Consider the following 57,671-nt stretch of genomic DNA (forward strand, 5'->3'; position numbering starts at 1 on the left):
AGCAAAAGTCACCCTAATTAGGCAGATTTTAAAATACTGACTGTTGGTGAAAGAGTGAACAAACGGGTGTTTTAATCTGCGTTAAATGACAAACTTAACCTCGAATATATCCTAGATTAAAGTATTATGCGTTATTGCTTGCTTACTTAGTGGTTAATTGTTAAAAAGTCAACGACGTTAAAGAAATATAGAATAAGCTGGTTGTACAATAAGGTTTACATGCAGGTTGCATACTCTTTTAGCGTTTAATTTTTTCCATTTTCTAGTTAAGAGAGCTTTCCATGATCAAGGACACTGTAAATAATGTTCATATAAGTGCCGAAGACGTACTTATCACCCCCGATGCCTTAAGCGCAGAACTTCCCGTTTCAGATAAAGCACTCGCTGCAATTTCTGATTCGCGCAAAATTATCTCAGATATCATTCACCGCCGCGATCACCGTATGTTGGTAGTCTGTGGTCCGTGCTCTATTCACGATGTTGAAGCAGCGAAGGAATATGCACTTAAGCTAAAAGAACTTCACGAGTCATGTAAAGATACGCTGTTTATTGTAATGCGCGTATATTTTGAAAAGCCACGTACCACAACAGGCTGGAAGGGACTCATTAACGACCCGCATATCGACGGTACATTTGATATTGAAACAGGCTTGCGAAAAGCCCGCGAGCTACTTATTTGGTTAGCCGAGTTAGAGTTACCTGTGGCGACAGAAGCTCTGGATCCAATCAGCCCACAGTATCTAGCTGAACTCTTTAGCTGGTCTGCAATTGGAGCGCGTACATCAGAGTCTCAAACTCACCGCGAAATGGCTAGCGGCCTTTCTATGCCGGTAGGTTTTAAAAACGGTACAGACGGTGGCTTAGGTATCGCCATTAATGCACTTAAATCAGCCGCTTCTGGTCATCGCTTTATGGGTATAAACAAGCAGGGGCAGGTGAGTATTATTGGTACCAGCGGTAATCCTGATGGACACATTATTCTTCGCGGTGGCAAACAGCCCAATTACGATTCTGTATGCGTATCTGAATGCGAATTAGAAATGCAGGAAGCCAACCTAACTGCTGGTTTAGTGGTTGATTGTAGTCACGCGAATTCGTCAAAAGACTACCGCCGTCAGCCGCTTGTAGCGCAAAACGTGGTAAATCAAATTCTCGAAGGCAATCAGTCTATTATTGGCATCATGCTCGAGAGCCACCTCAAGCCAGGTAATCAAAAAGCAGATGGTAAAAAGTACGAAGAATTGGAGTACGGCGTATCGATTACCGATGGTTGTATCGATTGGGAAAGTACTGAAAACCTTATTTCTCAAACCAGAGATAAATTGATAACTGTGCTACCCTTACGCCAAAATAAGCGTACCGTGGCATAGCTGATTGCATGTGCCATTTGATTCAAGGATAAACCACAATGGCCGATTTTTCACAGCAATTGGCGTCACTGCGTGAAGACATCGACGAGCTGGATACCCAGCTCGTCGAGCTGCTAGCGAAACGCAACAAAATAACAACGCGGGTAGGACAAATTAAGGCGCAAGCCGGTATGCCCGTTTATGTACCAAAGCGAGAGAAAGAATTAATCGCGTCTAGACGGCAGCAAGCCGAATCTCTCGGGGTATCAGCTGATCTTACTGAAGATCTTCTTCGCCGCGTTATGCGCGAGTCTTACCATACACAAAACAATGAGTACCGCTGCGTTAAGCCAGATATAGACAATGTTGTCGTTATTGGTGGTGAAGGGGCACTTGGACGAGTGTTCGTTAGTCTATTCCAACGTAGTAAATACACGGTAAACGTGGTTGAAAGAGACGATTGGGACAATGGAACAGCATCCACGCTCCTGTCTGCCGCCTCATTAGTGATTGTGGCCGTGCCTATTAACTTAACTGAATCTGTCATCAACCAACTTACTATGCTGCGCGATGATTGCGTACTGGCAGATATTACCAGTATTAAAGCAATGCCATTAAATGCAATGTTGGGCGTTCACAAAGGGCCAGTAGTGGGGCTGCATCCCATGTTTGGGCCAGATGCACCCGGTATGATTAAGCAAGTGGTAGTGGCATGTGAAGGCAGGTACAGCGAACAGTATCAATGGTTAATAGAGCAGATGCGTATTTGGGGCGCAACCATTCATAACTCCACCGCGAAAGAGCACGACGAAGCGATGGCTTACATTCAGGTAATGCGGCATTTCAATACCTTCGTCTATGGTGAGCATTTAAGAGGTGAAGATCCTGATTTAAACTCGCTGACTATGTTTAGCTCTCCTATTTACCGTTTAGAACTTGCCATGGTTGGACGATTATTTGCGCAGTCACCTCAGTTATATGCAGATATTATCTTCAACAACCCCGATAACTTTGCTCTACTAAGACGCTTTTATGAGCGCTTTGGACTTGCTTTATCGTTGCTTGAAAGTGGTGATAAAAAGGCCTTCGTTGAGCAGTTTATGAAGGTGGGGAGTTGGTTTGGCGACTACGCTAAAAAATGCTTAGTAGATAGTAAGCAGTTACTATTAAAAGCAGATGATGGACAGCTATTGAGAGACAAGTGAGGCTCGGTTAGTCAGGTACCAGAACTATCTGAGCAGTGACAAACATAAAAAGCGAGGACCTGAAGTGAACACTTCATTTGGTACCTCGCTTTTTTGATAGATGGTGTTTCTAAAGAATAGCTTAGGCTATATCTACTCGGATAATGCGCTTGCTGCAGCTACCTTGGTTGGGCTTATTTCCTCGCTCGGATAGCAACCTAGCACTTTAATATATCGAGTTATACTGCGAAGAGATTCGAAGGCGGTTTGAACAGGACCATCTTCTACGTTGCCTTCCACATCGATATAGAACATTTCTTCCCACGGGTTACCAGGTATTGGACGAGATTCCAGTTTTGTCATATTGATTTTATTTTCTCGAAGCACCAGAAGCGCTTCTACCAATGCACCTGGCTTTTGCACCGTGGACATAACAAGTGTAGTTTTAGCGGGAACTTGCAGAGGAACGGTAACGGCGTTTCTAGCGACAACAATAAATCTACTATGGTTTTCTTTTTGGTTTGCCAAGTTACTCTTTATTGCAGTAAGGCCATATAAGTTTCCGCCAGCTTCGCTGCCAATAGCTGCCACATCTTCACGAGCTAGTTCGCTAACTGTCAGCATAGCAGAAGAAGTGCTGTCCATGGTTTTAACTTCAACATTGCCTAATTCCGCTAAAAAGTGGCTACATTGTGTGAAGACCTGAGGGTGAGCGTAAAGTGTTTTTATTTTCTCAATAGAGGTGTCAGCGCCCACCAGTAGCGTATGACGAATAGGGTGAGTAAGCTCTCCAATAATACTTAGCTGCGTATGTTGAAGTTGGTCATAAACCTCGTTAATACTGCCTGATGTTGTATTTTCAATTGGTAGAACCGCGTAGTCGGCCTCGGTATTCTCTACTTTATTGATAATTTCAGCGAAGCTTTGGCAGCCAATTTCTAGCAACTCACCGGGACGGCGGGAGAAGTATTTTTGAGTTGCCAGATAAGAGTAAGACCCTTTATCACCTAGAAAAGCAACCCGGTTAAGCGGCAGCGAACTGCCTGGATTAGCACGTTCTGCCAACATAGCCTGCTGATTTAATACTGAATCCTCAATAATCACATGAAAAATTTGTGTTACGTAGTGAGGATCTAAATCTACTCGCTGCCCTTCTTTTATAAGTCTTACAAGTAGCTGCTCTTCTCGTTTCTGATCGCGCACGGGAATATGGTGCTTTATTTTTGTTTCAGCTACCTCGTTGGTAAGTTTTCTTCGCTCAGCCAGCAAGTTTAGTAACTCGCTGTCTAGCGCAGTAATACGCTTTCTGACAGTATCTAATGCAGTGTCTGACATAATATTCCCGTGTAAAAATTAATAAAAAGCTTTCTCAAAAGATAAAAAAAAACCTCCCCAGAGGGAGGTTTCTTTGCATGTAGCAGCGCCTCCCTCAGGTAAAGGGTATAAACGCAAAAAAGAAAGCTGCTACTTGCTGAATATCTGATTTCATGGTTCAGAATGTAAGTCTATTAGACTATTGTGTCAACCGATTTTTACACCGGCATTTATTTTTATTTTCTTATTTCTTGATATTTATTTATCTATGCTTTTTTACATTTGACTGAATAAGCATTCAGCTAGACTAGCCTGCACTAGCCCCTACCAGTATTTTTAGTTGATTAGTTGCCTACTCCCCTAGTTGCTTAGTTCCCTAGTTGCTTAGCAGCGCAGAAAGCATTTGTCTTACTTCGTTGGGTTCAAATGGTTTATCACAAAGAGCATTTACACCGGTTTGTTGAATGTTTGCCATGTGCATGCTGTCAGCAGACTCCGAGGTAACCATGATAATAGGAATATGCGTTGTTTCTGGGTTAAAACGAATGAACTCAGAAAGCTCTCGGCCATCCATTTCAGGCATGTTGTAGTCGGTAACTACTAAATCAAATGCTTCATCTTTTATCAGCGTTAGCGCCATCGCACCATTTTCAGCTTCTTTAATACGTTTTAGTCCCATGCCCTCAAGCACTCGACGAATGTGGTTGCGGGCTAATTTGCTGTCATCCACCAACAATACGCGAACATCATGAACATCGAAGAGTTCTAAATCCAGTTCGTCGTGATTAATGAGGTCTAAGCTAGCATTCAGCGCACGTGATAGATGAAGAGGCTCGAAAGGCTTTGGAAGTATTGCTGCTACACCTGCTTGCTTGAATTCCTCAAGTTTGCTCATGCGGTTTTCACTGGATACCAACATGAAGGGAATCGATGTAAACTCATCGCTTTCCTTAATAAACTTGAGAAGATCAAGTGCGGTTCCGTCTTCAAAATACATTGAGCTTACTACCAGATCTGCCCCGTGAGCACGGATAGCAGATTTCGCTTCGCCGAAGGTACTGACAGGGTCAATTTCCTTAACACTTTCTTTGAGCAACAGCGTTGTGATTATCTTCCTCTGCGTATCAGAGGGCTCGACTAAAATAATATGTAAATCAGAAATTGACAGCTTTTCCATTTCAGACTCTTTTTGTTATATGTTGATGAAAAAGAAGGGGGATACCTAACTTATCCGCCTGCAAGTTTTACCTTATGACCTTTCTCTTCTAGCAAGCTGCGAAGCTTCTCTCTGTCATCAGTTTGCACTTCGATAACACCTTCTTTAACCGAACCACCGCAACCGCATTTTTTCTTTAATTCTGACCCAAGCTTTTTTAGGTCAGCGGGAGGCATGTCTAGCCCTTTCACAAGTGACACACCTTTTCCCTTTCGCCCTTTGGTTTCGCGGTGAATGCGAACAATACCGTCATCTGACACCGATCTAGAAGGGGCTTTTTGCTCAGGTTTTACTTTACCACTCTCTGTACTATAGACCAAAAGAGCATCTTGCCAATCTTGCATATCTGCCTCTATTTTCTAATTTTGCCTTTATATTTTTCAAAAATCTGCCAAGCTGACATTTGCGTCTTATCAGTTAAGACGAGCCAACACTAATGATTTAATCAGGTTTCTAGCTACTATCATTAAACTATTATAGAAGAACGCTATCTCTTTCCAATGAGTTTAAGAATAGCAAACTTGACGGGAAATGATGAAGCATTTCCAACTGTATTTTAGGGAGACACAATGGCAATTACGACAGAATATCGTCAGCAAAATGAAGTCTTGGTCATAAAGACAGGGGAGAAATTCGATTTTAGCAAAGTCGAAGATTTTAGAAGTGCGTACGGTAGTGTAAACCCCGATACACGACATATTGCTGTCGACCTATCAAATACCGAGTACATGGATAGTTCTGCCCTAGGCATGCTTTTAAACATGCAGAAATCTCTCAAGCAGAATAATTATACTTATAGTATTGAGAACGCACGTCCACAGGTAGCGAAAATCTTGCAAATTTCCCGTTTCGATAAAAAGTTTGAGCTTCGTTAAAAGGGCTATGCAGCGCGCTATCACTAATAGTGCTGTGTAAGTGGGAGCAACTAAATAAGCGCGAGTAAACCCGTGTCCCTAAACAAAAGCAGTTAATAAAAAAGCTTTGTTGCTTTGGAATAGGTTATGAAAATACTCATTGTAGACGACGAGTCTATTAACCGAATTTTGCTCGTAAACTTGTTGGAAAACGCTGGGTACACTGATTGTATTGAGGCTGCAAATGGTGCCGAGGCAATCGATAAATACAAACGTGAGCAACCTGATCTCGTATTACTTGATGTGGTGATGCCTGATATGAGCGGATTTGATGTCGTAAAGCATCTTCGCTCTCATGCTACTGAACATTATTTGCCCATTTTGTTTATTACAGCGCTCGACGATAAAGAAAGCTTAGTAAAATGCTTAGACGTTGGTGGAAATGACTTTGCAACAAAGCCTTTCGATAAACACATTCTTATCGCCAAAATTCGCGCTCATCTTCAAATAAGAGCGCTGAGTTTGCGTATTGAGCAGCAAAACAAAGCCCTATTGTTATTCAATCAGCGCGTGGCAAGAGAGCATGCCATTGTTGAGCACATTTTTAGCAATGCGATTGTTAACGATCCTAAAGTACTATCGTATTTTGATTATTGCATAAAGCCGGCACAAAGCTTCAATGGCGATGTGTTTTTGTGTGAGGCCAGCCCGAGTGGCGGTATTTATTTTGTCGTTGGAGACTTCACGGGCCACGGCTTGGCTTCAGCTGTTGGTGCACTGCCTGTGACTAGAGCATTTCAAGAATTATCACAGCAGGGAGTATCGGTATCTGAGCTTGCCAAAGAGCTCAATCACATACTGTTAAAATTCCTTCCCCACGATATGTTTATGGCTGCTGTAGTGGGCGAAATAGATGCATCAGGCACGCGAGTCACTCTGTGGCAGGGAGGCATGCCCGCAGTAATATGCAACACATCGCAGGCGAATAAAGAATCAGCTTTCATAGGGGGGGCAAGATTCGAGGAAGTTGGTATGCCCGAAGGGTTAAGGCAGATACCCGCTCGGCATATGGCGCTAGGAATACTCGAGAATGAAGAGTTTGATACTCAATGCGATACGATAAGCCTGAGCCGAGGAACACAACTCATTGTTGTAAGCGATGGGCTTATCGAAGTTGCTAACGGGACTAACCACATGCTCATGGAAGAAGGTTTGGTAGATATTATTCATTCAATGAAGCGTGAGAATCAGACGGTTACGGCAGAGGGGCTGTATCAGAAAGTACTCAATTACAGTGTCAGCAAGACCTTTGACGACGATATATCAGCGGTTATCTTTGCATCACAGCCCATCGAATTAGTGCCCAAGGATAATTCAGGTATTGCTTTGCCGTCTTTACATGAGATTGCCCTTTCTGCTGAACATTTAAAACAACCAGACGTGCTGCAGCGCGTGCTTCAAATAGCAGGCCAGTGTGAGGGTATCCAAAATGTTCGCTCTATACTCTACACGGTGATATCTGAGTTATTTAATAACGCGTTAGAGCACGGTGTTTTGCTATTAGACTCTAAGCTTAAAAGCACTAGCGAAGGCTTTCATACCTATTATCAACTGCGAGAAAAGTTGCTGAATCAACTCAGTGACGCCAGCATCACTATCACAATTGAAGCATTGCCCAATCAGCATAAAATTCGTATTACGGTTAAAGACAGTGGGCGTGGATTTAGCTGGGATAACCTCAAAAGTGTAAACGATGACGAATCTTACGGAAGAGGACTGGCCCTTGTTCAAGCCATGTGCGATCAGATGTGGTTTGAAGACAAAGGCAGTAAAGTCATCTGTACTATAGATACTAAGGGCACACCCTAGCTCTTGTTAGCGTCAAAATAGCGCAATTAAACGATTTCCGCTGTTTTTGAGTAACAGATACTATTAAATGGAGATAACCAACACACGGAAAATATTATGCTGAAACGATTTCTTACTCTTTTTGAAGACGCTAAAAAAGAAGAGCAGCCCAAGTATTCACTCGAACTTGCCACTGCCGCATTGCTGAGCGAAATAGTTAACGCCGACAATGAGGTAACCGATGAGGAGCGCAAGGCCTATCATCAGCAGCTCAAAAAGCACGTTAACCTTGATGAAGAGGCGCTTTCATTACTACTTGAAGAGGGAGAGGAAACCTCTGAGAACGCTATCGATGTTGTGCAGTTTACCAAGGTCGTCAACGCTCACTGTAGTGCCGATGAAAAAGCCAACATTATTCGTAGTCTTTGGGCTATTGCCTATGCAGACAGCACATTAGCACCTCTTGAAGAAAGTACCATTCGGCAAATTGCTGACTTACTGTACGTTCCCCACAGCCAATTTATTAAAACAAAACTCGATGTGAAGCAGCAAAACAGCAGCGACTAATTGCAAAGGCTAATACGCAAAGGCCAATACGCAAAGATTGACGCGCAAAGCTAGGCGAGTCACGGCTTTTAAGGCGGGGTGAAAAAGAGTTGTTATTTAACCTCGTCCTCACATATTATTCTCCACCTTAAGCGGGTAACATAAGCCGCTGTTTTTTATAATCGATAATCGAATTAAGGTGTGGTTTTGTTTAAGTCAGTTAAGGTAACCATCGGAGCGGTAATAGCAGTATCAATGTTAGTGCTCGCTCTTGCCGTATTTGTGGTTAACAAACTTGAACAGGATGCACTTTTAAAAGAAGTTGTTGAGAGTAACACCAGTGCTTTGGGCACGAGCCTTGCGTCGCAGCTGAGCGTTTTTGCGGATACAGGCTCAAAAAACGTCGATAAATACGAATTGCTTTTTAAAGCCGTGAGAGACTACGACTATCTTATCTCCGTTACACTTTACGATACTAACTTCGAAGAGATTACATCAGTTTCGCTAAAACCGGCGTCTGAATATGTCAGCACCCTAGCGGTTATACCACAAGATGTTCCTTTCGGTATTACCTCTTCAAATGACGGCATAATTACCTCGCATAATCTTGTTGGCACAAGCACATATCCGCTTGGTCATATAATCATTCACGCCGACGCACAGGCTGCTGTTCCCGTTCACAGTGCGAGAAAGTTAGTTCGTCAAGCGTCCTTGATTTTGGCTATAGGTTTGCTTTGTGTTGGCGCATGCTTGCTAGTTATTCGCCACCTTATAAAGCCTTTGTCTGAACTGCGACTATTTACTCAAAATTTGTTTGAGACAAAAGATTATGCATTGCGCACGTCTATTGCCACACAAAATGAGTTTGGAAAGTTAGGCGACAACATTAACAGCCTGCTCGATACAATTGAGGTAGAGTTATTAATAAACTTTGAGCAAAAACAAACGCTGTTCGATCAGCAAGAAACTATGGCTAGATTAGCCAATTACGACAGTTTGACTGGTCTGCCAAACAGGCAATACGTACTTGATAACCTAAGACTAGAGCTAGCGCGGGCAAAGCGAAACGACGAAGACATGATGCTCTTGTTTTTCGACTTAGACGGTTTTAAAGGTATAAACGACTCTCTTGGTCATGAGACTGGCGATTTAATTTTGATAGAAGTGGCGGACAGAGTTCAGCGTTTGCTTCGCAATGATGATTTATTCGCCCGTTTAGGGGGAGATGAGTTTATTGTTTTCCCCGACAGAGAAGTGACTGACCACGCAGCACAGCAATTAGCAGTGAGGCTACTATCTGCTTTCGATGAACCTTTCGAGATGCGCGGACTTTCTCTTACCGTTGGCCTAAGTGTTGGTGTTGCAAAGGCGAGTGATGCTAATTACGAGCTGAGTGATTTAATGAGTAATGCCGACTTGGCCATGTATCGTTCGAAGGCAAAAGGGCGAGGAAGTTACACGCTTTTCACTCCCAATATGGTGGAGTCGCACAAACGCAAACTGCAAATTGCAAACGGTATCGAGCAAGGTTTACGTGAAGACGAGTTTATTGTTTACTACCAGGTTAAAGTAGACAACCAGGGCCATGTTATTGGTGCAGAGGCGCTTATTCGTTGGCAGCACCCTGAGTTCGGCATGGTTATGCCAAATGAATTCATTCCAATTGCCGAACAAGGCGGAAAAATAACAGCGATAACCCAATGGATTATTAAGCATGTATGCATGGATTTCCCTGACATAAAGCAGTGGGCACCCAAAAATTTCAAAGTATCGGTTAATTTATCTGGGCACGATTTAAGAAACGCGCAGCTTTTTGATTACATATACAACACGCTCAATCTATACGACGTAAACCCCGAAAATATGGAATTTGAAGTAACAGAAAGTGCTTACCTTGAAAACTTCGAGCTTTCTAATAAGTTCTTCAGAAGAATGAGTAACATGGGGTTTTCTATTGCACTTGATGACTTTGGCACTGGGTATTCTTCACTGAGTTACCTTACCCAGATCACTATTGATACGCTCAAAGTCGACAGACAATTTGTCATGGAACTTCAAACCTCTGAACGCAGCAGGCTTGTAACAGGAGCTATTATCGATTTGGCGAAACGTCTCTCACTGACGGTATGTGCCGAGGGTATTGAAAATTTTGAACAGTGGGACTATCTGCGACAGCATGGCTGTGACAATGTTCAGGGTTATATGTTTAGTAAACCAGTGCCTTTAAAGACTCTGCTTAGCTCTGCGCCCTTCTATGAAGAAAGTCAATTTAGGTCCTAATTCAGACACCAAAAAATACCGACACCCATGAAGTGTTTCCTTTCTGCGACACCTTAATTATCCTTGTACACCCTGTTTTTTATTAAAGTATTGATAAATAGAGTTATTCCCATCTTTTAAGTAGGTTGGCGCGAATTTAGCATTGTCCTTTGTTGTGAACTCGACCAAAACTTTTTAGTCGTTGATGTTGTTGCAATTTCTTTTTAGCAGACAAGACTGAGCTAAGTGAATTGTGAAAAGTTGGGTCAAACGGATGTAATTTTAGTCAATTACGAGGGATTTATGATGAAGAATTCAAAGAAGTTAGTTACCGGTCTTTTTACGTGTATATTGATTCAAGTACTGTCGATAGGTTCAGCTACGGCGTCGCCTGCCAATATGTTAATGCAAGAACTCGATAAAGATGAGGACGGCTTTATCTCGCTAAAAGAAGCGGTTCAACACATAGAACTATTGCGTAATTTCGGGCTTATCGATGATGACGAGGACGGAAAGTTAACGGCACAAGAACTTGCTATGAGCTCACTTACTCCTCGAGTTACCAGCGGTGCTAGCAAAGTCGCGGTAGCGCAAGAAAATTAGCTCAGCGTGTACTAGCGTTAAGCAAAACTGAAAATATTGATGACATGTAGAGAGGATAAAGTTCTGGTTAAAAAATTTTCCTTAAGCGAACGTATAGTTCAGCTAGGCTCTCTACGGCAGTTAACGCTGGGAAGTTTCGTACTCGCCCTAATCCCGCTTATTGCGTTACTTTGGCAAAGTCAGAGCGATCTGGCTAAAGTGGGTCAGATGACGACACTTGAAACTCGATTTGTTGTTGAAATTGTGGGCGATGTACAGCGTCTCGATAATGCAGTTGTCGATGTTGAACGCAGCATAAGACAATACTCTGTGCTAAAGAGTGAGCGAGTGGCGACGCTATCAGACAATGCGTTAGAGCAATTTGCAGTGGCTGCCGACAATTTGTGCCAGGGATTGGGTGATGGTGAAATATGTAGCTTCTTAACTACTCAGATTGATCAGTTAGCGGGTTATCGCGACATTGAAGATCAGCTTCTTTTAAATGCCTATTTAGCCACTATCAAAGACAGTGTTACTCAACTTCGTCGGGAAGTAGAAACTGTGATCTCCGAGCGAGTTCAGCTCCAGCAAAACGACCTAAACGCGATGCAAGCAAAGCAGGCGTGGTCTACCGCAATGCTGGTCAGTGTCTCACTACTGTTAATACTTTTGGGCAGTCAACTCATTGTTAATCCGGTAAACAATCTTAAAAAAATCATTCGTATTTTGGCTCATAGTAAGGGGCAGTTACCGCCATTAACTCGACATGCGCCAAGAGAATTACTGGATGTTGAAAAAGATCTTCATTGGCTGTACGACCGTCTCCAACAGCTTGAGCATATTCGCACTGCGCTGTTGCGACATGCCGCACACGAATTGAAAACTCCATTAGCGAGTATTAAGGAAGGGTGTAGTCTACTATCTGAAAATGTTGTGGGGGATTTAAATGATAATCAGCGAGAAGTGCTGTCGTTATTAAGCAGCAGCACGCAAAGGCTCAATACGCTGGTTGAAAAATTACTAGACTACAATTTGTTGCTCCAGCAAGCCCAGCCAAAATTAATTCAATACAAACCAAAGCTGCTTATCGATGCATGTATAGAAGACTACGCGTTAGCCATTCAAAATCGGGATGTTATTGTAGATGTTCAGGTAGAAGAAGTTATTTTAGACGAAGAGTTGTTTCGTCGAATTCTCGATAACCTTGTATCTAATGCAGTGGCTCACGGCGCCGTGGGCAAGCCGATATATGTCAGTGTGTATATACGAAACGAGATACTTTTCCTTGATGTAGCAAATCACGGTAATCCAATTAAACCAGAGTCAATAGACACTATGTTTGAACCTTTTATTCGAGGCACCGAGCCACGTAACGACAATGTCATTGGTACTGGCTTAGGATTGTCCATTGTTGCCGATTGCGCGCGACTTATGCATGGCGATGTGCAAGTAGTAGAGGTAGACTATGCGGATGTTTGCTTTCGGGTAGCCATTGCCCAGAATGAAGCTCGCCCAGCTTGACAACGTGACAGTGTCGCAGTGCAATAACTGCGCAACAGGAAAAATAAAAATGAGATTAAGTTGTTTCTTTATCGCCGTGTTCTTTCTAGTCGGTTGTGAGAGTTTATCCAGCTCGAAAAAGCAGTTGCCTGACGCTTCCGGAGAAGGGCATTCACAGACGTTAAGTAAAAGGTTTTGCTTGTATGAGACTGCGCCAAAAGGATTTAAACACAACTGTAATGCGAGGTATTGGGTAAATCTTTGGATAAGGGCATCAGATCAATCATGGCCTCAGAGAAAAGAGATCTTAACAGCGTTAACGGATAGCGAGTTTGATAAGTTGCACGCCTACATTCTAACGCTTCCAAACGATACTCCTTACCAGGACAAGCTAAGAGCACAGCTTGCAGTTAACGATGTTTTAGAGGGTTTTAAGCCGGTTAGCAGAAAGGCCATCGACGTTATTGCGTCAGAGCAAAACAATTTACTAATGCAGTTTGAGTCAGCGCTAGTGGTTTTGGAAAAAGAAAACACCTCTCGCGGTGAAAAGTTAATTGAGCTACAAAATGAGCTCGATGGATTGCGTAAGAAATTAGAAGAACTATTACAGATAGAAGCGACATTAATGGATAAAAATAGGAGTACGCAGCAATGAGTGACAAGGCGAACAACCACCCTGACTTATTGTTGGTCGATGATGATAAAAGCCTACTTAGGTTGTTAACTATTCGTTTAGAAGGCGAGGGCTATAATGTTACAGCCGTTGAAGACGGACAGTCTGCATTAAAAAAACTACAAAATAGCAGTTTTGATGTGGTTCTCAGCGATTTGCGTATGCCAGGGCTCGATGGGTTAAGTTTGTTCGAAGAAATAATGGCCATACGACAAGATATTCCCGTTATTTTGATGACTGCACACGGCACTATTGCAGATGCCATAGAGGCCACTCAGCGTGGCGTATTCGGATTTTTGCCAAAGCCAGTGGAACATGAAGAACTGCGTGCACTTTTGCAAAAAGCGCTCAATCAGTCACAGGCGGTTAAACCGGGAGACTGGGCGAAAGAAATTATTACTCGCTCTCCAGAGATGCTCAATGTGCTAGACCAAGCTTTTCGAATAGCGAAGCGCGAAGTGTCTGTGCTTATCAGTGGCGCAAGTGGAACGGGAAAAGAGCTTCTTGCAAACGCTATTCACAAGGCAAGCGATCGCAGTGAAAAGCCTTTTGTTGCTATTAACTGTGGGGCATTACCAGAGAATCTTTTGGAATCCGAGCTATTTGGGCATGCAAAAGGGGCGTTCACCGGTGCGGTAACTGCACATCCTGGCCTGTTTAAGGAAGCTGATGGCGGTACCTTGTTTTTAGATGAGATTGGCGATATGCCAATGACACTGCAAGTTAAGCTACTGCGTGCGCTTCAAGAACGGCAAATTCGCCCTGTTGGCAGTAGTAAACAAGTCGATATTGATGTGCGAATCATCTCAGCAACGCATAAAGATTTGCACAAAGAAATGGAAGCGGGAACATTTAGAGAAGATCTTTACTATCGCTTAAACGTGGTGAACTTAAAACTTCCTTCACTAAAAGCGAGAAGTGAAGATATACCTCTTCTTGCGCGCACGCTGTTGCAAAAGAGTGCTCAGCGACACGGTGTGGAAGTCAGTCAGTTTTCAGATGATGCCATGCAGCAGTTAGCTACATCGTCTTGGCCGGGTAATGTACGTCAATTAGTTAACGTGGTTGAGCAATGTGTTGCCCTAACCCAAACCCCAGTAATACCGCTACACCTCGTTGAGCAAGCATTATCTGCAACAAGGCAAAGTTGGCCAACACTGACCGAAGCTAGAGATGCTTTTGAACAGCAGTATCTTTTCAAACTGTTAAAGATGACTGATGGTAACGTGACACGTGCGGCTGACCTTGCGGGGAGAAATCGCACTGATATGCATAAATTAATGAAAAAGCATGAATTGGATGCTGCTGATTTTCGCTAACGTATCCAGCTCACCAATTAAAATAAGCTGTCTTGCTGAGGGATCTTCGCAAGTGAAAGTGCCCGGATAGGCGTACCAGGAAATGCGTCGTTATACATGCTGATAAATAAAGATGCTAACCAAGGCGCATCTTTATTGTCTGGGCGGTGACAGAAGAAATATGGCGTTTTCCCTTCAACGCGCCACTGGTGCACTTTTTTTACCCACGGACGAAGGCAGGCGGTATTGTCGTCGTCACTATCGTTGCCAACAAAGCGCACTATTGGCTTTTCGCCAGTGGCAATAACGTTCACAGGCACTTTGGGTTTTTTAATTCTTACTTCTCTTACTATTTCGCTAGTTTCTGGGCCAGTAAAAAGCGCTCTTGTATCCATAATAATACGATTAGCATTGTGAGCAATCAGCAGTTGATTTAACGCTTTCTCTTCATCTTTTTTAGCAAAAAACTGCAGATGTCTTACTTCAACGGCTACATGCAGATCGTTGGGAAGCAGGCTCAGAAAATTATCGAGCACAGCAAGTTTTGCGGGGCTAAAACTCGCGGGAAGTTGAACCATCATTACGCCAAGTTTTTGCTTTAGTGGCGCCAATAATGAAAGCTGCTGCTTTACCTCGTCCTCACAGTGTTGCAGTTGATTAACATGAGTAATTTGCTGATTAAATTTAAACGTAAACGAAAAGTCTTCGCCAACCGAGTCTGCCCACCGTTCTACAGCGTTAATATCAGGTAGAGAGTAAAAAGTGGTGTTACCTTCAACGGTGTTACATTCTTTTGCATAATGAATAAGCTGACTTTGTGCCTTGGGAAAAGATGCAAACCATGAGCTTGGCCAGTGACTGTGTTGCCACATGGGTAAGCCAATAAAAACGGGCGGCAGGCTTTTTGAATTTCCGCCCGTATTCAATACGGGATTGTTCATATTTGTCATTGGGCTTTACGGCGCATTTGTTTATACTATGCGACCTTATTCTAATACATCAGTGTAATGATTACGCTGGGCTTTATTGCCTATTTGATTGCCTGTTTATAGCAGTGCTGAAGTAGAGCAAACAAAAAGTGCCACAAAGTGCGTAAATCGTCACGTTAAGCAAGAAAAATATCAGGGGTCAACGACCATGCGCACAGATTACTGTGGGAACATCGATTCAACTTACATTGGGCAAGAAGTCACACTATGTGGCTGGGTTAACAAACGTCGCGATTTAGGTGGCGTAATTTTTATTGACCTTCGTGATAGAGAAGGGATTGTACAGGTTGTTTTCGACCCGGACCTACCAGAAGTCCTCTCTGTTGCCAACACGCTACGCGGCGAATTTTGTGTGAAGCTTATCGGTAAAGTTCGCGCTCGGCCAGAAGGTCAAATAAATAAAGAAATGCGCACTGGCGAGATAGAAATATTAGGTACTGGCTTAGAAGTGATCAATAAGTCAGACGTGCTCCCCCTAGATTGGAACCAAGAAAACTCGGAAGAGCAGCGCCTGCGCTACCGTTACCTTGATTTGCGTCGCCCAGTTATGAGCCAGCGCCTACAATTTAGAGCAAAAGTGACAGGTGCCGTTAGACGCTTTTTAGAAGACGAAGGCTTTTTAGATATTGAAACGCCAATTTTGACCAAAGCGACGCCAGAAGGCGCAAGAGATTATCTAGTTCCTAGCCGTACCCACAAAGGCGAGTTTTTTGCACTTCCTCAGTCGCCCCAGTTATTTAAACAGTTGCTGATGATGTCGGGAATGGATCGTTACTATCAAATCGTTAAGTGTTTCAGAGATGAAGATTTGCGTGCTGATCGTCAGCCAGAGTTCACTCAAATCGATATCGAAACCACCTTTTTAGATGCATCCGGTGTTATGGACATTACCGAGCGTATGATCCGCAGCTTATTTAATAAAATGTTGGGTGTAGATTTAGGTGAATTTCCTAAAATGACCTACGCAGAAGCAATGAAACGTTTTGGCAGCGACAAACCCGATTTGCGTAATCCGCTAGAGTTAACCGACGTGGCTGATTTACTGCAACACGTAGAGTTTAAAGTGTTTAGCGGTCCAGCAACGGATCCAAAAGGCCGTGTTAGTGCTATTCGTGTTCCAGGTGGGGCTAAACTTTCGCGTAAACAAATAGATGAATACACCAAGTTCGTGGGCATTTACGGTGCTAAAGGGTTGGCGTGGATTAAAGTGAATGAACTTTCACCGGGTCAAGAAGGGTTGCAGTCACCGGTTCTTAAATTTTTAAGTGAAGATATTACCGACGCCATTATTGAGCGCACTGGCGCACAGGCAGGGGATATTCTTCTATTTGGTGCCGACACCTACAATGTAGTCACTGAGGCAATGGGCGCACTTCGTTTGAAATTAGGCGAAGATTTTGAATTATTAGAAGGCGATTGGAAACCGCTTTGGGTAGTCGACTTCCCTATGTTCGAAGAGTTCGATGGACAGCTTCACGCAATTCATCATCCGTTTACGGCACCAAGAGGTCTTACGCCGGAAGAATTAAAGGCCAACCCAGTAGACGCATTATCAGATGCATACGACATGGTGCTGAACGGTGTAGAGTTAGGCGGTGGTTCAGTTCGTATCCATAACGAAGATATGCAATCTACGGTATTTAATATTTTGGGTATTGATGACGAAGAAGCTAAAAACAAGTTTGGCTTTTTGCTTGATGCCCTTCGCTTTGGTGCGCCTCCTCACGCTGGTTTAGCGTTTGGCTTAGATCGTCTTGTTATGTTAATGACGGGCGCTACGTCAATTCGTGACGTAATGGCGTTTCCGAAGACAACGACTGCTGCGTGCCCACTTACTTCGGCACCAAGCCCGGCTAATCCTCAGCAGCTTGAAGATTTAGCCATTGCAACGGTGAAGAAGCAATCATAAATCATGGCATATAAAAAGCCTGAATCAGCGCTGGTGGTGTTATACGACGAACACCACCGAGTGCTGTTGTTGCAACGCATGGACGACGCTTCGTTTTGGCAGTCTGTCACGGGTGCGTTGGAAGAGGGTGAATTACCTATCGAAACCGCCTATAGAGAGGTGTTCGAGGAGACAGGTATTGATGCAAAATCGCTAGGTTTACGCATTAATAACCACCACAAACAAAATAAATACATTATCCGCAAACGATGGCAACGTCGTTATCCCCCTGGTACCGAGCATAATATCGAGCACGTCTTTTCTTTGAAAGTCAGTAGTGATACGCCAATTAGTTTAACCGAACACCTTCAGTATGAATGGGTGTCAAAGGAAGAGGCTCTTCAACGGCTTTGGTCGCCGTCAAACAGAGAGGCGGTATCATTGTTTGTACCGAATGCTTCTTAATGGTTATACTGGGTATAGATCCAGGTTCTAGGATCACAGGCTACGGTTTAATTGCGCGAAAGCAGGGTAAATTGGTCTATGTAGCAAGTGGATGTATTCGAGTTGGCACAACAGATTTACCTTCTCGACTTGCCAATATTTTTACCGGCGTGGGCGATATTATTCGCCAGTATGGTCCTTCGCAGTTTGCCATAGAGCAGGTTTTTATGGCCAAAAATCCAGACTCTGCGTTAAAGCTTGGGCAAGCGCGGGGTGCTGCTATTGTTGCTGCAACACAGTCTCAACTGCCTGTCGCTGAATATAGCGCAAGGCAGATAAAGCAGGCCGTGGTGGGGAAGGGCAACGCAGATAAAACGCAGGTTCAGCACATGGTAAAACATTTGCTGAACTTAAGCGGTACTCCCCAGGCTGACGCAGCAGACGCCCTTGCCGTGGCGTTGTGCCATGCCAATACTGAGCAAAGTCTTATTAATATGGCAGGGCAAGCGCGCAAAACAGTGCGCGGCCGATTGCGATAACCTTCTAGAACCGATCTATTTTTCATACGTGCAGGGCATAAAAAGAGAATATAAATGATTGGACGAATTCGCGGTACGTTGGTTGAAAAACAGCCTCCAGAAATTCTTGTTGATGTTGCTGGCGTAGGGTATGAAATACATATGCCCATGACCAGCTTTTACCAATTGCCCGCTGTGGGCGAAGAAGTTGTTGTTTACACCCACTTTGTTGTGCGAGAAGACGCGCAGTTACTTTTTGGCTTTGCTGATAAACTTGAGCGAGGATTGTTTCGTGAGCTGATAAAGGCGAACGGTGTAGGTCCGAAACTCGGCCTTGCTATTTTATCTGGCATGTCGGCGTCGCAGTTTTTAGCTAGTGTGCAAAACGAGGACGTTTCTGCTCTTGTTAGTCTGCCCGGCATTGGGCGCAAAACCGCCGAGCGACTCGTTGTTGAGTTAAAAGATAGATTAGCCAAATTTGGTAAGATGCAAAGCATCGCTGTTCCGCCACCGAGCAGTGACTTACTCTCTGGTGGGAATACTATCGTTAACGTTAATAGCGCCCGCGAAGAAGCCCAAAGTGCACTTATTGCACTTGGATACAAGCCTGCGCAAGCGAGTAAGTTAGTCGACAGTGTTTACACTGATGGCATGGAAAGCGAGTCGCTCATACGCGAAGCATTAAAAGCAGCCCTATAATTACGCAATTAATAAGTAGATAAATAATGATAGAAGCCGACAGACTCATTACGCCGGATGCTAATACAGAAGATGAAGTTATCGATCGCGCTATTCGGCCGAAGATGCTGGCAGACTATACAGGCCAGCCTCATGTGTGTGAGCAAATGGAAATTTTTATTCAGGCTGCGCGCAACAGAGAAGACGCACTAGATCATCTCCTTATTTTTGGGCCTCCTGGGTTAGGTAAAACAACCTTGGCCAATATTGTTGCCAATGAAATGGGCGTGAACATTAAAACGACCTCGGGGCCTGTGCTAGAAAAAGCTGGTGATTTAGCCGCATTGCTTACAAACCTTGAGAAAAACGATGTTCTTTTTATCGATGAAATTCATCGTCTGAGTCCGGTAGTTGAAGAAATTCTTTATCCTGCCATGGAAGACTACCAGCTAGATATCATGATAGGAGAGGGGCCTGCGGCACGCTCGATAAAGCTCGACCTCCCGCCCTTTACATTAGTGGGCGCAACAACCCGCGCAGGCTCATTGACGTCGCCACTTAGAGATCGCTTTGGCATTGTACAGCGTCTTGAATTCTACTCTGTTAAAGACCTCACCACGATAGTCTCAAGAAGTGCAAGCTACCTAAACCTAGAAATGACAGAAGAAGGCGCAACAGAGGTTGCCTGTCGCGCTAGAGGTACACCGCGTATTGCGAATCGCCTGTTAAGACGAGTACGTGATTACGCCGAAATTAAGTCTGATGGCACGGTAGGACCTGATATCGCAGCAAAAGCCCTTGATATGCTAGATGTAGATAAAGAAGGTTTCGATTATATGGATCGTAAATTGCTAACAGCTATTATAGAAAAATTTGATGGCGGCCCCGTGGGTTTAGACAATTTAGCCGCAGCGATTGGAGAGGAAAAGGAGACCATCGAAGATGTTATCGAACCTTTCCTTATACAGCAGGGCTTTTTACAACGTACTCCCAGGGGACGCATAGCTTCGCAACGTGCCTATCTTCACTTTGGTTTCACGCCAACGACCTAACATTCGGCTACGGGTGGCCACTTCAGGGCTGTGGTGGTCGGTTCGCTTCAAATATTTCTATCTTTATAAATTGATCTAAAGAGTTACAGGCAAAAAAAAGCCCGCTCATAGAGCGGGCTAAAACAACAAGTGTTGAAGGAAATAAATCCAGGGAACTCATGTCTACAGGAGAAAAACTCTTGCATGACCGTGCTTAGCACCATCACGCTCTGTGCGACTGATGCGATGCATTATAGACATCTATTGGAATTGCTCAATTGAGTAAAATTATTTTTTAGACTTAGAAAAACTAATGTGTAAATGATGTGTTATTTTGTGGTTGTAAAAAGTTTAAAGCTCAAGTTTGATAGTGGTTTGGCACTTGTTTTAATATGTTATTTGTCGCAATTCATGGCCTGTTTATCTGGCATATGGATTAATTAAATTATTGTTAGAGGAATAGTTATGCACTTACATCAAATAAGAGTGTATTACGAAGACACGGATGCCGGTGGAATTGTGTATTACGCAAATTATCTCAAATTCATGGAAAGGGCACGAACCGAGTGGCTCCGCGGTTTGGGGTATGAACAAGATATACTTATGGAACAATCTATCGCTTTTGTCGTCAAACGCGTTGAGATGCATAACTATGCGCCGGCGCGTTTCAATGAACTGTTGAGTATTGAAACTCGCGTTGTAGAATTAAAAGGCGCTAGTATGACGTTTCAACAAACGATAAAAAATAATAATGGCTTAAAATTGGTATCTGCGGATATTCAGGTTGCCTGTGTCGATATAACGGCTATGAAGCCAAAACGACTACCACGTACTTTGTTAGGGGAAATTTCGCGTGTCATCTGATCTCACTTTTATTGGCTTGTTTCTACAAGCAAGTTTTATTGTGCAACTGGTAATGCTGCTATTACTCAGCGTTTCTGTCGCATCCTGGACATTCATATTTCAGCGCAGTAAAGCGCTAAATGCTGCACGTACTGAAATGCGTCAGTTTGAGGATAAGTTTTGGTCTGGTGCCGATTTGAACAAACTGTATCAAGAGTTATCTTCGAGAGCTCAGCTAACCGGCATGGGCAGCATCTTTTGTGCAGGTTTTAAAGAGTTTGTAAGGCTGCGTAAATCTAATACGCCCACTAATGGTGTGGTTGATGGTACTTATCGAGCAATGCGCGTTTCTATGTCTCGTCAAGTAGAAGAACTTGAAAGTCGTCTACCGTTTTTAGCTACAGCAGGCTCAATAAGCCCTTACATAGGTTTGTTTGGCACGGTTTGGGGGATCATGAACGCTTTTATTGCTCTAGGTGAAGTTCAGCAAGCAACGCTAGCAATGGTTGCGCCTGGTATCGCTGAGGCGCTTATTGCTACTGCGATAGGTCTGTTTGCGGCTATTCCGGCGGTAATTGCTTACAATCGCTTTAGTCATCAAGTTGAAAAATTAGAAAACAGTTACGGTAATTTCATGGAGGAATTCTCTGCAATTCTTCACCGCCAAGCTGCAGCTCAAGCGCAGCAAGTATAAGCGTTTATAGCGGGGTCAATAATATGTACGTTAGAAAACGCCGTAGACCGGTTTCAGAAATCAATGTAGTGCCATACATCGATGTTATGCTGGTTCTGCTTATTATCTTTATGGTAACAGCGCCCCTTATCTCTCAAGGGGTAAAAGTAGATTTACCCAAAGCAAGTGCGAACCCCATTGAACAAGAAGATAATCCTCCCATTATTGCCTCGGTAGATGTGAAGGGAAGGTACTTTCTTAACGTGGGCGATGACCAGGAATCGCCTATAAGCGAAGAAGAGCTTGGTGCTATTGTAAGCGCTCAGCTGGAGAAATCCCCAAATACTCCAGTAGTGGTAAAGGGAGATGGGCAGGTGGCGTACAATGAGGTCATTCAGCTTATGGTATTACTTCAACAAGCGGGCGTTCCGTCGGTCGGCCTTATGACTGATCCTGTTGAGTAGGCGATGCATGTCTAAACCCAGTGATCAAAAAAACACGATAAATAGAGGTGCGGCTGGCAATAATGCCAACAATGCAAATGCCAAAAGCAGCCGTACTTCTGCTAGTTCGCCGTTAAATAACGAAAAGCTAGGCCTTTACAAGTCGCTGGCGCTGCATTTTGTTGTGGCTATGGTGTTACTTATTAGCGTCAGTTTCTCTCCAGACCCTCTTCCCAGCGCGCCGAGTAACGCGCCTGTGATAGAAGCAACGTTTATTGATGCTCAGGCTATTGCCGATAAAAAGCGGGCTGCAGCGCAGGCCGAAGCTCAGGCCCGTGCGCAAGAGGCTGAGCGGCAGCGAAAAGCTGCGGCAGCGGCAGAGAGACAGCGTCAGCAGGCTTTAGCAACCAAGCGTGCCAGAGAAAAGAGGGAAGCGCAGGCTGCAGAGGCTAAAAGACAAAAAGAGCTTGAACGTTTAGCCGCGCAAAAAGAGAAAGAGCGTAAAGCAAGAGAAGCAAAAGCCAAGGCAGATGCGAAGAGAAAGGAAAAAGAAGCTGCTGAGCGCGCAGAGATGGAAAGGATTATGCAAGAGCAGCTTGCACAAGAACGTGCTGCGCAGCAACAGCGCCGTCAAAAACAGGTGCTGTCTGAAGTAGAAAGATACACTGCGCTAATTACGCAAACAATCAAACGGAATTTGTATTCAGACGATAGTTTTGACGGCAAAGAGTGTAGACTCAACATAAAATTGGCAACAACGGGCTTCGTTACCAGTATCCGCATTCTCGGAGGTAATGACGCGTTGTGTAGGGCAGCTGAAAGTGCTGTCCGACGAGCTGATAAGCTTCCGGTATCTGATGCACCAGACGTTTACGAGCAATTAAAAGACATCAATTTAAAAGTGGAATTGTAGCGGTATGAAAAAACTTGGAATATGGATGACGGTAATCTCGATGTTGCTTAGTGCGAAAGCCTTTGCCACGCTAGAGATTGTAATCACCGAGGGTGTTAATAGTGCAAGGCCTATTGGCATTGTTCCTTTTCAATGGAAAGGAGAAGGAAACCCACCAGGCGATATCTCGCAAGTAGTGAGGGCTGACTTAACCCGCAGTGGTAAATTTAACCCGATAGCGGTAGACAGCATGCCGCAATACCCAAAAACAGCGCAAGAGGTGAGTTACACTGCATGGGCTAACATGGGCGTTGATACTGTGCTTGTAGGAAGTGTCGAGCAGCAAGGCGCAGATAAATACCTTATTTCTTATCAACTAGTCGACATACTCAAAGGGCAATTAGACGGCGGTAAAGCCAAGGTTCTTAAAGACGGCAAACTTATGACCAGCAATGAGCACGTTATTGTAGCTCGTCAGGCGTCAATGAGTGGTCGCGATTTTCGTCAATATGCCCATCGTATAAGCGACATTGTGTATGAAAAGCTAACGGGAGTGCGCGGCGCATTTCTTACCAAAATTGCCTATGTGATCGTTCGCGATAGAGAAACCGTTAAAAAACCTTATCAATTGGTTATTGCAGATTATGACGGAGAAAACGAGACTCGACTGTTATCGTCACCTGAGCCTCTTATGTCGCCGGTGTGGTCGCCAGATGGTGAAAGCTTGGCGTACGTGAGTTTTGAAAATCGCAGACCGCAGATATTTATACAGAACATTTACACCAGTGAACGCACGCGAATTACTGATTTTCCTGGGATTAATAGCAGCCCGGTGTTTTCGCCTGACGGAAAGCAGCTTGCTATGGTGCTATCGAAAGACGGTAATCCAGAGATCTACATTATGGATCTGGCCACCAAAAATTTACGTCGCATTACGCGAAACAGAGCTATCGATACCGAGCCGGCCTGGCTTCCAGACAGCAGTGGGTTAATTTTTAGCTCTGAACGGGGTGGTAAACCTCAGATATATAGCGTAAATTTAAATTCAAGGAAAGTAAGGCGAGTAACCTTTGTAGGTGAACAGAACCTTGGCGCAACGTTAACACCGGATGGTAAGCAGATGGTGGTGGTGAATCAGACCAATGGTAACTACCACATTGCAAAGCAAGCGTTGGATGAAGATTCACTTCAGGTTCTTACGAGAACTTACTTAGATGAGTCGCCAAGTGTGGCGCCGAATGGAAGCATGATAATTTACAGTACCCTACATGAAGGGAAACAAGTGTTGTCACTGGTTTCTCTTGATGGGCGCTTTAAAGCTAGGTTACCAGCAGCCAATGGGCAAGTAAAATCGCCGAGTTGGTCACCATTTTTGTTCTAACAATTTAACGACTAAACAATAAAATTAAGGATTAGTAGGATGCAAATGAATAAAGTGATGAAAAGCTTCATTATTGCCTTGCCAGTAGTGACAATGATGGCATGTTCGTCGGGACCTAGTGAAGAAGAGATGGCGGCTGAACGCAATCGCTTAGCCCAAGAACAAGCACAGGCCGAAGCCGAAGCTCGTGAAGCTGAAGCACAGCGCGTTGAAGCAGAGGCTGCTCAGCGTATGAAGCGTCAAGAAGAAATGGTTCAGCAGGAAATGGAAGCGCTGAAAAACGAACAAACAGTTTATTTCGATTTTGACCGTGCGAGCATTAAACCAGAGTTTCAGCGTTTGTTAGACAAACATGCAACATTTCTTATCAAAAACCCAGGTACTAATGTAACCATTGAAGGTCATACCGACAGCCGCGGTACACCTGAATACAATATCGCACTTGGTGAACGCCGTGCGCAAGCTGTTGAAACATACCTCTTAAATGCCGGTGTGAGCAGTAGCCAAGTGTCAGTAGTGTCTTATGGTGAAGAGAAGCCAGCTGTAATGGGTTCAACTGAATATGCATTCGCGCAAAATCGTCGCGGAGTGGTTGTATACCGCTAATGACTTTCATTGAGATAAATACGGCAAAGTGGAGCGTCACGCTATGTGCCGCTCTCACTGCGTTTACGGTTAGCGCGCAAGCCCCTGTTGTTAATGCAAACGGTGGTGGAGAGCTTGAGCAGCGCATTGTGGTATTAGAGCGAATTGTAAAAAGTCGCACTGAGATGCAGCACAAAATGCAAACTCAGTTAGACAATATGCAAAACGAGGTTGACCAACTTCGCGGTGCTTTAGAAGTGAATACTAATCAACTTCAAAAAGTGCTAGAGCGCCAGCGTGAACTGTATTTAGAAATAGATAAACGCGTTGAAGCACTTAAGCAAAGCGGTGCACTCACAAATGTCGATGGGTCAAACACAGCTAACGCAAGCTCGGTTTCACCTGTGGTAGCAGCTACTCCAGAAGTGGGGGAAAGTGAGGCATACGAGAGCGCCGTTAATCTTATTTTAAAATCTCGCGAGTACGACAAAGCGATCCCCGCGTTCCAAGCGTTCATACAACGCTTCCCTAATAGTGAATACGCGCCCAACGCACACTATTGGCTGGGACAGCTGCTGTTTAACAAGCAGCAGTGGAGCGATGCAAGCGAGCAGTTCAATATCGTTGTCAATCGTTTTTCTGATTCGACGAAACGACCAGACGCGCTATTAAAGCTGGGCGTCATATCAGAGCGAAATGGCGATAATGCGTCTGCTAGGCAGCTCTTTATGCAGGTCGTGAATGAGTATCCTGACTCGTCAGCGAAACGTTTAGCTGAGTCAAGGTTAAATAACTTGTAATAATCAAAGCCCCGATATGGGGCTTTTTTATTCTATCCGATTAATAATCTGTACCTGTTTGTTGCAGTTAAGTAACGACTATACAACAAGTAAACAACAACTCTTTGTTGTACTTATTTACCGGTTCAAATAACGATTTTTAAGTAAACTAGGCAAAGCTGGGTACAAATTCTCAGCTATTTGTTTTGATTTTGACCGCTTAGTCGTGTTTTCGTGAAAATATCGAAATAAAAGACCATTATGGGTTGCGTCGGATAAAAATCTGAGTATTATATGCCGCCGTTGCCTAGACACAGGCAACAACCGAAAAGATGGGTCGTTAGCTCAGTTGGTAGAGCAGTTGACTTTTAATCAATTGGTCGCTGGTTCGAATCCAGCACGACCCACCACTCTTTTCAAACCACAAATGATGGGTCGTTAGCTCAGTTGGTAGAGCAGTTGACTTTTAATCAATTGGTCGCTGGTTCGAATCCAGCACGACCCACCATCATTTTGTAGTTTATAATATCGTGTCATCGGATGGGTCGTTAGCTCAGTTGGTAGAGCAGTTGACTTTTAATCAATTGGTCGCTGGTTCGAATCCAGCACGACCCACCATCTCCTCTCATTTGTTTGATCTTCGGCATTCCCATTCAAGTAAGTACTACCTATAACTTGCGATTTTAATCGGGGAACTTTCTCCTAACACACTATGCTGATAATATTACAACTTTATGAATCATGCAGTGTGTAATTTTTATGACACTTGGGTATAATCGCAGCCCTTGTCGCAATTGAGATGTAGGTAAATGTCAGTAGCATTTCGTGTGGAACAGGTTGATTACCCTTTTCCAGCAAAACCACAACCCTTATCAGAAGTACGTAAGGCCGAATTAAAGGCTGAAATTAAAGACTTACTTAAGTCTCGTAATGCCGTGCTTGTAGCGCATTATTACACCGACCATGAAATTCAGGCTTTAGCTGAAGAGACCGGCGGTTGCGTTGCCGATTCACTTGAAATGGCGCGTTTTGGCCGCGACGCAGAAGAGCAAACACTTATTGTTGCTGGCGTGCGCTTTATGGGTGAGACGGCAAAAATCCTCAGCCCCGAGAAAACAGTGCTAATGCCAACTCTAGAGGCAACGTGTTCTTTAGACATTGGCTGCCCTGCAAAAGAATTTAGTGAGTTTTGTGACCAGCATCCAGACCACACCGTTGTTGTGTACGCAAATACGTCTGCTGCTGTGAAAGCCCGCGCTGACTGGGTGGTTACATCAAGTATTGCGTTAGAAATTGTTGAGCACCTCGATAGCCAAGGCAAAAAGATCATTTGGGGCCCAGACAGACACTTAGGCTCATACATTGCGAAGCAAACGGGCGCAGACATGCTCATGTGGCAGGGTGAATGTATTGTTCACGACGAGTTTTCTGCGCAAAAACTAGCAGACATGAAAGCTCTATATCCCGATGCAGCAATTTTAGTTCATCCAGAGTCGCCAGCAAGTGTTGTAGAGATGGCCGATGCGGTTGGCTCCACAAGCCAGCTTATTAAAGCATCGCAAGAAATGGACAATGACACCTTTATTGTTGCTACCGACAAAGGCATTTTTTACAAGATGCAACAACTAGAGCCAAACAAGACGTTTATAGAGGCTCCAACGGGCGGTAACGGCGCTACGTGTAAAAGTTGTGCTCACTGTCCATGGATGGCAATGAACGGGTTAGAGGCGATTAAGGCTTCGTTAACCGAAGGTAGTGATGGACATGAAATATTTGTCAATGATTCACTTCGAACTGAAGCACTGGTTCCTCTCGATCGCATGTTAAACTTTTCTGCAGAATTAAAAGCAAAGGGCGGTCTTTAACGATTAGATTGTTTTGTAAGCAATTACATACAATTTTAAAGCAAGCGCTTGATAAAAGCAGTGGGTTTACCTACTATACGCGCGCTCAAGGAATTTCGAAGCAGAAACGTTCTTGATAAAAAATTTGGAGAGGTGGCTGAGTGGCTGAAGGCGCACGCCTGGAAAGTGTGTTTAGGGTTAAACCTAACGAGGGTTCGAATCCCTCTCTCTCCGCCAAATAGCATCGAGGCCTTGCATGACGCAGGGCCTTGTTGTTTTTAAAGTGCACATTAATTACCAAATAAACATCAAAAAACCTCTTATCTAAACCCGCAAGTAAAGAGCCAAGCATCTTATATCAATAAAAAGTGAGACTGCGTCACGCACCTCAATTTTTATTGAAAAACTCTTCCTTCGTTTGCAACGTATACTTTCTCAAATAAGCCGAGACTTTAAATAGCTTAGCCTTTCTTCCCGCTTGCGGCGCGATGGGCTGAATTTTTTGAAATTAGTAGTCCGGTAGCTATAAGCATTTATCACATTTAAAAAGGTCATTGACATGCCAGAGGGCCCAGAGATCCGTCTTGCCGCAGATAAGATTGCCAAGGTAATTGAAGGCAAACAAATAGACGATATTGAAGTGGGGTTACCACATTTACATCAAGGAGCAGAAAGACTTAAAGGACATACCGTAAGTCATGTAGAAACGAGGGGGAAGGCAATGCTGATTCACTTTAATAATCAGCTTTCTATCTACTCTCATAACCAGCTTTACGGCGTTTGGATGACTGCTAAGCGGGGTGAAATGCCCAATACTAAACGCTCGCTAAGACTGGCGTTGCATACCGCTGAACAGAGTGCACTATTATACAGTGCTTCAGATATTGGCATTTATCAGTTAAAAGAGCTTGATGAACATCCATTTTTGAGAAAAATAGGCCCTGACATTCTAAAGCCTAACTTAACCTGGCAAACCATAAGAGATAGGCTACTTTCAAAGCGATTCTGCAATCGAAGCGTCAGTGCACTTTACTTAGATCAGCATTATATTGCCGGTATCGGAAACTATCTTCGCAGCGAAATTTTGTTTGCCGCAGGCATACACCCAGATTATAAGCCAAAGCAACTCAGTGAAAAGCAGGTGGCAGAGCTTGCTAAGCAAACGTTATTAATTAGTAAGCGGGCATACGAAACAAGGGGGCACACGGTACCCAATGCGTTAGCGAAAAAACTGGCGAAGACCAAGGGCAGCTATGAAAGCGTTCGGTTTATGGCATTCAACCGTGAGGAGCAACCCTGCCGACAATGTGTTTCACCAATAGTAAAGGCGCAGCGCAACGGGCGTAGAATTTATTGGTGTGAAATCTGTCAGCCGCTGGTATAGTGCGGATTCAGAGTGAAGGATACAGGTTGAGTAAAACCAGTATCCATCACCATTTACTTAGCCTGATTCTACTTATTCGGGTTTTGCGTTCTCAAACTGCGCAGTAATGGCGTTCATGCGCTCTTTATTTACGCCTAGGTCTGAGTAGCCCAAACGAGACGCCGACCTAAAATCAATGATTGTTTTATTATCAGGTGTTGAAGACAACAAAAACTCAACATCATCCACAAAGCCAAAAAGTTTTGATGAGAACGCCGCGTGTACATAGTTATGGTTTTGCTCAATTATCGATGTGCGAGGCATGTCGCTGATAATATCAATTAATCTAACTTTTGCAGCCACTATTGAGCCGTTAAACGTTAAGGCTGGCATAGATTCACTGTCGGTACCCATACTGGTCACGCAGTTAGGCGTGCTTGGACAAGGTTTGAGTGTGCCGTTTTGAACACCTAATTCTGGTGGCGTTGAAAAACAGCCTGTTAAAAGAGACGCTGCGAATGCTAATGCTAATGCTGCGGGTATTTTCTTAAATTTTGACTCGCTTTTTACCCAATTTGTCCAATCGGGCCCGCGAGAAAAAAATAACGTGGATCGCTGTTTCATAACTTTCACCCTATAAAGATTTCGTATTTTATTTTTATTCCTATTTATTTCTAGCATAGCGTAAATGGTCTTATCTTAATTACACTATCTACATACAAAGTAGTAGAATGCGGCGCATGTGTTTCACTGTCACTTTTTTCGTAAATTGAGTCGTAAAATGAAATTATTTGTAAATCTTATTCGTAACTTACTCGGTAGTATTATTGCCTTTTTCGATGTAATTACTCGAGGCTCTAAACTAAAGCGTTCGCCAGAAGAGCAGTCTCAGGTTATTGCTGAAAGTGAAAACCTAACTTTATATCAATTTTTTGGCTGCCCCTTCTGCATCAAAACGCGCAGAGCAATGTACAAGTATAACGTACCCGTTAAAAAGCGAAGCGTATCAGAAGGCTCTCCATATCGCGAAGAGCTTTTACAAGGAGGCGGGAAAGTGCAAACCCCATGTCTTCGCATTGAAAACAACGATGGCGTTGAATGGCTTTATGATTCGAAAGCCATTATTGGGTATATTGAAAAGCGTTTTGTAGCGGCAAAGTAATACAATTAGCATATGCGCCACTGGTGGCTCTTAAATGGTGGCGCACTTTCAGAAATAAAACGTCCTCTTTGAAAACCGCTGCGTAATAATGCAGAAGAGAGAGTATGTAGATGGTAAAGGGCAATAAAGTCTTCACACATCAATGAGACACGCAATTTCTGCCCTTTTCTTTCGCATTATAAACGGCTTCATCAGCGCGTTTTATCAAGGTATGCATATCTAGGGTTTCATCAAATGTAGCAACGCCTATGCTACAGCTCACGGAAAACGGATGTTGTGTGGAGATTGACGCTACACTTTTGCGTATTCTCTCAGCAAGCTCATAGGCCTGTTGACTATCGGTTTGCGGCAATACAATGAGAAACTCCTCGCCACCGTAACGCCCAACAGAGTCGGTTTGCCTGCATGTTTGGGTAATCGCATCAGCAATCATTATTAACACCTCGTCGCCAACTTGGTGTCCATAGGTATCATTAACGTGTTTAAAATAGTCCACATCAAGCATGAGTACTGAGCATATTTGATGATGCCTCTGGCAACGATTAATCTCGTTGTCTAAATCCTTTAGAATGGCGCGGCGATTAAGTATAGATGTCAGCTCATCGGTGCTGGCCTGAATATGCAGCTCACGGGTTCGCTCTGCTATTTTCGCCTCAAGCGTCATATTAATGTCTTTGAGTTCTTGCTGAGCGTTTAACAACTCTTGGTTTCGTTGAGCTAGAAGGGCAGCACTCGGTAGGGCAACAATTCGGGGCGTTAACTTCCATAACACTACAGCAGTTACGATAGAGATAAGGCCAGTGATCAGCTTCGCCACGCCCTCTATAAAGTAATACCCATGCCAAATATTAAAAAGCCCAAGTAAGTGAGTAATACCACAGAAACTAATAAACCCTGCAAAAAGTAAGAAGAGTCTATCGAAGTTTAGATCATCTCGCTTTAGAACAATATGGATAAGGGCTATGGGTATCATCGCATAGGCGAGGCCTGTGAGTGCATCTCCACCCACGTGTAAGAATAATAAGTCCCAACGCCATAGCAAGCAGTGTCCGTGTGGCATAAAGCTGCCGTTGAAGACCATTTCTAGCACGTCCTATTCTCCTCTTGCTGATGCAGATACTTACCTGCCGCCTCGCCTGAAACCGCCAGCTTTCATTAGAAAATATGTTGCTAGCAGTTCGAAAAGAGCTGTTTTTCAGCGCAAATTGATAGATAAATATTTATGTTCCTAGGTTTAGCGTAGTCTAAACCTCAGTTTCGTAAAGTTATTTAGCTATTCTGAGGCAACATGAGGTGTGACTTTCTATGAAAGTGGCAACTATGAAGAACAGCTGTAATGAGAGACACCGCCCGCACCAAAATATTCGCGAGGCCGCAAGCGGTAGTGTTCTGCTTCTGTCTGCACCGACTGTTCATCATAGGGCTTTGAAAGTATGTGTTGTAATGCGTGTATACGCTCAAATGTTCCTTGTTCAGCTTCTTTATAGGCAGGCACAACCAGCCATTCTCGCCAGGTATATTTTGGGTTGCTACGCATCATTTTTTGTGCTGCAAGCTCGCTATTTCCTTGTTGCTTGCCATCTCCCTGATGTTTTATGATCGCATGCCACGTATCAAGCCACTCATTCCATTGTTCAGTCATACCTTCTTTTAGAGGAACGTAAAAGCTCTTCGTTAAGCCACTCACTTCTTTTGGAAGCTTTGAAAGCTCTCGAAAAAAGAGATTATAGTCGACACCGGTACGCATCATTAAATGCAACAACTGCAGAAGCAACTCATTATTAAACGTGTTAAGCCCGAGTTTAGCGGCCCACATAGTGTCCATTTTTTCCTGCATTACAGCAGAAAAACCGCTATTTACATCCCGCAATGCCTCAAGCGCTGAAGGTGCATTTGTGAGCAGAGGCTCAATTGCACGGCAAAACATATCAAAATTCTTTTCGGCGGCTACGGGTTGGTTAAGAAAAGAAAAGTGGCGTCCTCCTCCTGTCCACGGCTGATAAGCAGGGTCAAACAGTTCACAGAATCCGAAAGGGCCATAGTCGAGAGTGTATCCGCCCGCAGCGCAGTTATCACTGTTGAAGTTTCCTTGGCAGTATCCCACTCGTATCCAGTTGGCGATAAGTGATGTCAATCGTTCACGAAAAGCCTTGGCAAGTGCGATGAGCTGGCTTTCAAATGGTTGCGAGCTGTCTACTTCGTTTGTATATTCTCTTTCTATCAAGTGCATAACAAGCTTTTGAAGCTCCTCTAGCGCAGAAGGATACTCATTGCGTCTAGCACGCCTACCAAATAGCTCAAGTTGCCCCACGCGAATAAACGAAGGCGCTACTCGCGTAGATATAGCAACAAAATTTTGAACCATGACTTCTGGATCTTGAGAGTTTGAGCCCTCTAGATACCAAGGGCGATCTACGGTTTCCGACTGAGACATAAAAAGACTAAGCGACCTAGACGTCGGTATGCCAAGTGCATGCATATGTTCTTGAACTAGGAACTCTCGCACACTTGAGCGCAGAACGGCTCTGCCATCTGCACCCCGGCAGTAAGGAGTACGTCCGGCACCTTTTAGCTGCATTTCCCAGCGCTTTCCATTTAAAACAGCTTCAATCACTGAAATAGCCCGTCCATCGCCATAGCCGTTGCCGGTCTGAAACGGGCATTGCTGAGTGTATTCGGTTCCGTAAATAGACAGAGCATAGCCTGTAGACCAGCCATGAGGTTTTATCGCTGAAGGTAGGCCTGCCATGTCGCCGGAAAATAGCTGTTTAAATTCATCTGTGTAAGCGAGTTGCTCATCAAATCCAAGTTCGTCAAAAAAAGCAGGGCTGTGGGCAATGTATTTGGGATCTTTAATAGGGGTAGGGGTTACTGGAACATAATGCCCTGAGAATACTTGTCTTGGGGTGTGTTCGTCGCCGTTCTTATCCGCTTGCGGATCGGCAACTAAGGCGTTCATAAAGGAGTAATCAAGGTGTTCTGCAAGGTCGCCTATGGTTTTTACTCGCTGTTTTGCTGTGTTGTCTTGCTGGTTTAACATTTGCTCTGACATTGGCGCCTCATTAAAAACACTAGATTATGCTTACATTGTATGGTCTCTTACCTAAAAATAACACCTGTGCTTTTTTGGGGTTATCTGTTGCGCTCGCTCGCAGAAAGCATAGCTAATTCAAACATAGCCAATTCAATAGTCACTGATTCAACCACAAGTTCAAGACAATGTTTACTTTACTGCGCATAAAGAGCAATCTAGCGTTAAGCATTGCGCGCTTTTTATTGCTAAATCACCAACCGTGGTCGATGCCATTCGCAAGTAATCAATAAGACGCTTTGCGCTTAAAGGCTGGAATTGAAAAAGCTGGGATTTAAAAAAAAGCAATGACACAGAACAAAACTACAAAAATAGTCATACTCGGCGCTGGCAGCGTAGGATGTTATATCGGTGGATGTTTGCTAGCCGCCGGCGCAAACGTGAGTTTTATAGGTAGGCCCCGTTTACAGCAGGATATAGCGCAATATGGCCTTCATATAACCGATTGGGAAGAGCGAGACAGTAATGTAAGTAGCAGCGACATTCATTTCACAACAGATAACAATGTACTTACTGAAGCAGACTTTATTCTGCTTTGTGTGAAAAGTTTAGACACAAAAGCCGCAGCAAACGTCATAAATCAGTACGCTGCGTCACACTCTATCATTGTGAGTTTTCAAAATGGCGTGACTAACGGCGATGTGCTGCAATCACTATTACCTCACAGCGTAATGCGCGGAATGGTTCCCTTTAATATTTTTTATAGAGGGAAGGGGCACTTTCATTGCGGTACTGAAGGCCATTTAGCCATGGAGGATAAACACGGCATATGCCAGCCATTGTTAACTCTGTTAAGCAAAGCTGGGCTTCCTGTTACCGTACACGACGATTTGAAAAGCGTTCAGTACGGAAAGCTCATACTCAACTTAAATAATGCGGTTAATGCATTATCGGGCATTCCGTTAAAACAACAGTTGGCCAGTAGAGATTACAGGAAAGTAGTCGCTGAAGTGCAAAAAGAAGCGCTTGCGGTTCTTAAGGCAGAAGGAGTGACACCTGCGCGCACTGGCAAGGTAATACCCTCTCTTATGCCTTATATTTTATCGCTTCCAGATAGTCTGTTTAAGCTGGTTGCCGCCTCTACATTAAAAATAGACCCACAAGCTCGCTCTTCTATGTATGAAGATCTCGAGTTAAATAGACCGACAGAAATCGATTTTCTCAACGGTGAAATCGTGCAAAAGGGCAAGAAGCACGGAATTGCGACCCCGGTAAACAGCCATATTGTGAAATTGATGAAACGTGCAGAGCAGAATGCGAAAGGCTCACCTCATTTATCTGCTTCGCAGATGATGCCCTAACTGCACAGCTAAGGCCGAAGCCAAAACCAAAGCTTAGCCCAAGTACGAGCTTAGCACTTCGATAAGTTTTACTCTTTCAATGGGTTTACTGATATGTGCATTCATCCCCGCTTTCTTGCTTTCTTCTATATCGTGCTGCATTGCGTTAGCGGTTAACGCAATTATTGGCGTTTTTATATTACGCTTTTTGCGAATAATTCGTGAAGCCTCATACCCATCCATTTGCGGCATTTGAATATCCATCAAAATAAGATCGTAAGACGCATCAGATAGGGCTTCAAGCGCCTGTATTCCGTTCTCTACTCGATCTATCACGGCATTAGTATTACTGAGTAACGACCTGATAACTTCCACATTAATTTCGTTATCTTCGGCGAGCAAAATTCGACACTTTTTAAACTGGATATGCGCAGGCGCTGAAGCAGATGACGGTGAACGCTTTTCTTCTTTCTCATCGCCCACCGCTAAGCTTAGTGTGAAAGAAAATGTTGCTCCGCTGCCTTTTTCACTCTCAACGTTAAGCGATGAGTTCATTAACGCCAGTAAGTTATTGCTAATATTGAGGCCAAGTCCCGTGCCACCATATTTTCTTGCGGTTGAACTCTCTGCCTGAGTGAAAGGCGAGAACAAGTGGTCTTGCTGAGATTGAGAAAGACCAATTCCCTCATCTTTCACCCAAACTTTTAACGTGCATGTATTTCCTTCAATATGTTCAACACCTATTCCAATTTCGATGTTGCCCGCATCAGAAAACTTAATGGCGTTGCTTATTAAGTTTGCCAAAACCTGCTTTAGCCGTAATTCGTCAAAAACAAGGTATTTGGGCAAGGTCTTGTCGATATTAAAGCGCAGTGATAAACCTTTTAGCGATGCTTGCTCATAAAAAATATCAGCGAGATTGCTAACGCTTTTTTTGAGGTTATGGCTTTCCAACTCAAGCTCAAATTTTCCGGCTTCTATTTTTGCAAAATCGAGTAGGTCATTAATAAGCTGCAATAACATTTGTGAAGAGCTGACAATGCGACGAGTGAGCTTTTTATTCTCTCTATCTTGCATTTTATCAATAAGCACCTGACCGAAGCCGATAATCGCGTTCAGCGGTGTACGAATTTCGTGACTAATGTTTGAGATAAACTCTGTTTTGAGACGGCTGTGTAATTCAGCCTTTTCTTTGGCGTCTAAATAAAGTTTATTGGTTTTATGAGACTTGCGCAGCAGCAGTAAAATAATCACGATGGTGGAAAGAGTGAGCAGAACCAGCAGTACCAGAAGTTTAGAGTAAAGGCTCTGACTCTTTTGAGCAGCATTTTGGGCTTTAAACAGTTCGTTGAACGCCTCGTTTTCTTTTTCCAACTGCAGTGCTTTCTGCTTTTCTTGTTCTATTTGCTGCACTAAGTTTGCACTTTCTATCAGCTCTAAATCTTCATATTTTTTCGCTTTTATATATTCCTGGTGAAACTTCTCATACTGGGAAAAAGCAAGTTGATAGTCGCCTCTTGCAGCGGTTATTTGTGAGGCCGTTTGCTCTAATTGTGCTCGCCACGTCGTGCTCTCTCCCGGGCGACTGTTGTCGTACAAATCACGAGCCATGTTCAGCGCGGTTTCAGCTTTTTCCAGTTCACCTCGCGACAAATGTGCTTCTGCTTTTAGCCTGTATATTTCACTGTCGTAAAACGATGATGTAAGCGGGTGGGCAAGAATTTCCTCAGAAAGCGTGAGCGCTTCGTCAAGTCGTTGAGCTCTAAAGTAGGTAGTCGCCATACCATATGTAGCAAGATATTCAGAATACTGAATGTCTATTTTTACATCATGGGTAATCGCATAATTGAAATACTCAAGCGCTTTCTCATATTGGCCAATATTTCTATACAAAATACCAATAGCATAAAGGCTGTCGCTCATAAGTACCCACTGCTGCGACTTTTCTGCGCCATTGAGCGACTTTTGATAGTAATCAAGTGCAATATCAAATGCGCTGATAGACTGATAGTAGTCGGCGACTATGGTGTCGTATAACGGCCGAAGCTGTTGCAGGTCGTTTTCTGTAAGCAGGAGGTTGAGCTCGCTGATAAGCTTTGCATTTGGAGCAAAAACCTGACCTTCACTATAAGTGAGAATAAGATAAGCAATGGCATAAGCTTTGACGTTAGCTGATGCGGCGGGGTGTGATATGACCTTGTCAAAGTAGCTATAGCTTTGTTGGTAATCTGCATTCAATCCATATATACGCGCAATGCCGGTGGACACGGTTAAGCCTTGTTGGCTGTCATTTTCAAGAGTTTGCAGAATAGCAAAAATACTGTCGTTAGGAGATTGGTGTAATTTGAGTAGATATTGAACGTAGTAACTAGCAATTAAGCGTTTCGTATCGGTATCTATGCTTTGCTCGCTTAGCCATTCCTCCATTGATTCAATGGCCTCGCCAATGGGCATGGGAAGCTCATTATCTACGCGATTTACCAATTCGTTTAACTGAGAAACTTCGAAAGCCTGAGCGTGCCTATGAAAAGACAGCACGCAAATAAGCACTAGAAAACAAAATGTGGTTATTCTCGTCAACTTCTTGAAGCCCATATTTAACAATGATTTTTGTAATGCGGAAATGCCGGTTACGAATTTGTATCGTACCGTAATTCGCATGTAAGTCTAACCCTTGTTTCTCAAATAAAATGAGATATATGCGCCAGAAAACAGAAGAATATGGCTGTAACTCTAAACCCGTAAATTTGTGGCCCTTAAAAATAAAGCTCCTAAAGAGGAGCTTTAACAATGTTATCAGCAGCTAGCGTATCGCTTACTCACTCTTTGATAATAAAATACGCAACATTCTGCGAAGAGGTTCGGCAGCGCCCCACAGCAGCTGATCGCCCACTGTAAACGCAGAAATATATTCTGGCCCCATGTTTAGCTTACGAATTCGGCCCACAGGAATGGTCAGAGTGCCGGTGACTTTAGCCGGAGTAAGTTCTTGCATGGTGATATCCCTATCGTTAGGGATAACTTTCACCCATTCATTATGTGCGGCGAGAATGGCTTCTATTTCCTCTACAGGCAAATCCTTTTTAAGCTTAATTGTAATAGCTTGACTGTGACTGCGCATCGCGCCTACACGAACACATATTCCGTCAATCGGAATTTCCTTTTTCTGTGCAGAACTAACGCCTAATATTTTGTTTGCTTCAGCCTGTGCCTTCCATTCTTCGCGGCTTTGACCCGAAGGTAGCTGAGAATCTATATACGGAATAAGGCTGCCGGCAAGAGGGACGCCAAATTGTTCACTTGGGTAGTCTTCACTACGAATAAACTCAGCCACCTGATGGTCGATATCGAGGATAGCTTTTGCTGGGTCTTCAACGCTGGTTTTGACGTTGTCGAAAATGGCGCCCATTTGCGAGATAAGCTCTCGCATGTGTTTAGCTCCAGAACCAGACGCCGCTTGATAGGTCATGGGAGAGGCCCATTCAACCAAGTCTTTTTCAAACAGTCCGCCTAAAGCTAGCAGCATAAGTGATACGGTGCAGTTACCGCCCACAAATGTACGTACTCCTTTCTCGATGCCAGTAGATATTTCGCTGTTGTTAACAGGATCTAGCACAATAATGGCGTCATCGTTCATTCGAAGTGTTGACGCAGCATCTATCCAATAGCCGTTCCATCCAGTGGCTCGCAAGTCTTCATAAACTGCTTTGGTGTAATCACCGCCTTGACAGGTAATGATAATATCTTGCTGCGATAGTGCGTCTATATCGTATGCGTCTTCTAAAACACCGGCCTCGCCATTGTCGGTTTTATTGGCAAAGTTCGGTGCGGCGCTACCTTTTTGAGAAGTGGTAAAAAATGTGGGCTCAATATGCGCAAAATCGTCTTCTTCTTGCATGCGTTGCATTAATACTGAGCCAACCATACCGCGCCAGCCCACTAAACCTACTTTTTGTTGTGCCATTGAATCGAGAACCCTTGTTTCTAAAATTGATAAGTACTGGCTTACACCGGCTTCGTGCCGCTATAAAGCCTGTGAGGTGATTAGATAATCTAAACCACGTATACCTGTCGTTTTTATTTTTATGCCCGCAGTCTAAGGGTTATTTTCCCATCTTGCTAGCAGGTTTTTATAGATTGCAGCAGGGCTTGAGAAATCGATTGTTAAGTGGCAGTTAAACTTGCTTTTGTCAGGAACACTTTTTATGCTCAAAATGAATTTTGATTCCTTATAAAAAAACAATACAGCGAGAATCTACCCAATGAGTGTTGCTAATATTATGTCTAAACGCGTGGTGAGCGTTTACATGGACGACAGTCTACAGTCGTTGCGAGAACTATTTACGGCCACGGGGTTTCACCACTTAGTTGTGGTTCATGAGCACAAGCTGCAGGGCATTATATCTGACAGAGACTTGTTAAAAGCGGTGAGTCCCTTTGTAGATACCATCAGCGAGCGTATGTTAGACAGGGCAACGCTAGATAAACGTGCCCATCAAATCATGACTCGTGATGTAGTTACCATGAGGCCCGACGACTCTATTTTCACTGCCATTGAACTATTCAATAACAACAAAATATCATGTATTCCGATTGTCGATGACAAGTCGCACCCGGTGGGCATGGTGTCTTGGCGAGATGTAATGCGCTTCATGCAACAACGAGTTGAGTCGAAGCGCTAGGGAATATAGGTTGTTGCTGCCGAAAGAGCAAGTTAGCACAGTGGTGCTAACTTTCTCTATCGGCTAGCAGCCGCTACTGTTTGCGGTAGCTAACTTTAAATAGCAAGCTGTATAAAACAGGCACGGCAATTAGCGTTAAAACAGTGGCGAAGGAAAGACCGCCCATAATCGTCACTGCCATATCTGCAAAGAAGGGGTCGAAAAGCAGAGGCGCCATACCCAGTATGGTAGTCACTGCCGCAAGCGCAACAGGTCGCACACGACTTAGCGTGGCCTCTACAATCGCTTTTCTAATCGCCAGCCCTTCCTCAATTTGAAGGTCAATTTCCTCAATTAATACAATAGCATTTTTTATTAACATGCCGAACAAACTAAGGAACCCTAGTAAAGACATAAAACCAAATGGCATCCCGGTGGCAAGTAGACCGGATACCACCCCCACTACTGCCATAGGAACCACAAGCCAAATGATCAGAGGCTGTCTGGCGCGGCCAAATAGCAACACTGATATAATAAACATCACTAAAAAGCCTGCTGGCAATCCTGCTCCCAAGGCTTTTTGGGCATCTCGAGAGCTTTCAAATTCTCCGCCCCATTCAAGGTGATACCCCGGCGGTAGCTCGATAGACTCGACAACTGGTCGTATTCTCTCGAACGCCTTTGCAGCCGTCTCGCTAGGACCAGGTTCACCCTCTACCGTAATGGTGCGCAAGCGGTCCCTTCTGTGAATTCGCATTTCTTCGGTAACAAGCTCCAGCCCTTTAGACACCTGCGTGAAGGGAACATACTGGCGCTGCTGTGAAGACCAAACCTGTGATTCTCGAATTGACTGTAGTTCGGTGTCTTCGGCTTTGCCCATTTTGGCCATGATGCTATACGCATAGTCGCCGTCCTGAACCGTGCCTAACTGCACGCCACTGCTGGCATATTGCACAGTTTGGCTAAAGTCAGAGTGGGATACACCAGCAATGCCTGCATTATAATTGTCATACTGAGTATTAATGGCAAACCCTTTCTCGCGCCAGTTATGACGCACATCGATAATTTGCTCATCTTCTGCAAATAGGCGCTTAGCCTGCTCAGCTATTTCTCGAAGAACCTCAGTATCAGGGCCAGAAAATCTCGCTTCAAGTTTGGCGCCAGACCCCGGGCCAAACTGCATGCGCTCCATGTAAAAGCTGGCATCGAAGTCTAAGTCGGTTAGCTTATCTGATAGCGCTTCTTGAATAGAAGGAATACTATCCAATGTTTTTGCCCTAACCATAAAGAAGGCATAATTTTCGTTTGCACTTTTCGGGGCGTAGGTAAGAGTAAACCTGTCAGCACCCTGACCAACAAAGGTGGTAACAGCCGTTACATTTTCCATTTCAAGAATGCGTTTCTCGGCTTGTTTGGCGATGACTTCGGTGGCTCGAATGTCGCGGTCTTGCGGGCCCCAATAGTGAACAAAGAAGAGTGGGGCATTGGAAGGGGGAAAGAATCCTTGTTTCACCATACCAAAACTGCCATATGCCACAACGGTAATAACTACTAAGGCGGCAATGGTAACCCAACGAAATTTGAGTGCTTTTACGAGTGCACCTTTAAAATAGGTGAGCATAGTTGAGGGTTTTTCATCACCACCTGACGACATACCTTTTCTATAAAAGTAGGCTCCCAATACAGGCACAAGGGTTACCGCTAATACCCAGCTTATAAGCAGTGACACAAGCACAACAGCAAATAGTGAATATAAAAATTCGCCTGTGGCGTCGTTAGATAACCCAATACCTGAAAACGCTGCAATACCAATAATGGTGGCTCCCAGCAACGGCCATTGTGTGCGCTTAACAATGAAGCTTGCTGCGCTTTTTGCCGTTGTACCCGTGGCCATTCGAAGCATCATACCTTCTGCAACCACAATGGCATTATCTACCAACATGCCCATAGCAATAACCATGGCTCCTAGGGATATACGCTGAAGCTGAATACCCATTAACCACATTATCAAAATGGTACCTAGTACGGTCACAAGCAAAACAGTGCCCACAACGACACCAGAGCGCCAGCCCATAAATAGGCACAAAGTGAGGGTTACCACAGCTACTGACATCACTAAGTTGTTAATAAACCCATCTACCGACTCATCAACAACCGAGGCTTGATCGTAAATTGGTGTCAGTGTAATACCCACAGGCAATTGTTTGAGCAATTCGTCTACTTTGGCGTTTACTTTCGCACCTACATCCACAATATTGACATCTTCAAGAGCTGATACGCTGAGTGTTAATGCTTCTTCTCCGTTATAGCGCACTAACACAGACTGAATGTCTGCTGGCTCAAGTTTTAGCGTTGCAATGTCCGCTACCCGTAAAGAGCGATTGGTACCAGGAATAACCACCGATAAGTTAGAAATCTCTTCTAGTTTATCGGGAGCGCGCTCAACAATAATTCTGACATTCTTTTCGTCTACTTTTACGCGACCACCATTAAATGGGCGAAGATTGTCTTGAAATAAAGAGGCTAAATCGGGGAATGATATGCCCAAACCGGCCAGTTGATAGGGGTCGATGTAAGCCACTATTTGCTCTTTTTGTACACCGGTTACATCCACTTTTGCTACCCCTTCTGTAGTCAGCAAGTCTCGACGTATAATGCGAGCAAACTCACGTAACTCACGAGTGTCAAAATCGGGTGCACTTAGGGCGTAGTAAAGACCATATACATCACCAAAATCGTCATAAACAATAGGGTCTTGCGTACCGGTAGGAAGCGAACTTGCGGTGTCGCGAATACGTTTTCTTAGCTCGTCCCAAATTTGCGGAAGTACTTTACTATCGTAAGTACTTTTTACTTCAACCGTGACTTCTGACAAGCCGGGAGATGATACCGAGCTTACCTTTTTAAGTTGAGGCATTTGTTGAATAGCAATTTCAAGTCGCTCGGTAACTTCGCGCTCTACTTTTTCTGCACCCGCCCCAGGGTAAGCGGTATATACCTTTACTTGTTTAATGGTGAAAGCAGGGTCTTCTAAACGTCCTATTTTCGACATCGCCAGAATACCGCCTAACAGCAGTATTACTACCATAAGCCATACATTAACCGGCTTATCTATTGAGAAGCGCGCTATATCCATGAATTACTTCTCTCCTTTGTACGGGAGGACTTTCATGTCGGGCGTCATTTTTGTGGCCCCGGCCGATACTACGCGCTGCCCAAGACGAATATCGCCTTCAACAATAGCAAGTTCATTTTCGATGTGTTTAACGCTGATTGACTGTTTGTTAACGCGGCTGTTGTTCTCGTCAAAGATCCATATAGCAAACCCATTGTCCTTATCTCCCACTAACGATTTCACTGGCACGACAAGTCCTTCGGGGTACATAGAGCCTTGCAGGCTTACTTTTACAATAGCGCGAGCGCCAGGAGTAAGCGGTAACTCTTCCCGGGGCTCCATGGCAAACACGACTTCGTAAGTTTGCGATACCGGATCGGGCTGGGTTGAATGTTCGACGTAAGTTACTGGATACCACTGGCTTCTATTGGTGGCAAGGGTAGCACTTGCCTGCTTTATACCACGACCTAAATTAGCGGTGAGCAGCCGTTCAGGTACATTGATATTAAAATAGATTTTTGACATATCCTGCAGTCGAGCAATGGGCGTACCCGCAGCAACAAAGCTATTATTTTCAACGAGTCGTTGAGATAGTTTGGCATCAAAAGGGGCATAAAGCTGGGTGTAGCTCAAATCTTGTTCCGCATTTTTTAAATCAAGCACAGCAAGTTCGTATGACGTTTTTGCCGAATCAAGGGAGCTTTGAGCAACAAGATTTTGTGCGAACATTTTCTCGATGCGGCTAAGTTCACGCTTAGACTGTTCTAGCCGTGTTCTCGACTGCTCTACGCGGCGCTCAAAAGGCTCTCTATCGATAGTGGCTAAGAGTTTGCCCTTCTCAATATCACTTCCCGTTACAAGGTCGGTTTGAATCAGGCGACCAGACACTTCAAAGCTTAGATCTACCGTTTTAACCGCTGATACCACCGCAGGAAAGGTAAATTCATCAAAATTTGGTATGTTGCTAATCGTTGCCAGCTTTACATAGCGCGGGGTGGCGGGTTCTGACGACTCAGTCTTTTCCGATGTGCATGCAGCAACGGTTAAAAAGGTGATCGCAGTAACGATAAAAGTACGAGAGATTCGCATCATGGACATAATGTTTTGTAATCCATATCAAATTAAATAAAAAGAGAATAGAAGAAACGGAATTAGCCGAATGGAGCTTCTTCTTAAAGTAAACTGTTGAGTGCATTTTAGTGTGCTTCATTTGAAAAGTAAACTGTTCAGTGTAATATGTGCCTTAGCATTCATTAAGACTTTATTAAATGACAGACATTACACGCAGACGAAGCGATAAAAAGCGAGAAGCTATCATTCAGGCCGCCACCCAAGCGTTTCAGGAGTTTGGGGTGAATGGTACAAGTATGGATAAATTGGCCGAATTGGCAAATGTATCGAAGCGGACCGTTTATAATCATTTCTCAACCAAAGAATATTTGGTGATGCACTTAATCAAAGAGCAATGGCAGAGTGCATTAGTTGATATTAATGCAGAATATAAAAGCGACTCGCCTTTAAACGAGCAGCTAGAGGAATTAGTATTTCAAGAGGTATCGTTTATGTGCAGCGACAGCCATCTTGAACTAGCCCGTGTTGCCATTGGTCACTTTTTTTACAAGCCTGAAAAGCTGAAAGACGAAGTAACACAGTTAAAAGCGCAGGAATCTTCGCTGCACCGCTGGCTCAAAAAAGCTGAAGCAGACAATAGGCTAACATTTGAAGATATAGAGCAGGTGGTTAATGAAATAGACAGCCTCATTAAGGGGCAGTCTTTTTGGCCTCAACTATTTAAGATAGAAGACAACCTAAGCGACGATGATAAGTGGCGAATTACAAGAAATATTGTCGCCATGGTGTTAAGTCGATATGAATGTTAGAAAGCGAAGCAGTACATGAATAGCAAGCTGCTTCGCTTCAAAAAGCCTTCCCGAATCTGAACTCAATCAGGATGGTACTACAGTGTTATTGTCCGTTTTTTGCAAAGTTTATCAGAGTTTCTCCATCCATTCGGTATCCAAGCCATTCGCTTTTCGCCTTTGCGCCTAGCGACTCATAGAAGTCGATAGCCGGCTTGTTCCAGTCAAGCACACTCCATTCAAATCTTCCGCAATTGTTATCAACGGCGATACCGGCAAGATGCTGCAATAGCGCCTTTCCTGCGCCTAAACCGCGAGATTGTGGAGAAACATAAAGGTCTTCTAAGTAGAGTCCATTACGCCCTTGCCATGTTGAATAGTTAAAAAAGTAAACTGCAAAGCCTATGGGCACACCCTCATTTTCGCATATGATGCAATGAGCCGTGGCACCCTCACCGAATAAAGTGTTGTGTAGGTCAGCTTCCGATGCTTCTACTTCATGTTCTGCTTTTTCATAAATTGCAAGTTCCAGAATAAACTGACGAATTTGCTGAATATCATCTGGGGTGGATTGGCGGATTGATAGGGTATTACTCATCGGTATTCCTTATTTGCTTTTATCGACCACGGCTATCAAGTGCCGGCTTTTGGTCATTGATTGACGCGCTCTCACCACCTGTTGTGCTTTTTACCAACTTACTCTTAATCCATGTAAATGGCTTTCTCAAATCAAGCAAAATCAAATACAAGCAGGGCACTAAAATAAGTGTTACCAGAGTAGCATAAAGCACAGCAAAACCCAGTGCAGCAGCCATTGGCACTACAAATGCTGCCTGCAGACTGGTTTCAAACATTATAGGTAGCACGCCAACAAAAGTAGTGATTGAGGTGAGCGTTATTGCTCTAAATCTAGCCGTGCCTGCCTCAACAACCGCTTCTTTTACACTGAAGCCCTGACTTCGGCGTTGATTAACAAAATCGGTCATTACCAAAGAATCATTTATCACTACACCGGCTGCCGCAATAAGGCCAAATGTAGACATCATGGAGAGATCTAAACCAAGCAAAAAATGTCCCCAAATAGCGCCGGTTAAGCTAAACGGAATGACCGACATGATAATGAGAGGCTGACCATAACTTTTTAGCGGTACTGCAAGTAAAATGTACACCATCACCATGGCCGCCAAGAAAAACAGCAGCTGCTCACTTTGTTGTGCCTGCTGTTCTTCAATATCGCCACCAAGTTCTGTCATCACAGTCGGAAATTCTTCCTGAAGTTGAGGGAGAAGAGTGTCTTTGATGTCTTCTACCACTTCGTTAGGCTCAACCGTTTCTTCGTCTATATTGCCCCAAACGTAAACGCTTCTGTATCCTCCTTCACGGCGTATATAGCTAATGCCTGGCTTTTCTTCCAGGTACACGACATCGCCGAGCATCACTTCTTCACCGGTCGGGGTTTTAATGAGCGTGTATTTCAGCTCGGCAAAGCGCTCGCGGGTAAGCTCCGGGTAGCGCACCATAACGCGCACTTCTTCGCCATTTCGAATAACACGCTGGGCTTCACCACCATAAAATCCAGCGCCAACCTGAGAGGCTATGTCTGAGAGTGTTAATCCCAAATCGTAAGCTACCGGCAGTAATGTCATCTGCACTTCTTTACTTGGAGGGTCGATAGTGGAGCTAACGTCAAACAGCCCATCTTTTTGTTGTAGCATTTCAATAAATTTTAACCCTGCGGCGTTTAAGGTATCTATATCTGAACCAAAAAGAAGGTACCCAAATTCACCATCGTCACCACCTCCGTTTACATCATCAACAACGGTAAAAGATTTCATTCCAGTAATTTCTGGTATGGCTTCACGCCAGCGCCGCGCCAATTCAAATGTATCGATAGGGCGCTTTTCTTCTTCCACTAGGGGAGCAAGAATTTGTGCTTCAGTGCGTGTATTGTTAAATGCCAGCCTGTCTCTAACCATGCCTGAGCCAAATTCATCAATTATTTGCTGCTCAACATCAAGTATGGTGTTTTCTACGATTTTGAGCGCATCAATGGTCGCCTGGTCTGAGACATTCTCATTCATTTCTATTCTTACGCTTGGGAAATCGTGAGGTACTTTGGGGTTTGGCACCATGCGAACATAATCTGCACTTATCAGGCCCCAGCTCAACATAAGCATGGCAACGAAAAGCATAAACACTACCCAACGAATTTTAATGGCTGCCTCGACCGTTCTTTTGTAAGGTCCATTTATAAAGTTCTGGAACCGTTTATTGAACTTAGAACGCCAGCTATTTGGTTTTACTGGAGAAAACGATGTGTGCGCTAAGTGTGCCGGCAAAATCAGCTTTGATTCAACCAGACTGAACGCTAAGCATAAGATAACAACGACAGCGATGTTATAGAAAAAAGCACCTTCCGGACCACTGCTTAATGTGAAAGGCGCAAATACTGCAATTGTTGTTAGTACACCAAATGTGGCTGGAGTGGCAACGCGTTTGGCACCACGGATCACGTTATCGACTCCGCCGCCTTTGCTTTCTATTTCTGTGTAAGCACTTTCACCGATAACTATGGCGTCGTCTACCACTATCCCAAGCACCATAATAAATGCGAACAACGAGAGAATATTGATACTTATGCCAAATACCGGCATGAGCATTACCGCACCAAGGAAACATACCGGCAAGCCGATCATAACCCAAAATGCCAGTCTAAACCGCAAAAAGAGGGAGAGCATAAAAGCCACTAGCACAGAACCTTGCAGTAGATTCCAAAGCATCATATCTAGGCGTGCATTCAGGTAATAGGTTAGATCTACCAGTACCTCTATCTGGACATCTTGTGTGAAAGATTTATTTTTTTGCTCTATATAGGCTTTAACTGTCTCGGCAACGGGAATGGTGTCTTGTGTTTTGGTGGCTTTAACGGCCATTGCAATAGCATTCATACCGTTATACTTAAAGTATCTTTCACCCTCTACAAAACCATCGTTTATGAAGGCTACATCTCCTAAAGTTACTTTGGCGCCGCCCTGACCAATTTTAACAGGGATGTTGGCAAATTCTTCGCCGCTGTAAAATTGGTTTTCCACTCGCACAGAAACAAGCCCGGCGTTGGTGCGTATTTGACCCGCTGAAATGTTGGCAGAATAATTATTGATTGAACGGGTGACATCAGCAATAGATAGACCGTACTTTCTTAGCGTATCGGGCTTTATTTCTATCGCAATCTCATCATTGGGAGCAGACATCTGAACCAGTGATACTGTGCCTAGCTGCAAGAGTTCGTCTTCTACTTCCTTCGCTATTTGCTTTAGCTCAGAAAGTGGTAAGTTACCCACCAGCGGCATCTCTATCACGTCTTGTTGAAATTCTACTTGCGAGACATTGACTGGTTCCATACCGGCGGGAAATGTTGCTATGCCGTCTATTCGAAGTTTTACCTTATCAAGCACCTCAGTGAGTTCTGCATTTGTGTCTATTTCTAAACTTACAGTACCATTTCCTCTAAATGCTCGGGACACAGTGCGCTTTATTTCAGTTATGTCTTTTATCGCCTCCTCAATTTTTATGAAAATACTTTCTTCTATTTCTTGAGGAGAAGCACCGGGGTAATTGGCAGTAACCGTAATATAGTTAATTTCAATATTGGGAAACATTTGACGTTGTATAGTGGCAAAACTGGCAATACCCATAACGATGATAAACACCATCAGTAAGTTAGCAGCCACTGAGTTACGCGCAAACCAGGCAATAATGCCGTGTTTTGTATCGTTGTGCGTATCCATGAAAACCCCTAAATTAGTTTGCTTTCGCTGTCACTGCATTAGCAGTATTTTCAATCACTCTTACTGCCATACCGTTTTGCGGGTATTCAGGTAAACTCATCACAACTTTCTGAGGGTTAAAGTCGCCTTGAATAAGAAAGTCGCCACTGTCTTCACGCACCACTTTAACTTTGTGAGAGTGTAGGGTGTTGTCTTCATCTAACGTCCACACTTTCTGTTCAGTAACCAACTCCTGTGGTATGCGGAACACGTCTTCCAATACCTTACCTTCAAAACTTACTGATACGTAAGAACCAAACTTAAGGACAGGTTTGTTTGAATTGATACTATAGGGGTCGTTAACTCGCGCAACAAAGTAAGACATGCGCGTATTATTATCTACAATGCCTGTATCGCGATGAATCACACCTTTTACAGATATGCCTTGCCCGTTTTGATTTGAAATCGTGTTGTCAGAAACCGTCACTTCACTTCCTACCGTTTTCGCTTCCAGAAATCGACTATCAAAGCCAGCAACAGGAAAGGTGATTTCAGCAGATTCAATATTGTTAAGTACTGCAACAGGTGAGCCTTGTGTCACATAGTCTCCGGTGCTTATGCTGCGAGATACAACCAGCGCGTCGTAGGGCGCTTTCACCTCACAGTTTTCAAGATCGCGTTTGGCTATCTTCAATTGTGCTTCTGCAGATTTTAAGTTTGCCTCTGCACTCATCACTTGTGGCTTACGCAAATAAAGCTCTGAAACCTGAGAGTTAGGCATAGTTTTCGCCTCTCTCGCGGCTACGTCCGCCTGGGCTTTTTCTTGAATAAGTTGTGCTTTAGCACTCGCGACATTTGCCTGAGCAGAGAGCAACGCCGCTTCATAGGTGTCGGCTTCAACGGTAAATAGCACTTCCCCTTTGCGCACCAGACCTCCACTGACTAACTTTGGATTCCACATTTGAACTTCACCCGACACTTGCGCAGCAAGGTTTGTGGTTTCTAGGGGCATAACTTCGCCATAAGAGCTAAGCTGCACGCGAACGTCTTCGGGGGTCAAAGAATCAATTGTGACGGTGGGGCGGGTATCTATTTTTTCCGCAGGCGTTTTGTCAGAAGCTGACGCTTCAATACCTTTCATACCGGCGTATCCTAGGACAAGAACTACCGCGGGTAATACAACTTTCGTCCACTTCATTTTACTGCCTAAACTTATTGCTAATTCTGGTTATAGTTTAACGTTTATTTGACGTTTTTTGTCAAAGAAATTGTAACGAAAAGTGAGTCGAATAACGTTGAGAGAGCGAAACTGGCTATTCACAATCTTAGCCGATACAGACTTTATTGCGACCGCTTTCCTTGGCGCGGTACAATTCCATATCTGCATGACGTATAGCGTCTGCCAGGGGGAGTGCACAGGAAACCTCACACACGCCAAAACTGCTGGTTATATGAATGTCGCTGTCGCCGATTGCGACTGCTGAGTAGCTTAGTGCCTCACGCAGCTCCTCCAGCACATTTACAGCCTCTGAGGAGGTGGTTTCTGGGAATATAAACATAAACTCTTCACCGCCCCAGCGTGCAAGAATGTCTTGCTTTCGCAACCGTGAGCTGAAAATTTCTGATATTTTTACCAATACGTCATCACCCGCTTCGTGGCCGTAAGTATCATTGATGCTTTTAAATCTATCTATATCAGCAATGGCGATTGAGAAAACCTTTTTGCTGCGCTGAATCCGTGCATACTCTCTTTCTAGCGTGACCTGACAGCCGCGGCGATTCATTAACTTGGTTAAATGATCGTGATTGGCTTGCTGCTCAAATTGTTCAGAGAGGTCTAGCGCTGTCTCATAACTTTTTTGTCTGCTGTACTCATAAAACGCAGAGAGGAAGGTAACGGTAAGAAATGAATATAGCAGCCGAGATTTAAATGCGTATGTGTAAGACGTTAAAAGCAGCGATTCGTCGAAAACAAAAAAAAGCAGGGTGCAGGCAATGGTAAATACCAATAAAGCGAGTAGTCCCCGAACGAAACCAGCAAAAAACATGGTGACCGGAGGCACTAAATAAATCCACAGCGGGCCCGTATTATCTTTTCCTCCAGTAATAAGCAAAAGAAACACTAACACCATTAAACACGTTATTAGCAACGTCATGGAAACTGTTCGTGAGCGAGGCGTACCAAAATGAATTTGTATTCGTTGAGATAGCGCAAAAGTAATGCTTGCGGTAAGTAGAATAATAGCTAGTGGAAATTCTTGCCCGATGAGTGCGCGTATGCCTAAAAAGAAAGTGATCGAGACGCCAACAGCAGAAAATAAGTTCACCACCATAATACGACGATTGGTTTCGTCTTTGTAGTGTCGACTCACACCACTCATCACATACTGTTTTAGAAAACTCATCATAAAGATTAGGCTGAAGGTGCTCTGGTGTTGTGTGTACTATCAGCAACTTTACTGGCTAACTCCACTAAAGCGTGCCGCATGGCTGTTATGCTGGCGGAAAAACCGTCGTTCTCTAATTCGGTCTCTATAAGAAACGACTCCCTATGGACATTTGAATGCATGTCAGTAATGACAAAGTCACCTTTCAGCACAACATTGCCTTTGTATGTGCTTATAAAATCTGAAACGTAAAGGTTTAGCGTAGACAAATTCCCTTCTAGCGGATTTTTTGCCGATGTCAGGCTTATGTTTTTTAGGGCGAGATGGTCGCTAAGCGATTTTCTCAAACCTTCTTCAACAGGCTCGGCCCATAAATGGGTGGCAGAGATGTGCAAGTTAGTATCGCTAACTTGATAGACTAGCCCGCGATGTTTTAAATAGTCGGGAAGCGTAACCTTGTTGAAAACAAGATTGGTGTTATTAGTATCTGAGTACGCAGTTGTGTTTTGGGCTTTAGAGGGAACTGCCGAGTGCAATAAATAGTAGGACAAAGACGGATTAGAACCTGCACACCCGCTGATAACTAAAAGTAAAATTGTTGCCAGTGCAAACCTGATGTTTCCTTTTTTCGAAAAAAAACCAGTGTTCATTGCCATTTTTATTTTCCCTAACTCTTTTGTCTTTTAATGACAAGAGTATTAACTACGTTTATTAAATGAACGTCAACTTTTCTCAATTTCTGGTAGGCATGCTCTCTCATTTTACTTCTGAGATATCACGCATGTTTCCATTGCCTATCCCTAGCCTTATACGTTCAGAATAAATGAATTCTACGCTTATTTCTCTACTGCTTTAGGCTGAATATCTTCATTGACCTCGCGAGGAAAAATAAGGCTATTGGGCGACTGATTTAGCTTAAGCAATAATGGTTGAATTGTGCGCATAGTGTCTTGAAGCGCATCCACCGTTTCTTTAATTTCTGACTTGTCGAAGCCACCTTCACTGTAATTTTTCAATAAGCTATCTAAACTTATCAGGACTTGATTCAAATTACTATTTAGCGCTTTCGCATCAATGTCCTCAATAAGAAGGTCAAAGTCACTGCTTGCGGTCTCTACTGATTCAGCGGCAAGCTTCATGTCTTCTACCGCTAATTGAACGTTTTCTACCATTTCCTTAAGCGGTAATTGATTAATTTTATCCAGTATGGCGTCGGCCTTTTGAGTCAGCTGTGTGAACTCATTGCTCACGGTAGGAATAACCTCGTACCCATTGATCACCCTAATTATACTGCTCTCGGAGGCATCGGGAACGTGTTGAAGATCGACATACAGCCCGCCGGTCAGCACGTTGCCCATTCTTAAGGTTGCGCGTAAATCGCGCTCCAACCAATTGCGCAGCGTTTGTTTTATCGCCCGTAAACCTTCTTCAGTATCTGGCTGTCGAGCTTTGCCAGGATAAATATTGATAAGGACAGGGATAGGGTAGTCTTGTTCTAAAATGTTCCCTTCCACCGCAGGGAGGGAATTAATACCTGTCACGTTGCCTATTTCTATACCGCGGTATTCAACCGGCGCACCAACGGTGAGTCCTCTCACACTTTCATCAATGAGTAATAAGTATTCGGCCGCCACTTTGTAGCGGGCGTCTGAGGCTGCGCTGCCGTCTTCAAAAATGGTAAAAAACGCATTTTCTACCACCCGTTCGCCTTTAGGTACACCCTCGGGAATACCAAAAGTTATACCGTTAGCTAAAAGTGTTTCGAGACTGCCTGTTTCAACACTTACGCCACTAGATTCAAGCTGTAGTTTAATACCACTGACATCCCAAAAGCGTGTATTTACAGTGATAAGTTTGTGGTAGGGGGCTTCAATAAACGCGTCATAATAGACCACGCGCTCTTCAATATTGAATGTAGCATCTTCAAACTCACCGACTTTGAAGCCTTTGTAAATAATTGGGTCGCCAGGTTTGTAGGCAAACTCATCATCGCTTCTTAACATCACGTGAAGCCCTGGTGTTCCCGGCGGGGTAACAGGAGGGCGGGAAAGCGCGTTAAAATGAAACTGTTCTTTTCCATTATCCTCAGCAGACATGGCAATATAGCTGCCCGAAATGAGAGTGCTGAGGCCAGAGACTTCTGAAAAACTGATTCGCGGAGCAACCACCCAAAATTCAGCATTTTCATTGAGTAGGTGCGATGCACTGGCGTCGATGCGAGCAGTCACTAGCACTCCGTCAAGATCGGGTTTTAGGGAGATTTTCTTTACCTGACCTATTTCTAAATCTCGTACTTTAATAGGGGTTTTATTTATCTCTATACCTGTTGCCGAGTGCAGCTCTATGGTGATGAGTGGGCCTTGGTTTTTCCACTGGTAATAAACCATCCAGCCGCCAATTAACACCACAATAATGGGAATTAACCAAATTCGGGAGACGGATGATGTTGGTTTTACCTCTGCCTCGTTAATGTTCGCATCGTTTGTGGTCATGGTAATTGCTTCCACTGCTGCCATATAAGCCGTGAGTCAAATGTCATTGCAGCTATCATTGTAATAAAAACAACGGCACAAAAGGCGAGAGCCGCTTGGCCGGGATAAATTGATAATGTATTTCCCATCTGTATCAGCGATACCAGCACCGCAACCACAAAAACGTCAATCATTGACCAGCGGCCAATAGCTTCTGTCAGTCGGTAGTAGCGGGTGCGCAGTTTTTGTGAGCCTGTTCGCTGTCGTTGAACGGAATAATTTAGCCATCCCAATATTAATATCTTCGCCACGGGGACAACAACGCTGGCAAAAAGAATAATAAGCGCCACCGGATAAGACCCAGACTCCCACAGCGACAGCACACCACCAATAATGGTGTTTGGCGTTTCTTGGCCGAAGAGTTCAGTATACATAATTGGTAAAAAATTAGCAGGAATATACAAAACACATGATGTTAAAAGTAAAGCCCAGGTTCTTTGGATACTGGCGCTAGCTTGAGATGCACTCAGTGGTTTGGGCGAGGGTGGCGTACCTTGCTTTAACCACATAGCATAACGAGTGGGATCAAACTGCATAATAGCTAACGTGGTGAAGGCACTAAACCCAATAAACGCATAGAAAGATAAACCTATTGTTACATCAGCGAGTTCGTTAATTTTAATAAGGCTCACTAATGTACCAATTAGAAAGATTTCAGCCATACTCCAGGGGAGTAACCCCTTAACGACTGAAAAAAGACGGTGAAGGTAGAAGGAACGTCGTTGCTGTAATTGTGCAATTGACAGCCATACCAGGCCAACAAGTACCAAGCCCGGCAGCATAACAGTGGCAAGGCCCGTAATAATAGCAAGTGATAGATAGTCGTTTTCAATCAGTACGGTTATCCCGGATGGTAGGTCAATGCTGTGCTTTTGCCCACTAGCCCTAAACGTTAAAAAGTTAAAAGGAAGGGATAATAATAAAAACACTAACGCACTGAACGCATAAGCGATTAGCTTTTCAGTGGCATTATTCTTGAAAGTAATCAGGGTATGTCCGCATTTAGGACAGGCCGCCCTTTGACGGTGAGCAAGTGTGGGTATACTCACGCTAGTGTGGCATTGGTCGCACACTATTGTTAATTGCTCGGCTTTTTCCATACTAGTCGCTAACGACACCCGTTGTGTGTAATATCAATAATATAAAGCATTGATTTTTAGTGTCTACCAAATAGCGTTTTCTTTCCATGTCTTTAGCCAAATCTGCGTTTTATACTTAATAAATAGCGATATACCTGATGCAAAAACTACGAGCGTTTCAACAATTCCTCACTACCGGTCGCAAGCGTAGCTATCGAATTTTTACTCAACAAAGCGTTCAGTTTGTTCGCTTATGGCGCACATTAACTTTTGCTCAACGTTGCTATTGTATAGGTTAAAGCAATATTGAAAAAAACGTATAAATGGACGGCAAAGTTACTGCATTCATCAATTAAAAAAAGCGCAACATCAGGGCGATGAGCACACCCGTGATAATAAGCTGAACTAGGCAAAAACCCATAATATCTTTGGCTTTTAAGCCAGCGATGGCCAGAACAGGAAGGGCCCAGAAAGGCTGTATTAGGTTTGTCCACGCATCTCCCCAAGCCACCGCCATGGCTACTCTCGATATATCTGCACCCAATTCGGCTGCGGCAGGCAGCACAACTGGGGCCTGTACAGCCCATTGTCCACCTCCTGAGGGCACAAACATATTAACAATACCTGCGCTAATAAAGCTCAGCACGGGCAACGATTCCACAGAAGCGAAACTGATTAACCACTGAGACATGCTTTCGGCAAGACCGGATTGAACCATAACTGCCATGATCCCTGCGTAAAATGGGAATTGAATAATGATACCACTTCCGCCCTTTACGGCTTGCTGTAAGCTCAACAGCAACCGGCGGGGGGAGCCGTGCAGTACAATTGCTAAAAACAAAAAAATGGCGTTTACGATATTGAGGTTTAGCCCACCGCCATGGGCAAAATAATTAATGAGATACACTAACCCCATGACGCCAATCAAAGTGCCTAATATTTTACTGTTCTCGAGTTTATCTGCGGGTCTTTCTGTGTCTTGCTCATTCTCTTGCTCATCCGGCTGGGCATCGATGAGTTTTTCGGAGCTCACAAAAACGCTGTCTGTGCGGCTGGGCAGCATTAGTCGGTTTACTAAGGGAACAACGATAAATAAGATACCAACGAGAGCAAGATTAAACACACTAAAAATGGTGTTACTTGTATCTATAACGCCTATTTGCGCCTCACTGAAGTGTCCATTTGTAGCAATGGTTAGAGGAATTGAACCGGCCAGGCCACCGTGCCATACAATAAAGCCGGAGTAGGCGCTTGCAACCAGCAGGCGGTAGTCTACTTGAGTTTTGCGAGCGATGGCTTTAGCGAATAGCGCGCCAATCACTAAACCAAAACCCCAGTTAATCCAACTCGCCGTTAACGAGACCAAGGTGACCAAAATAATTGCCTTACCCGGTGTATTGCCCAAGTGAGCAAGCTTTTCTAACAACCTTCGAATAACGGGCGTCGATGCCAGCATATATCCGGTAATCAGGACTAATAGCATTTGCATGGAAAATGTAAGAAGACCCCAAAGCCCGTTGCCCCATTGTTCTATCACGGTGATAGGAGACTGCTGCTCAATAAACACCGCGGCAGCAAAGACAATAGCAGTGAGAATAAGTACGAATACGAACGGATCGGGTAAATAACGTTCTACTAGTTTAACCAGTGGTTTTGCAGCTCTATTTAACATTGTTATGAGTATATTTTCGTTAATAGGTAATACGAGCATATCGTATCTTTACCCATTTCCCTACACACTCGAAGGAATGAATAAATAGTGAACATAAAAAAGCCCGCTTTTACAGCGGGCCTATTTGTTCTACGCATTTGTTCCAAGTATCGTTAAATGTATTTTTTAATACATGGTGAAATACGCTTTTAACCGTATATCGATTTAGAAGCTTGCGTTTCCTGGCGTGCGCGGGAATGGGATCACGTCGCGAACGTTTTGCATACCTGTCACATAAGCGACCAAACGCTCGAAGCCTAAACCGAAACCAGAGTGGGGAACTGTACCGTAACGGCGAAGATCGCGATACCACGCGTAGTCTTCTTTTGAAAGTTCCATTTCCTCAAGGCGTGCATCAAATACGTCTAAACGCTCTTCACGCTGCGAACCACCAATGATTTCGCCAATACCCGGCGCAAGGACGTCCATTGCGGCCACGGTTTTACCGTCATCATTTATACGCATGTAAAATGCCTTGATGTCTTTCGGGTAGTTTTGCATGATGATCGGTGCGCCAACATGCTCTTCGGCCAAGTAACGCTCGTGCTCAGATGAAAGGTCGATACCCCATTCAACTGGGAACTCAAAATCTTTACCGCAATTTTTGAGTATTTCGATTGCATCGGTGTAATCCATACGAACAAAGTCTGAACTTACCAGCTTTTCTAAACGCTCAATAGCATCTTTCTTGATGCGCTGAGCAAAGAACGCCATATCATCGGGTAATTCTTCAAGAACTGCCTTACAAACGTACTTCAACATATCTTCGGCAAGCTGCGCTACATCGCTAAGCTCGGCAAATGCTACTTCTGGCTCAATCATCCAAAATTCAGCCAGGTGGCGAGATGTGTTTGAGTTCTCTGCACGGAATGTAGGGCCAAAGGTATATACTTTTGACATTGCGGTACAGTAAGTTTCAACGTTTAACTGCCCCGATACCGTGAGATAGGTCTCTTTACCGAAAAAGTCTTCGGAATAATCGACATTGCCTTTGTCATCACGAGGTAAGTTCATCATATCAAGAGTAGATACGCGGAACATTTCACCTGCGCCCTCTGTATCGCTGGCTGTTAATATTGGTGTTGATATCCAGTAGTAACCTTTCTCGTGGAAGAAGCGATGGATAGCTTGAGACAGGCAGTTACGAACCCGTGTTACCGCACCAATCACGTTAGTACGCGGGCGAAGATGCGCATACTCACGAAGATATTCAATACTGTGGCGTTTTGCTGCCATTGGATAGGTGTCTGGATTCTCTACTAACCCAACAACTTCAATGTCTGTCGCTTCAATCTCTAGCGCTTGGCCTTGGCCTTGAGATTCCTTCACCGTGCCAGTTACTGCGAGTGAGCAACCTGCCGTTAAACGCTGAATATCAGCGTAATTTGACAGAGAATTTAGCGCAATAACCTGAACTGGATCGAAGCAGCTGCCATCGTGCAACGCTATAAATGATAATCCAGCTTTAGAATCTCGGCGTGTTCTTACCCAACCTTTAACGGTTACCGATTCGCCAACGGCGTACTTACCTTTAAGTACGTCAACTACGGGCGCGTGCGTCATGTTAGTTTCTCCGTCTTACTGTTTTTCTGCTGTTGTGTACTATGGTTAATTACACTCAACGCAGTGTGCAAAATGCACGAAAAAATGTCTTGTGGTCAATGTTTTGGATTTTTTGCCGATACAACAACATAAGTAAAAATGTGGCGTTTCAAACACACAGTAGCCTTTCAAATAGCGCATAACGTCGGCTAGGGTGGTAAACGGTGAGATGATAGCCACTATCCAATAGCACGCTAGTATACTCAACCATAAGCTGGATGCCAGAGAACAGAGTGACAAATGGGAAATAAAAGTGTTTCTCTACCCTTGAATTTGTATGAAAAACGGAAAACAGGCGAAAAGCAGGCAATGTATCAAGATGATCGCAGGAAAACTTCACCAGCGGATACCACTTTTTATAAAGTGATGGTTACCTTGAATATCTTGGCGTGGCTTGGTTTAGTCGCAGTACTTATCTTGTTTCATTACGCGCGACCAGACTTCATTAGTGG

General features: G+C 44.0%; 49 protein-coding genes and 4 tRNA genes (1 of these 53 cut by a window edge). 33 read left to right on the forward strand and 20 right to left on the reverse strand.

The window, feature by feature from the left end:
• Positions 1-281 precede the first annotated feature (281 nt).
• Both GTW09_RS04920 and tyrA read left to right on the forward strand, forming a co-directional pair.
• On the forward strand, positions 282-1,370 hold the full coding sequence (locus GTW09_RS04920) for a 3-deoxy-7-phosphoheptulonate synthase (protein WP_071979497.1): 1,089 nt from the start codon (positions 282-284) through the stop codon (positions 1,368-1,370).
• A 38-nt stretch (positions 1,371-1,408) separates the two neighbouring features.
• A complete protein-coding gene (tyrA, locus tag GTW09_RS04925) occupies positions 1,409-2,554 on the forward strand; it encodes a bifunctional chorismate mutase/prephenate dehydrogenase (RefSeq protein ID WP_163110522.1) in 1,146 nt (381 codons plus the stop codon).
• A gap of 132 nt (positions 2,555-2,686) precedes the next feature.
• Here the strand turns inward: tyrA and pheA are convergent, their stop codons facing one another.
• The 3 genes from pheA to yciH all read right to left on the reverse strand — a co-directional run bounded on the left by pheA (position 2,687) and on the right by yciH (position 5,407).
• Positions 2,687-3,868: a prephenate dehydratase gene (pheA, locus tag GTW09_RS04930; RefSeq protein WP_163110524.1), complete on the reverse strand. Its 1,182-nt coding sequence runs from the start codon at positions 3,866-3,868 to the stop codon at positions 2,687-2,689.
• Between the two features lie 355 nt (positions 3,869-4,223).
• Positions 4,224-5,024 (reverse strand): response regulator, encoded by an 801-nt coding sequence (locus GTW09_RS04935; RefSeq protein ID WP_071979494.1) that lies wholly within the window; start codon positions 5,022-5,024, stop codon positions 4,224-4,226.
• Between the two features lie 50 nt (positions 5,025-5,074).
• Positions 5,075-5,407, reverse strand: coding sequence for a stress response translation initiation inhibitor YciH (gene yciH / locus GTW09_RS04940; protein WP_071979493.1), 333 nt, complete (start codon positions 5,405-5,407; stop codon positions 5,075-5,077).
• 225 nt (positions 5,408-5,632) lie between these two features.
• Here yciH and GTW09_RS04945 point away from each other — a divergent pair, with 225 nt between their 5' ends.
• From GTW09_RS04945 to GTW09_RS04980, 8 genes are all read left to right on the forward strand, one after another.
• Positions 5,633-5,938 (forward strand): STAS domain-containing protein, encoded by a 306-nt coding sequence (locus tag GTW09_RS04945; RefSeq protein WP_163110526.1) that lies wholly within the window; start codon positions 5,633-5,635, stop codon positions 5,936-5,938.
• A gap of 126 nt (positions 5,939-6,064) precedes the next feature.
• The gene (locus tag GTW09_RS04950; RefSeq protein WP_163110528.1) at positions 6,065-7,786 is read left to right on the forward strand and encodes a fused response regulator/phosphatase; all 1,722 of its coding nucleotides are present in this window, start codon (positions 6,065-6,067) and stop codon (positions 7,784-7,786) included.
• A gap of 96 nt (positions 7,787-7,882) precedes the next feature.
• Complete coding sequence (locus tag GTW09_RS04955; protein WP_071979490.1) at positions 7,883-8,332, forward strand: tellurite resistance TerB family protein; 450 nt, start codon at positions 7,883-7,885, stop codon at positions 8,330-8,332.
• A 180-nt stretch (positions 8,333-8,512) separates the two neighbouring features.
• A complete protein-coding gene (locus GTW09_RS04960; RefSeq protein ID WP_338024924.1) occupies positions 8,513-10,591 on the forward strand; it encodes a putative bifunctional diguanylate cyclase/phosphodiesterase in 2,079 nt (692 codons plus the stop codon).
• A gap of 282 nt (positions 10,592-10,873) precedes the next feature.
• Positions 10,874-11,173, forward strand: coding sequence for a calcium-binding protein (locus GTW09_RS04965; RefSeq protein WP_239059273.1), 300 nt, complete (start codon positions 10,874-10,876; stop codon positions 11,171-11,173).
• A 93-nt stretch (positions 11,174-11,266) separates the two neighbouring features.
• A complete protein-coding gene (locus tag GTW09_RS04970) occupies positions 11,267-12,673 on the forward strand; it encodes an ATP-binding protein (protein ID WP_163110720.1) in 1,407 nt (468 codons plus the stop codon).
• 49 nt (positions 12,674-12,722) lie between these two features.
• Entirely contained in the window at positions 12,723-13,307 is a 585-nt protein-coding gene (locus GTW09_RS04975) for a hypothetical protein (protein ID WP_163110532.1), read from the forward strand.
• On the forward strand, positions 13,304-14,644 hold the full coding sequence (locus tag GTW09_RS04980; RefSeq protein WP_071979487.1) for a sigma 54-interacting transcriptional regulator: 1,341 nt from the start codon (positions 13,304-13,306) through the stop codon (positions 14,642-14,644). Before GTW09_RS04975 ends, GTW09_RS04980 begins: the two co-directional genes overlap by 4 nt.
• A gap of 17 nt (positions 14,645-14,661) precedes the next feature.
• Here GTW09_RS04980 and GTW09_RS04985 read toward each other — a convergent pair whose 3' ends face one another.
• Positions 14,662-15,564 (reverse strand): DUF72 domain-containing protein, encoded by a 903-nt coding sequence (locus GTW09_RS04985; RefSeq protein ID WP_239059274.1) that lies wholly within the window; start codon positions 15,562-15,564, stop codon positions 14,662-14,664.
• Positions 15,565-15,760: 196 nt separating this feature from the next.
• Here GTW09_RS04985 and aspS point away from each other — a divergent pair, with 196 nt between their 5' ends.
• The 18 genes from aspS (at position 15,761) to nei (ending at position 28,995) form a co-directional block, all read left to right on the forward strand.
• A complete protein-coding gene (aspS, locus tag GTW09_RS04990; protein WP_163110534.1) occupies positions 15,761-17,521 on the forward strand; it encodes an aspartate--tRNA ligase in 1,761 nt (586 codons plus the stop codon).
• A gap of 3 nt (positions 17,522-17,524) precedes the next feature.
• Positions 17,525-17,965: a dihydroneopterin triphosphate diphosphatase gene (gene nudB / locus GTW09_RS04995; protein WP_163110536.1), complete on the forward strand. Its 441-nt coding sequence runs from the start codon at positions 17,525-17,527 to the stop codon at positions 17,963-17,965.
• On the forward strand, positions 17,965-18,483 hold the full coding sequence (gene ruvC / locus GTW09_RS05000; protein WP_163110538.1) for a crossover junction endodeoxyribonuclease RuvC: 519 nt from the start codon (positions 17,965-17,967) through the stop codon (positions 18,481-18,483). The genes nudB and ruvC overlap by 1 nt, the downstream gene beginning before the upstream one ends.
• Before the next feature lie 54 nt (positions 18,484-18,537).
• Positions 18,538-19,161, forward strand: coding sequence for a Holliday junction branch migration protein RuvA (ruvA, locus tag GTW09_RS05005; protein WP_163110540.1), 624 nt, complete (start codon positions 18,538-18,540; stop codon positions 19,159-19,161).
• A 26-nt stretch (positions 19,162-19,187) separates the two neighbouring features.
• Complete coding sequence (ruvB, locus tag GTW09_RS05010) at positions 19,188-20,192, forward strand: Holliday junction branch migration DNA helicase RuvB (RefSeq protein ID WP_071979483.1); 1,005 nt, start codon at positions 19,188-19,190, stop codon at positions 20,190-20,192.
• A gap of 444 nt (positions 20,193-20,636) precedes the next feature.
• On the forward strand, positions 20,637-21,035 hold the full coding sequence (gene ybgC / locus GTW09_RS05015; RefSeq protein WP_071979482.1) for a tol-pal system-associated acyl-CoA thioesterase: 399 nt from the start codon (positions 20,637-20,639) through the stop codon (positions 21,033-21,035).
• Positions 21,025-21,708, forward strand: a complete 684-nt coding sequence (gene tolQ / locus GTW09_RS05020) for a protein TolQ (RefSeq protein WP_163110542.1) — start codon at positions 21,025-21,027, stop codon at positions 21,706-21,708. Before ybgC ends, tolQ begins: the two co-directional genes overlap by 11 nt.
• A 23-nt stretch (positions 21,709-21,731) precedes the next feature.
• Positions 21,732-22,151 carry a protein TolR gene (gene tolR / locus GTW09_RS05025; protein WP_163110544.1) on the forward strand — a complete coding sequence of 140 codons (420 nt, stop codon included), beginning with the start codon at positions 21,732-21,734 and terminating at the stop codon, positions 22,149-22,151.
• A 7-nt stretch (positions 22,152-22,158) separates the two neighbouring features.
• A complete protein-coding gene (gene tolA, locus GTW09_RS05030; protein ID WP_163110546.1) occupies positions 22,159-23,043 on the forward strand; it encodes a cell envelope integrity protein TolA in 885 nt (294 codons plus the stop codon).
• Positions 23,044-23,047: 4 nt separating this feature from the next.
• Positions 23,048-24,403 carry a Tol-Pal system beta propeller repeat protein TolB gene (gene tolB / locus GTW09_RS05035; RefSeq protein WP_163110549.1) on the forward strand — a complete coding sequence of 452 codons (1,356 nt, stop codon included), beginning with the start codon at positions 23,048-23,050 and terminating at the stop codon, positions 24,401-24,403.
• A gap of 39 nt (positions 24,404-24,442) precedes the next feature.
• Entirely contained in the window at positions 24,443-25,009 is a 567-nt protein-coding gene (gene pal, locus GTW09_RS05040) for a peptidoglycan-associated lipoprotein Pal (RefSeq protein ID WP_071979478.1), read from the forward strand.
• Complete coding sequence (gene ybgF / locus GTW09_RS05045; RefSeq protein WP_100971299.1) at positions 25,009-25,788, forward strand: tol-pal system protein YbgF; 780 nt, start codon at positions 25,009-25,011, stop codon at positions 25,786-25,788. The genes pal and ybgF overlap by 1 nt, the downstream gene beginning before the upstream one ends.
• Positions 25,789-26,101: 313 nt before the next feature.
• Positions 26,102-26,177, forward strand: a tRNA-Lys gene (locus GTW09_RS05050).
• A 22-nt stretch (positions 26,178-26,199) separates the two neighbouring features.
• Positions 26,200-26,275: transfer RNA gene (locus GTW09_RS05055), tRNA-Lys, on the forward strand.
• A 34-nt stretch (positions 26,276-26,309) separates the two neighbouring features.
• Positions 26,310-26,385, forward strand: a tRNA-Lys gene (locus GTW09_RS05060).
• A gap of 191 nt (positions 26,386-26,576) precedes the next feature.
• Complete coding sequence (gene nadA, locus GTW09_RS05065; protein ID WP_100971301.1) at positions 26,577-27,632, forward strand: quinolinate synthase NadA; 1,056 nt, start codon at positions 26,577-26,579, stop codon at positions 27,630-27,632.
• Between the two features lie 126 nt (positions 27,633-27,758).
• Positions 27,759-27,848, forward strand: a tRNA-Ser gene (locus GTW09_RS05070).
• A 322-nt stretch (positions 27,849-28,170) separates the two neighbouring features.
• Positions 28,171-28,995: an endonuclease VIII gene (gene nei, locus GTW09_RS05075; RefSeq protein WP_163110551.1), complete on the forward strand. Its 825-nt coding sequence runs from the start codon at positions 28,171-28,173 to the stop codon at positions 28,993-28,995.
• A gap of 72 nt (positions 28,996-29,067) precedes the next feature.
• Here the strand turns inward: nei and GTW09_RS05080 are convergent, their stop codons facing one another.
• Positions 29,068-29,598: a DUF1499 domain-containing protein gene (locus GTW09_RS05080; RefSeq protein WP_163110553.1), complete on the reverse strand. Its 531-nt coding sequence runs from the start codon at positions 29,596-29,598 to the stop codon at positions 29,068-29,070.
• A gap of 157 nt (positions 29,599-29,755) precedes the next feature.
• Between GTW09_RS05080 and GTW09_RS05085 the strand changes: the two genes are divergently transcribed.
• Entirely contained in the window at positions 29,756-30,136 is a 381-nt protein-coding gene (locus GTW09_RS05085; RefSeq protein WP_163110555.1) for a glutathione S-transferase N-terminal domain-containing protein, read from the forward strand.
• Positions 30,137-30,275: 139 nt separating this feature from the next.
• Here GTW09_RS05085 and GTW09_RS05090 read toward each other — a convergent pair whose 3' ends face one another.
• Together GTW09_RS05090 and GTW09_RS05095 are read right to left on the reverse strand one after the other, a co-directional pair.
• Positions 30,276-31,217 (reverse strand): GGDEF domain-containing protein, encoded by a 942-nt coding sequence (locus GTW09_RS05090; protein WP_203565648.1) that lies wholly within the window; start codon positions 31,215-31,217, stop codon positions 30,276-30,278.
• A gap of 237 nt (positions 31,218-31,454) precedes the next feature.
• Positions 31,455-33,176 carry a protein adenylyltransferase SelO gene (locus GTW09_RS05095; protein WP_163110724.1) on the reverse strand — a complete coding sequence of 574 codons (1,722 nt, stop codon included), beginning with the start codon at positions 33,174-33,176 and terminating at the stop codon, positions 31,455-31,457.
• Between the two features lie 338 nt (positions 33,177-33,514).
• On the opposite strand from GTW09_RS05095, the gene GTW09_RS05100 reads away from it, so the two are divergent.
• Positions 33,515-34,528, forward strand: a complete 1,014-nt coding sequence (locus GTW09_RS05100) for a 2-dehydropantoate 2-reductase (protein ID WP_163110559.1) — start codon at positions 33,515-33,517, stop codon at positions 34,526-34,528.
• A 33-nt stretch (positions 34,529-34,561) separates the two neighbouring features.
• On the opposite strand, the gene GTW09_RS05105 is transcribed toward GTW09_RS05100, so the two are convergent.
• Entirely contained in the window at positions 34,562-37,168 is a 2,607-nt protein-coding gene (locus GTW09_RS05105) for a response regulator (RefSeq protein ID WP_239059276.1), read from the reverse strand.
• 154 nt (positions 37,169-37,322) lie between these two features.
• On the reverse strand, positions 37,323-38,471 hold the full coding sequence (asd, locus tag GTW09_RS05110) for an aspartate-semialdehyde dehydrogenase (protein ID WP_163110561.1): 1,149 nt from the start codon (positions 38,469-38,471) through the stop codon (positions 37,323-37,325).
• Positions 38,472-38,769: 298 nt separating this feature from the next.
• On the opposite strand from asd, the gene GTW09_RS05115 reads away from it, so the two are divergent.
• Positions 38,770-39,189, forward strand: a complete 420-nt coding sequence (locus tag GTW09_RS05115; RefSeq protein ID WP_163110563.1) for a CBS domain-containing protein — start codon at positions 38,770-38,772, stop codon at positions 39,187-39,189.
• A gap of 73 nt (positions 39,190-39,262) precedes the next feature.
• On the opposite strand, the gene GTW09_RS05120 is transcribed toward GTW09_RS05115, so the two are convergent.
• Both GTW09_RS05120 and GTW09_RS05125 read right to left on the reverse strand, forming a co-directional pair.
• A complete protein-coding gene (locus GTW09_RS05120; RefSeq protein ID WP_163110565.1) occupies positions 39,263-42,304 on the reverse strand; it encodes an efflux RND transporter permease subunit in 3,042 nt (1,013 codons plus the stop codon).
• 3 nt (positions 42,305-42,307) lie between these two features.
• Positions 42,308-43,381, reverse strand: coding sequence for an efflux RND transporter periplasmic adaptor subunit (locus GTW09_RS05125; RefSeq protein WP_232230602.1), 1,074 nt, complete (start codon positions 43,379-43,381; stop codon positions 42,308-42,310).
• A 170-nt stretch (positions 43,382-43,551) separates the two neighbouring features.
• Here GTW09_RS05125 and GTW09_RS05130 point away from each other — a divergent pair, with 170 nt between their 5' ends.
• Entirely contained in the window at positions 43,552-44,163 is a 612-nt protein-coding gene (locus GTW09_RS05130; protein ID WP_163110567.1) for a TetR/AcrR family transcriptional regulator, read from the forward strand.
• Between the two features lie 85 nt (positions 44,164-44,248).
• Here the strand turns inward: GTW09_RS05130 and GTW09_RS05135 are convergent, their stop codons facing one another.
• The 9 genes from GTW09_RS05135 to asnS all read right to left on the reverse strand — a co-directional run bounded on the left by GTW09_RS05135 (position 44,249) and on the right by asnS (position 57,180).
• Positions 44,249-44,740 carry a GNAT family N-acetyltransferase gene (locus tag GTW09_RS05135; RefSeq protein WP_100971321.1) on the reverse strand — a complete coding sequence of 164 codons (492 nt, stop codon included), beginning with the start codon at positions 44,738-44,740 and terminating at the stop codon, positions 44,249-44,251.
• A 19-nt stretch (positions 44,741-44,759) separates the two neighbouring features.
• A complete protein-coding gene (locus GTW09_RS05140) occupies positions 44,760-47,930 on the reverse strand; it encodes an efflux RND transporter permease subunit (protein WP_163110569.1) in 3,171 nt (1,056 codons plus the stop codon).
• Positions 47,931-47,943: 13 nt separating this feature from the next.
• Entirely contained in the window at positions 47,944-49,107 is a 1,164-nt protein-coding gene (locus GTW09_RS05145; RefSeq protein WP_163110570.1) for an efflux RND transporter periplasmic adaptor subunit, read from the reverse strand.
• Positions 49,108-49,234: 127 nt separating this feature from the next.
• A complete protein-coding gene (locus tag GTW09_RS05150; RefSeq protein ID WP_239059290.1) occupies positions 49,235-50,290 on the reverse strand; it encodes a GGDEF domain-containing protein in 1,056 nt (351 codons plus the stop codon).
• Positions 50,291-50,322: 32 nt separating this feature from the next.
• Positions 50,323-50,952: a PqiC family protein gene (locus GTW09_RS05155; protein WP_163110575.1), complete on the reverse strand. Its 630-nt coding sequence runs from the start codon at positions 50,950-50,952 to the stop codon at positions 50,323-50,325.
• 180 nt (positions 50,953-51,132) lie between these two features.
• Positions 51,133-52,788, reverse strand: coding sequence for an intermembrane transport protein PqiB (gene pqiB, locus GTW09_RS05160; RefSeq protein ID WP_163110577.1), 1,656 nt, complete (start codon positions 52,786-52,788; stop codon positions 51,133-51,135).
• Complete coding sequence (locus GTW09_RS05165) at positions 52,785-53,927, reverse strand: paraquat-inducible protein A (protein WP_100971325.1); 1,143 nt, start codon at positions 53,925-53,927, stop codon at positions 52,785-52,787. Before GTW09_RS05165 ends, pqiB begins: the two co-directional genes overlap by 4 nt.
• Before the next feature lie 331 nt (positions 53,928-54,258).
• On the reverse strand, positions 54,259-55,578 hold the full coding sequence (locus GTW09_RS05170; RefSeq protein ID WP_163110728.1) for a short-chain fatty acid transporter: 1,320 nt from the start codon (positions 55,576-55,578) through the stop codon (positions 54,259-54,261).
• A 204-nt stretch (positions 55,579-55,782) separates the two neighbouring features.
• Positions 55,783-57,180, reverse strand: a complete 1,398-nt coding sequence (gene asnS, locus GTW09_RS05175; RefSeq protein WP_163110579.1) for an asparagine--tRNA ligase — start codon at positions 57,178-57,180, stop codon at positions 55,783-55,785.
• A 279-nt stretch (positions 57,181-57,459) separates the two neighbouring features.
• Here asnS and GTW09_RS05180 point away from each other — a divergent pair, with 279 nt between their 5' ends.
• Positions 57,460-57,671, forward strand: the 5' portion of a protein-coding gene (locus GTW09_RS05180) for a hypothetical protein (RefSeq protein ID WP_163110581.1). 223 nt of this gene lie beyond the right edge of the window; only the first 212 of its 435 coding nucleotides appear in the window; its start codon is at positions 57,460-57,462; its stop codon lies beyond the right edge, outside the window.

It is taken from the genome of Alteromonas hispanica, from assembly GCF_010500915.1.
Taxonomy (GTDB): Bacteria; Pseudomonadota; Gammaproteobacteria; order Enterobacterales; family Alteromonadaceae; genus Alteromonas; species Alteromonas hispanica.

Bases quoted from the DNA above. Each gene is read 5' to 3' on its own strand.
- tolA (WP_163110546.1), top strand. From the start codon at position 22,159: ATGTCTAAACCCAGTGATCAAAAAAACACGATAAATAGAGGTGCGGCT.
- GTW09_RS05085 (WP_163110555.1), top strand. From the start codon at position 29,756: ATGAAATTATTTGTAAATCTTATTCGTAACTTACTCGGTAGTATTATT.
- ybgF (WP_100971299.1), top strand. From the start codon at position 25,009: ATGACTTTCATTGAGATAAATACGGCAAAGTGGAGCGTCACGCTATGT.
- GTW09_RS05125 (WP_232230602.1), bottom strand. From the start codon at position 43,381: ATGTCCATGATGCGAATCTCTCGTACTTTTATCGTTACTGCGATCACC.
- pqiB (WP_163110577.1), bottom strand. From the start codon at position 52,788: ATGACCACAAACGATGCGAACATTAACGAGGCAGAGGTAAAACCAACA.
- GTW09_RS05095 (WP_163110724.1), bottom strand. From the start codon at position 33,176: ATGTTAAACCAGCAAGACAACACAGCAAAACAGCGAGTAAAAACCATA.
- GTW09_RS05090 (WP_203565648.1), bottom strand. From the start codon at position 31,217: ATGGTCTTCAACGGCAGCTTTATGCCACACGGACACTGCTTGCTATGG.
- GTW09_RS05115 (WP_163110563.1), top strand. From the start codon at position 38,770: ATGAGTGTTGCTAATATTATGTCTAAACGCGTGGTGAGCGTTTACATG.
- GTW09_RS04985 (WP_239059274.1), bottom strand. From the start codon at position 15,564: ATGAACAATCCCGTATTGAATACGGGCGGAAATTCAAAAAGCCTGCCG.
- nadA (WP_100971301.1), top strand. From the start codon at position 26,577: ATGTCAGTAGCATTTCGTGTGGAACAGGTTGATTACCCTTTTCCAGCA.
- pheA (WP_163110524.1), bottom strand. From the start codon at position 3,868: ATGTCAGACACTGCATTAGATACTGTCAGAAAGCGTATTACTGCGCTA.
- ruvB (WP_071979483.1), top strand. From the start codon at position 19,188: ATGATAGAAGCCGACAGACTCATTACGCCGGATGCTAATACAGAAGAT.
- asnS (WP_163110579.1), bottom strand. From the start codon at position 57,180: ATGACGCACGCGCCCGTAGTTGACGTACTTAAAGGTAAGTACGCCGTT.
- nei (WP_163110551.1), top strand. From the start codon at position 28,171: ATGCCAGAGGGCCCAGAGATCCGTCTTGCCGCAGATAAGATTGCCAAG.
- ruvC (WP_163110538.1), top strand. From the start codon at position 17,965: ATGGTTATACTGGGTATAGATCCAGGTTCTAGGATCACAGGCTACGGT.
- GTW09_RS05170 (WP_163110728.1), bottom strand. From the start codon at position 55,578: ATGTTAAATAGAGCTGCAAAACCACTGGTTAAACTAGTAGAACGTTAT.
- GTW09_RS05140 (WP_163110569.1), bottom strand. From the start codon at position 47,930: ATGGATACGCACAACGATACAAAACACGGCATTATTGCCTGGTTTGCG.
- GTW09_RS05120 (WP_163110565.1), bottom strand. From the start codon at position 42,304: ATGGATATAGCGCGCTTCTCAATAGATAAGCCGGTTAATGTATGGCTT.
- GTW09_RS05130 (WP_163110567.1), top strand. From the start codon at position 43,552: ATGACAGACATTACACGCAGACGAAGCGATAAAAAGCGAGAAGCTATC.
- tolR (WP_163110544.1), top strand. From the start codon at position 21,732: ATGTACGTTAGAAAACGCCGTAGACCGGTTTCAGAAATCAATGTAGTG.
- GTW09_RS04945 (WP_163110526.1), top strand. From the start codon at position 5,633: ATGGCAATTACGACAGAATATCGTCAGCAAAATGAAGTCTTGGTCATA.
- GTW09_RS05150 (WP_239059290.1), bottom strand. From the start codon at position 50,290: ATGAGTGGTGTGAGTCGACACTACAAAGACGAAACCAATCGTCGTATT.
- aspS (WP_163110534.1), top strand. From the start codon at position 15,761: ATGCGCACAGATTACTGTGGGAACATCGATTCAACTTACATTGGGCAA.
- tyrA (WP_163110522.1), top strand. From the start codon at position 1,409: ATGGCCGATTTTTCACAGCAATTGGCGTCACTGCGTGAAGACATCGAC.
- pal (WP_071979478.1), top strand. From the start codon at position 24,443: ATGCAAATGAATAAAGTGATGAAAAGCTTCATTATTGCCTTGCCAGTA.
- GTW09_RS05145 (WP_163110570.1), bottom strand. From the start codon at position 49,107: ATGAAGTGGACGAAAGTTGTATTACCCGCGGTAGTTCTTGTCCTAGGA.
- GTW09_RS05165 (WP_100971325.1), bottom strand. From the start codon at position 53,927: ATGGAAAAAGCCGAGCAATTAACAATAGTGTGCGACCAATGCCACACT.
- GTW09_RS05105 (WP_239059276.1), bottom strand. From the start codon at position 37,168: ATGCGAATTACGGTACGATACAAATTCGTAACCGGCATTTCCGCATTA.
- asd (WP_163110561.1), bottom strand. From the start codon at position 38,471: ATGGCACAACAAAAAGTAGGTTTAGTGGGCTGGCGCGGTATGGTTGGC.
- GTW09_RS04920 (WP_071979497.1), top strand. From the start codon at position 282: ATGATCAAGGACACTGTAAATAATGTTCATATAAGTGCCGAAGACGTA.
- ruvA (WP_163110540.1), top strand. From the start codon at position 18,538: ATGATTGGACGAATTCGCGGTACGTTGGTTGAAAAACAGCCTCCAGAA.
- GTW09_RS05135 (WP_100971321.1), bottom strand. From the start codon at position 44,740: ATGAGTAATACCCTATCAATCCGCCAATCCACCCCAGATGATATTCAG.
- GTW09_RS05155 (WP_163110575.1), bottom strand. From the start codon at position 50,952: ATGGCAATGAACACTGGTTTTTTTTCGAAAAAAGGAAACATCAGGTTT.
- nudB (WP_163110536.1), top strand. From the start codon at position 17,525: ATGGCATATAAAAAGCCTGAATCAGCGCTGGTGGTGTTATACGACGAA.
- GTW09_RS05100 (WP_163110559.1), top strand. From the start codon at position 33,515: ATGACACAGAACAAAACTACAAAAATAGTCATACTCGGCGCTGGCAGC.
- ybgC (WP_071979482.1), top strand. From the start codon at position 20,637: ATGCACTTACATCAAATAAGAGTGTATTACGAAGACACGGATGCCGGT.
- yciH (WP_071979493.1), bottom strand. From the start codon at position 5,407: ATGCAAGATTGGCAAGATGCTCTTTTGGTCTATAGTACAGAGAGTGGT.
- GTW09_RS04955 (WP_071979490.1), top strand. From the start codon at position 7,883: ATGCTGAAACGATTTCTTACTCTTTTTGAAGACGCTAAAAAAGAAGAG.
- GTW09_RS04935 (WP_071979494.1), bottom strand. From the start codon at position 5,024: ATGGAAAAGCTGTCAATTTCTGATTTACATATTATTTTAGTCGAGCCC.
- tolB (WP_163110549.1), top strand. From the start codon at position 23,048: ATGAAAAAACTTGGAATATGGATGACGGTAATCTCGATGTTGCTTAGT.
- GTW09_RS04950 (WP_163110528.1), top strand. From the start codon at position 6,065: ATGAAAATACTCATTGTAGACGACGAGTCTATTAACCGAATTTTGCTC.
- GTW09_RS04980 (WP_071979487.1), top strand. From the start codon at position 13,304: ATGAGTGACAAGGCGAACAACCACCCTGACTTATTGTTGGTCGATGAT.
- GTW09_RS05080 (WP_163110553.1), bottom strand. From the start codon at position 29,598: ATGAAACAGCGATCCACGTTATTTTTTTCTCGCGGGCCCGATTGGACA.
- GTW09_RS04975 (WP_163110532.1), top strand. From the start codon at position 12,723: ATGAGATTAAGTTGTTTCTTTATCGCCGTGTTCTTTCTAGTCGGTTGT.
- GTW09_RS04965 (WP_239059273.1), top strand. From the start codon at position 10,874: ATGATGAAGAATTCAAAGAAGTTAGTTACCGGTCTTTTTACGTGTATA.